Source organism: Psychrobacillus sp. FJAT-21963, assembly GCF_001420585.1.
Classification (GTDB): Bacteria; Bacillota; Bacilli; order Bacillales_A; family Planococcaceae; genus Psychrobacillus.
The window spans coordinates 280,193-337,863 of record NZ_LJIY01000001.1; the positions used below are offsets into that span (position 1 = coordinate 280,193).

Consider the following 57,671-nt stretch of genomic DNA (forward strand, 5'->3'; position numbering starts at 1 on the left):
CTTCATGCGCGATTGCCAGTGTGTGGAGAACTGTATTTGTTGAACCACCCATTGCCATATCTAGTGCAAACGCATCATCGATTGTTTCTTTTGTAATCAAATCTCTTGGCTTTACATCTTCTTTAATCATTCGTACAAGATGTTTAGCCGCTTCCTTAATAAGTCGGTGACGTTCCTCGGAAGTTGCAATAATTGTACCGTTACCTGGAGGAGTCATCCCTAACATTTCCATTAAAGAGTTCATAGAGTTAGCTGTGAACATTCCCGAACAAGAACCACATGTAGGACATGCATTTTGTTCAATATCGAGAAGTTGTTCTGCAGTCATCGCACCGGATTTATAAGAACCAACTCCTTCAAAAACGGATGTTAATGAAAGTTGTTTCCCGTCAGCTGATGTTCCAGCCTCCATTGGTCCACCTGAAACAAAAACAGATGGGACATTTGTTCTGACTGCTGCCATTAACATTCCTGGTGTGATCTTGTCACAGTTTGGAATGTAAAACACTCCATCAAACCAATGCGCGTTAATAACTGTTTCGGCAGAATCCGCGATAAGCTCTCGACTCGGAAGTGAATATCTCATTCCGATGTGACCCATTGCAATCCCATCATCAACACCAATCGTGTTAAATTCAAATGGAATTCCACCTGCTTCGCGAATTGCTTCTTTGACGACCTCAGCAAATTTATTTAAATGCATATGGCCTGGAATAATATCAATATAGGAGTTACAAACACCGATAAACGGTTTATCTAAATCTCTTGTTTTTACCCCAGTAGCATAAAGCAAACTACGATGCGGGGCACGATCAACGCCTTTTTTTATCATGTCACTTCTCAATATAATCGACTCCTATATCACTGCTAATCTAGCAACTAGCATTGAAGCTTTTGCTTTTGTTTGATTGTGAATTTTCTCACAATATTTAATATATTGTTGATATCATAACTCCTTTAAAATGGCGCGTCAACACCCTTTTTGAAAATTGTCAGTTATTTTTGAATATTCATTAATTATGAAATCGCTTACATCTGCGATATATCGCATTTTATATTCAGAAAAAAATATTTGTGAACAATTTGTTAAATTGACGTGGACGTGGAAGTTCTATGCTGAAGTGGTCTCAAGTAGAACCGAGTACGAAAGATTAAAGCAAAATAAAAAAGACCCTCTCTCAATATTGAGAAAGAGTCAATCACCATAAGTTAGGTTTTACAACCATAAACCAGAGCATGATTAACAGCAAGAGTATATATTGCCATACAGAACTGTTTAATCTTTTAATAAGCGTACTGGAATCAATAACTCCAACTTGAAATTGTCGAATCTTTGGCTTAAATGCCTTTGCTAGAAACACGATAGAACTAATCATAACAACAATTGTCATGACTACCCACGATGTCGACCATGGCCAATTTCCTTGCCACATAAGTAGAACTCCAGAAACGACTAAAACATGACCAGCATGCTTAACTATCCGAATCGAAGCTTGAAAAACTTCTATTTGGGAATGAAGGACTTCACCGCTCTTATCATGCATTCGATTTAATAAAGGAAATAAAACAAAAAAAGGACCAATAGAAAGAATTGCACTAAGTACATGGATAAAAACAATGGATTCGTACATATAATCACCTACGTACATTATACTTTATCCACTTACAATAATTTGTGTCTAGATGAGGAATGTTTTATATATGGAATATACTGTTCTTATTCGCTATATTGAAAAGTAATCTTCGAAACTTTTTACTTTCTCGCTATATTTACTCACTTATTCGCAACTTTCTAATCCGTATTAGCAATATTTACTTGTTACGTGCAACATTCTGCAGCGTATTCGCAATATTGACATATTAGAAAGACTCTATTTCGCAATACGAAATAGAGTCTTTTCTTATTAAAGAGATTATAGTTTAAAATGACTTACTTCACTTTGAAGTTTTTCTGCGAGATTTGCCAATGATTGTGCACTCGAAGAAATCTCTTCATTTGCAGCTAACTGCTCTTCTGTAGCAGCACTTGTATCACTCGCAACATCTGCTGCATTAGTCGCTAGAGTTTGTACTTGTTGCGCACTTTCTGTTACGGATTCAGCCATTGCTTGAATTTGCTCAATTGCTGCAGAAACAGTTTCAACTTTAAATACAACTTCTCCAACGCTTGACTCTATTTCATTAAAAACATTAAGCGATTCCGTAGTTTTCGAAAGCCCTTCTTCTACTTTACCACCACCAGTTGTGATAGCTTTAAGAGCATCACCAGAAGCAGATTGGATCAACTGAACCATCGATTCAATTTCGGAAGCTGAGTTTTTCGATTGCTCAGCAAGTTTACGAACCTCTTCCGCTACCACAGCAAAACCTTTTCCATATTCCCCTGCACGCGCTGCTTCAATTGCAGCATTTAGAGCAAGAAGATTTGTTTGCTCCGATATATCTGTAATTAGCGCAGTAATCGATTGAATTTCATCGGAATGCTTCGCCATGTTTTTCATAATTTCTGTTGTTTCATTAAATGTTGTATGAATTGTATCCATTTGAGTCGCAACATCTGTGACAACCGCTGATCCTTTTGTCACTAGATTTTTAACCCCATCCGTTGCTTGAAGCATCTCTTCATTACTTTGCGAAATTTGTCCAACACCTTGTTGCAATTCCATCATAGAATTTACAGAGCTTTCTAAATGCTTCACTTGTTCTTCGCTGGCTGCCATTTGCCCTTCAGCTGATTTCGCAACCATTTGTGAAGAAGCTAAACTTTCCTCAGAACTTGCAGACAGTTCTTCAGCGTTCGCAGCCAATTGCATAGAAGAGTCTCGAACACTTGACACAATGCGTTGTAAATCGCTCGACATTTTATTGAAAGTTGTCGCCATAACTCCAACTTCGTCTTTATTTTTAATTTTGATAGGTTCTACTAATAAATTCCCGTTTGCAATTTCCTCTAAACCAGAAGTAACCTTTTGAATTGGTTTAGAAATGCTTTTACTAATGAAATAAGAAATAAGTAATGCAATAACAACGCTAAGTATCGTAATGATAATTACAAAATTATTAGAGGTTGCTTGATATTGATTTAACTCAGCTCTTGTTTGTTCCATATCAGCAATTTGAATTTCCTTTAATTCAGCTAAAATTGCTAGCACTTCATCGTTTAATTCAGTAGATTGGCTAGCATATTGTTCAAATGGTTGATTGCTCTTTTTCGACGAAATTATCTTATTATTTGATTCAAATAACGCCACTGTTTGAGTGCGAAGATCCTCTAATAACTTTAATGACTTCTCATCCTTCACACTCTCAATAAGTGTTTTTGCCGCGGCTGACCCATTTATAATTTCCTCATCAAACTTACCAATTGCATCTTCTTTTCCAAACATGACAAACTCTAAAACAGCAGTTGCCATATCTTTTTGGATGACTTCAATCTGACCTACTAGTACAACTTTCTTCACATTATTATCAAGCAAAGACTGGTATTTATCAGTAATAATAGATGATGCTAAAATAGATAATACGCTGATTAATACTAATAAAAGTAACACTGCTGAAAACCCGAACCACAATTTTTTTGATATTGTTAATTTCATTTTCTTACTCCCTTTTTCTCATATTCCTTCTCCAAATGATTCTTAAGTAGCTATATTATTATACATAAATAAAGGTACTTTGTCATAATATAGAATTTATTTGTCGAAAAAAAAGCCCTAAATCTAATAAAAGATTTAGGGTAATTGGTATACGTTAGATCTTAAAATGACTGACATTATTTTGCAAAGCCTCAGCAAGATCTGCTAATGACTGTGCATTGGCAGTGATTTCTTCATTTGCGGCAAGCTGCTCTTCAGTAGCTGCACTTGTATCATTTGCCCCATCCGCAGCAAGTGCTGCTAGACGTTGAACTTCAAGTGAACCTTCTGAAACCGATTTTGCCATTTCCTGAATTTGCTCTATTGCAGCGGAAACTGACTCAACTTTGACTCCAACTTCACCCACAGCAGATTCAATATCTTTAAATACATCTAGTGATTCAGTTGTTTTGGAAATCCCTGCTTCCACTTTACCACCACCGTCCGTGATTGCTTGAACTGCTTCACTAGATGCCTCCTGAATCATTTGTACCATGGAAGCAATCTCGGTTGCAGAATTCTTTGATTGCTCCGCTAATTTTCTTACTTCTTCGGCAACTACCGCAAAACCTTTTCCATATTCTCCTGCACGTGCTGCTTCGATTGCTGCATTCAATGCTAATAAATTCGTTTGTTCCGAAATATCTGTTATTAACGCAGTTACATTTTGTATTTCATCTGAATGCTTTGCCATGTTATTCATAATAACTGTCGTATCTTTGAAGGTTGTATGAATTGTGTTCATTTGTTCAGCAACATCTGAAACTACATCAGATCCTTTATTAACAAGCACTCGAACTTCGTCTGTTGCTTTTAACATCTCTTCATTACTTGTAGAAATTTGCTCAACCCCTTGTGATAATTCAGCCATCGCGTGAACCGAAGAATCCATATGGCGTACTTGCTGTTCACTAGTGGCCATTTGCTCCTCAGCAGACTTCGCCACCATTTGTGAGGATGCTAAGCTTTCTTCAGCGCTTGCAGTCAGCTCCTCAGCATTAGCTGCGAGCTGCATAGATGAATCTCTAACACCTGATACAATTTCAAGTAAATCTTTCGACATTGTATTGAAGGCTACTGCCATTTCTCCTACTTCGTCCTTATTTTTAATCATGATTGGCTCTAAACGTAAATTACCATCCGCAATCTGAACAAGTCCTGCAGTTACTTTCTTAACAGGTTTGGAAATACTTCTACTAATGAAATACGCTAGTGCAAGTCCTAAAATAACACTGATAATAGGTACTACTATAGTTAGTGTATTAATCATTGATTCAAATTTTTTCAATTCTTCTCTAGTTTTAACCATATCATTTTCAAGAAATTGCTCAATTTCGCTTAAAATGAAAATCATGTCATTGCTTGTTGCTTTACTATCAGCAGTATATTTATTGATTACCGCAGTATCCTTCTTCTGCTTTGCAGCAATCAAATCCTCATTTTTCGCAAAAAAAGCATTCTCTTTTTTCTTCAACTCTGATATCATCTCTTTTGTTTCCGGAGAAAATAATCTACCTTCTAGCTCAAGAATTAAAGAATTTTCTAATTCTGAATTAGATCTTATATTTTCCAGAGATTCATCCGTATTAAATAATAAATAATCCATCATGCTACGCGAAATATCTTTTTGAGCAATCTCAATATCTTTTATAAGATCCACTTTTTCTACCCGATCATCTAACAAAAACTGATATTTAGCACCTATTTCATCCATAGAAATATGTATCATAACAGAAACTCCAGCTAGTAATATCAAGACGGCAGAAAACCCTAACCACATTTTCTTAGCTATTGTCATTTTCATCATAAAGCTCCTAATCTCTCCAAAATTATTCACTCACCATATGAAATCTATTAAATGAAACAAAATGTTCCTTCCAATAGGAAGAATCTAAATTAGCAATCTCAACACCTTTAGAACCAGCATGTATAAACTCATTGTTGCCTAAATAAATTCCCATATGTGAAATTCCCGCTTTATATGTATTCTCAAAAAACACTAAATCGCCTACTACTGGGTTATCAATAGCTGAGCTTTTTGCAAAATAACTCTCGCTGCTTTGTCTAGTGATTGTCAGCCCTGCTTGTGAGTGAACAAAATAGATAAATCCACTACAATCAAATCCATCCATCGTATTTCCTGCATATAAATATGGAATACCAACCATCCGTTTTGCAAAGTCTACTACTAAATCATATATAGCTTGTCCATCTGAAGAAAGGGATTTTAAATCATTAAGTATTGGAGCTGGGTTAGTAATAAGTTCCTCCGCCTTCACCTGGACATCTTTAGCAGGATTTTCTTTAAGAGTTGTTACAGGCTTTGCAGATACTACCGCTTGAGTAGCTTTAGTAGTTGTATTAGCTACTTTAGGTTTTTGTACGATTAACTTCTGCTTCACATAAATACTGTCTTTCTTAAGCTTGTTCCAAGTACGTAGATCGTTCACTGTCACTTTGTACACTTTAGCAATTTTTGTCAACGAATCACCTTTTTTCACTTCATATAAAGCATTAGCACTTGCAGAAGTCGTAAATGTAAATAATAAGACCGAGACTATTAGCACCTTCTTAAACATATTAACCCTCCTTCTAATTTACTAGTAATTTAATAATACCATTATTTACATACTTAAACATTATAATTTTTATAAAATTAATTGCCTGGGAAATAAAATTCTTAGAAGCGATTATGGAAGAAAAAAACATGTTGTATAGATTATCATTTTATTTAGCTAGTTAAATGTAAAGCTTAAGATCAATAATAAAAAAAACACAAAAAACAGAGAAAATCTAACAAGTAGATTGTCTCTGTTTTCATTATTTATCCATTTGAATCTGTTTCACTAGATAGTAGTTGAAGTCTTAATTTAGACATTTCTTTGTCTAGTAACGAGGAGGCATTGGATAGCTCAATTAATTGTTTTTGAGCTTCTTCCGGTATCGATTCTCCTTGATATTTATAGTTGAGTTTATGTTCTGTTGATGCCCAAAAATCCATAGCGGATGTTCGGATTTGGATTTCCGCGGGAACCCATATCACTTCATTAGATAAGATGACTTGCGTTTCTACAACAAGATGAAGGCTTTTGTAGCCACTATTTTTAGGTTCTTTAATATAGTCTTTTACTCTAATCATGCGAATATCTTCACGCTGTTCGATATGTTCCTTCAGCAAATATACATCATCAATAAAGCTAGTGACAATTCGTACTCCAGCAATATCTCGTATTTCTTGTTTAATAGATTCTTGAGTCAGCGCTATTTCTTTATTTTCAATCTTCTCAACCAATGACATAATAGTTTTCATGCGTGTTTTCATATGCTCAATAGGAGAGTATCCGTGTTTCGATTTCCATTCAAGATCAATAATATTGAAATCACTCTTCAACTCATATAATGCCATCTCATATGGGATGAAAAAGCCTTTCCAGTTTTTTAAAACCTTTTGCACTATATCGATCTTATGTGTCTCTTGATACATATTAAACACTCCTTGATAAAATAACACTTTATTATTCTGTCATCATATCACAGGTGGTTTGAATCGGAAAGATATATTAGAATGACTAACCTGGGAATGGAATGGGAGAACGTTTGAGTTCCCCCTTTTTCACTTATTAAGTTAAATAGTCTTTAATACAAATAAACAACATTATTTACTCTCCATTAACTTGTAGTTTTTATCTATTAATGCTGATTTATTAAGTGTATCCGAAGGATTACCTTTTCTTCTTGAATGGAAGTTATAATGAAATCTAATATTTTGCTTGTGGAAGATGACTTGGCAATTAAAGAAATGGTTGAAAGTTATTTAACAGACAGCTTCTTATGTAGAAGATGTACTAGGTATGCTGGGTACATTTGATAATCAGCAATCTCAAGGAGTGCTACAACTCTAGCTTAGAGAAACTAAAACACCGACTTTCTTAAACGAAAGTCGGTGTTTTTCATTTCTTATTATCAAAATACATACCATCAATTGTTTGTGTTGCTGCATAAGGATTACTGTAAGAACCCTCATGACGTTTTTTTTGCTGGAGATCTTTTAAATCTCCTTTAACTAAATTCATTATTTTATCTAATCGCTCATTTATTCCTCGATCTAATTTCAGTAAATGCTCATACAAAGAATTTGTAGATAAATCAGTTTCAGCTAGTGCAAGTATTGCTTCTCCACGAGCATCGAGTAACTCATTAACTTTTTCTATAAACTCTGTACGTTCATTCTCTGAAGGATTTTTTGTTAAATGAGCATATAACATTTCAGATGCGGCTAGAAAATTTTCTATATCACCCATTATGCTTGATCTCCAGTAAATTGTTTTTGACGATTGATTTGAATTACTTGTTTCCATGTGTCTCTAAATTCCGTCACATAACCTTCTACTTCTTCAATCACTTCCACTGAGTTTTGAATATTGGCTTCTATAAGTCGATGATTCATATACTCGTACATTTGCATCATGGATTTAGAGATTTCAATATTCATATTCAATGTCACCATAAGCTCTTGAATAATTTTTTGAGCCTTTTGCAAATTAACATTTTTTTCTTGGATATTTTTATCAGTGATAGCGGTTTTAGCTTTTCCTAAAAACTTTAAACAACCATTATAAAGCATTAATGTTAATTCACCTGGCGATGCAGTGCTCACACTATTATTTTTATAAGCTTGGTGTACCGATTGTGCTGACAATATAACACAACTCCTTTTATTTTAAATCCCAAAAATCCATTATTGGCCTGTCGATTGTCCCATTAAGAAAGCAGACTGCTGGTTAGCTTTAGATATTGCTTGCTCCATTGCAGTGAATTGTCTCCAGTAGCGTGACTCAATATCTTCTAGTCTACGTTGAAAGTTTGAAATACGTGAGTTCGTATCAATCAAACTTTTTCCAATAGAATATTGTTGGTCAGTAGAACTAGCTTTCCCTGCTTTTTTCTCAATATTTAGAGTGAATTCTTTCATAGAATCACGCAAACGCTGAACGATTCCTCTAGTGTCCGCTGAAGTATCAGTAGCCTTTTCTCCTGACTGGGTAAGTGTTTTTACCACTTGATCTGGATTTTCAGTTAATGCTTTTCGCAGCTTTTCTTCATTGATAACTAGTTTACCACCATCAGAGTATGAATTTGAAGTAGTTACTCCCATTTCAGCAAGTGTGTCAATTATATTATCCTCGATTCCAACACGACCGTAAATAGCATTCCGCATTTCAGACAAGCCACCACTTACAATAGAATCACTTCTAAGTAACCCACTTTTTGCTTTTTCATCCCAAAGCTCCTGCTCTTTCTCGGACATGTCTTTTCGCTGTTCATCCGTTAAAGGAGGAAAATCACGATATTTTTTTTCTTTAAGAGAGGTATTCATGCCTTCAATAAGTTCATTATATTTTTCGACAAACTCTTTTACTTTATCAACCATTGCATTAATGTCTGAACTGGCTGTTAAATTAATTGTAGGAACAGACGCGTCTGGACTAGTATTATTATTTTGCTGAACTGCCAAATTATATTCTTCAATCTTTTGGTCTCTTAGAGCCTCTTTTGCTGTTAAATCATTTGTAGTTCTCGTAACATCTAAATTAGCAATATCTAGACTTACGTTCTTAACAGCTACATCCTTCAATGCAGTAAAATCTTCATTACTCATTCCCTGTAATGCTACTCTATCTTCAGCAGATAGGCTTTTCAACATTTTTTTAGATTCGTCTGTAATAGTTAAACTATCAATATCTGCATCTTCAGTAGCAGTTAGATTCTTAAATTCAAGAAAATGTTCTTCACTAAGATTTGCTATAGTATTTTTTAAAGCACTGTTATCCTTAACAGTATCTGAGTATAACGTCTGTTGGTCCAAAGTTAAACCATTAAATGCCGAATCATATTCAGATTGCTTTAATGATTGATTATTAAGTGCTGCATCCTTTGCTGTTTGAGCATTTGCAACATCTTGGATGGCTTGATCTTTTGCAATTTCTAATCGAGCCACATGTTCCTCAAGAGTATTTTTTACATTAAAAGTGGATTTAAGTGTTACATTGTATCCGGAAATTGTAAAAGTATTACTAGAACGTTCTGTAGTAATGCCATTCACTTGGAAAACTGCATTAGTACCTCCTGTAGCTAAATCGGTTGAATTAGACATTCCTAATGCAGAAAAGACATTATTCCCACCAGTAACTTGTACCTCTGCTCCACCTTTAATATCTCCTGTATTTTTTGCGGTAATTGATAGCTTACCATTTTCAAATAACGCCGACACTCCAGCACTACTATTGTTTATTTTTGAAATAACTTGATCAATAGTATCTGTAGCTTTAATTTCAATATTTGTAGCTTCTTTAGCTAATGTACCGTTTGATTGTATCGCTTTAAGAGAAATGGTAGTGTCCCCTGAAATACCACTAAGTTCACTCATTTTTGTAGAACCTGTTGCTGTTCCACCTGTTGAAGTCGAAATAGTATTTCCTATTTGTCTTGCAGCGGTCGCTAATTGTGAAACTCCTTCAATTGAAAGATTACTAGATGCTCCACCAGTAGCGGTTGCACTTACAAGATTAGCATTTGAACTTTCTACTGTCTTTTTATTGAAGTTGCTAGACAAAGAGAAATTGTCAAATAAATAAGTATCAAAGCTCTTTAACTTTGTATTGATTGAACGGTAAGAATCGCGTTGCCATTCAAATGTAGTTCTCTTTTGAAATAATTTATCTAGTGGTATACGCTCCGCTTTCATTAAATCTCCAACAATCTGATCTATATCCATTCCAGATGCTAATCCGCCTATTCTCATACCTGCCATTTATAATTACCTCCTAAATTTTCTCGTCTACAATCATTCCTAAAAATTTTTGCATCGTATAAAATGCATCTAACAATTTACGAGGAGGCACTTCTCGAATAACCTCATCCGTCTCCGCATCCACTACTTCCACATAATAGCGATCTAAGCCATCATGCATAACAAATTTGGAATTACGATTTTGAACCGTCATAAATTCATTTAATGCATCTACTGCTTTTTGCACCTTATCTTTTGGAAAACTTTCTTTTTCATTTGCTTTTTGTTCCGCTTGCATTATTTGCTTTAAAGAATCTTCCCCTATATTTACCTTATCAACCTCAGGAATTGATACTTGTTTAGATTGTGGAGCAACTACAACATCCTTTGCTTGTGATTGAGCTATTATACGCATACCAAAACTTTCCCCCTATGCTCACAATGTTCTTACTTACACTATCGGTCTTTTTATAAAAATTTTCAGTTCCTAGCAAAATTTTCATCTATTCTGTCGATAATATAGAAGAAATACAAATAATTCACATGGAGGTGAATGGATTGAAACTACAGAACCAGGCATGGATAGCCTTCTCAACAAACCGCTATCAAAAAAATGATACAGCAATAACCAGAACTCTTGAAAAGCTCTCAGGTGGAGATAAATTAACTCGTGCCGCTAATAATGCTTCAGGATTATCTATCTCTGAAACATTACGTGGACAAATTAGAGGTCTAGCAAGGGCACAGCAGAATATGCAGGATGGCATATCTGTTTTAGAGTCCACTGACGCAGGTCTCCAGCATGTAAGTAGTGTTCTGCAAAGAATACGAGAACTTGCTGTTCAAACTTCTACTGATACTATCACAGATGAAGATCGTGCTGCTGCACAAAAGGAATTAGACCAACTGCTTAGCTCTATCGATGACACCTCTGAGAAAATGGAATTTAATACACAAAATATTCTTGGAGATGTACGGCCGCTATACATACATGTTGGTGCAAATGCCGGTCAAACATTGCGTATTGATACCGTGAATGTTAGTACTGCTTCTTTAGGGATAGAAATTGCTAAACTTTCTACTAGAGATGAGGCAGAAGATTTAATTGCAAAAGTTGATAATGCATTATCTACAATATCTAACCACTTAGCTAATACAGGTTCGGATTATGAGGCTCTATCTCACCATAAGGAGAATGTTTCTAATATGGAATTGAGCTTACAAAAAACGGAATCCCTAATTCGTGATCCAGATATGGCTTTTGAAATGATGGAATTTGTTAAACAAGGTATCCGTCAAAAAGGTGATGAGTTACTCATAAAACATACAAACCAAAACGTTAGTGATGTATTAAAATTATTTGGATAAAAATTAAACACCAGATTACAAGCATTCGCTGAGTAATCCGGTGTTTTTTAACCTATCAATAATTCCAATGCCATTTCAAGAATCACTTTAGTAGATTATTAATAACCTATAATTTTTTTGAAAGTAACCATTCACACCATAAAAAGTCTTCTTCTGTATCGATATCCATGGATCTACTTCTTGGCATTTTAAATGCTACTGTCTCCTCATTCAAAAAAGACTTTGTATTCTTTAAACTTTCTATTTGTGCTACGTATACAGCACCGTTCAAGGAAAATACATTCGGTAAATCCTGACGTCTAACAGCATAATTATCTTGGTCAATAATTTGCTCCATATGTCCGTTATTGTCAACTTTATACATCCAATAAGGAGATTTGTCTGGTTCAGTTACACTTACACAATAGTCTACTCCTTTATCTAAGAGCATCTGTATAGCACCATCTATATCTTCCGCTTTTCTAAGTGGTGAAGTAGGTTGTAATAACACTACATAATCATAACCAGGACATTGATTGATTGCATGTAGTACTGGATCGATTCCAGGAGTATCGTCTTGAGCAAGTTTCATCGGTCGAATAAATGGTACTTCACATCCATACTTCTTAGCTTCTTTTATAATTTCCGAATCCTCTGATGACAATATTATATTGGAAATGTATTGAGATTTTTTCGCTTCTTCAATAGTCCATGCAATTAAAGGTTTTCCATTTAAATCTCTAACATTCTTTCTAGGGACTCCTTTAGAGCCCCCACGCGCAGGTATAACCGCTAAAAAACTTGGCTTCATTGAGATCGCTCCCTATACTCATAATTAGCCCGTTCAAAATCATCTACTCGACCTATATCTAGCCAATATTCACGAATCGGAAAAGCAGATACTACCCTATTATTTTCCATTAATTGTTTAAATAAATCTGGCATATCATAAAACTTACTTTCCGGAATAAGATCAAAGGCCTCAGGACTTAATACATATATTCCAGCATTTACAAAACTACGATGTATAGGCTTTTCAGTTATATTTTTTAAAAGTTGACCTTCTGTTTCAATTACACCATAAGGTATTTGATATTCATACTCTCTAACACACATTGTTGCAATAGCATTAGATTCTTTATGAAACTGTAAAAGTTGCTCAAAGTTTACTTGAGTTAATAAATCCCCATTCATCACAAAAACTGGACTTGTAGGTTTTTCATTTAATAAGGATAGCGCACCCGCTGTTCCCATTCTTTTTTCTTCTTCTATGTAGGAAATTGATACCCCAAAAGCTGCTCCATCTTGAAAATAATCTTGAATTATTTCTTTTTTATAATTAACGGATAGTATGAAATTTGTAAAACCATTCTGTTTAAACCCTTCAATAATAGTTTCTAAAATTGGCTTATTTCCAACTTGAAGCATAGGTTTTGGAATATCATTAGTCAATGGGCGTAATCGAGATCCCAATCCACCTACCATTAAAATAACAGTGTTGTTTGACTCTTTATCACTTTCAGATTGATCAGCAAAAATTATATCCACGATTTTACCGTATTCATCAATAATTGGTAATTGTTTTACTTTATGTCTCCTTAATGTTTTTAAATAATTTGAACGACTCCTTCCAGCGGAAGCAGTTAAAGGAGTTTTATTCATCACCTGTTGAATTTCAACCTCTAGGCCCTCACCACGTAAGATACCTCTTCGAATATCCCCATCCGTAACGGTACCGAGTAATCGCTGATTTCCATCAACAACCACGGCAAATTGGAGGGAGGAATCATCAATTATTTTCATCGTATTAAAAAGAGTAGTAGTTTCTCTAACTAGTACATTTCGCCATTTTTTCAATAATTACACTTCCTTTGCGGGAACTCCAATAGCTCTTTTTCCTGCATCAATATTATGAATTACAACAGCACCTGCCCCTATTAAGCAATCATTTCCGATAGTAATTCCATGAATAAGGGTAGCTCCAGTTCCAACATGACATCCATTATCAATTTTAACTCCACCGGATATTGTTACACGAGGTGCGATATGTACATGCTCCCCAATATCGCTGTCATGATCTATACTAGCCCCAGTATTAATAATTGTATTATTTCCTACTCTGACATTTGTTTGAATAATACTCCCTGCCATTATTTGAACTCCTTCTCCCAGGGTAACAGATGGGGAAAGAATGGACTTATCATGAATTACATTTGAAAAATGAAATCCTAGATTCTTCATGCTTTCAAATAAGGATTTTCGAGTAGTTGAGACATTAACTGAACCTATACCTATAATTAGCTCAATTTCGTTTGGATTATAATTTTGAATAGCGATATCAGGACCAATATATCGTAATCCAAAATTATTGTTTTCTTGTGATGGTGCAGTATAACCAAGTATAGTGCGGCTTTGGGTTAACAAAATTTCTGTTAGGACAGAAGCATGACCACCATTTCCGATTAAAATGATAGGTTTATATGTCAATTAAATCATCCTTTTTATAGCTCTTCTTCGCTTTTGTTCCTAAAAGTGACCAATAAAAGGAAGGTGCTAACCCCGTCCCTGGTCGTTTTATCATTAAATTTTCATTTGTGAAAAAATCATCTTCTTTAATATCTTTACTTGCAACCAAGCTTTTTCTTGCTGCAATTCGATTACTCAACTCAATACTTGTTGGAGCCTTTACTCCACTACCTAAAGCAATCTCGACATTTCGAATACTTGTTACCATCTCAAGTAATTCATTAGGCTCCAATGAAGCTAAATGATCAGGTCCAGGTAACTGTCTATCTATAGTAAAATGCTTTTCTATTAACTTAGCTCCTGCTCCAACTGCAGCAATAGGAACCGCAATCCCTTCGGAGTGATCTGAAAAACCAATTGGTAATTGAAGTTCATTTTCTAATTGCTTCATTGCGTTTAGATTAATTGTTTTAAATGGTGCGGGGTATTCTGTTGTACAATGAAGAACAGTTACAAATTGCTGTAATTTCTCCTTTGCCTCCTTAGTTTTATAGAAAGCGTGTACCTTATCGATCTTTACTTCCTCATTTGGTTTTGATAATCCATATGCTATAAATGAAAGAGCTTCATGTATATCATCCATTGTTGCCATACCAGTAGAGATTATCATCTTCTTTTGTTTTGTAGCAATATAATGTAAAAATGGTGTATTTGTTAATTCACCTGAAGGGACTTTAACTGTCCGTATTTGCAGTTCGTCTAGTAAAAAATCGACACTTTCTACATCAAATGGTGTCGATAAAAATTCGATATCTAATGAGTCGCAGTAATCTTTAAGTCTTTTAAATTCTTCAAATGAAAGCTCAAGTGCTTTCAACATTTCATATTGAGTAGTTGCTTCTCCTAAATTTTCAACTTGATAATCTGCTTGCTTTGCTATTTTTGTGACTAAATTTTTTGCTTTAAATGTTTGAAATTTAACTGCATCTACACCAGAATCCTTAGCTATTTTTACCAATTTCTTCGCCATTTCAAAAGAACCGTTATGATTTACTCCTGCTTCAGCAATAATATATATAGATTGACTCATAAATCATAAAACTCCTTTTTTATAAAAAAAACAGGCAACTTTCTTAATTGCTCTAGAATTTTCTCCGTTACTTGTCCATTCCCAAATATGTACTCATAATGATTATTAAATGCTAATGCTTCAGTAATAGAATTTACAATTGAGTTTTCACTTAATTCTGTGTCAAATACAGATGTCGGTCTTTCTCTTCCTGCCTGTCGTTCTCCACAATTTACAGTTGGAGTATGTAAATATGGCACTTCAATTAAACCACTTGATGAATTTCCAATTACCACATCAGCATGTTTGACAGCACTTAAATAACGAAGATAACCAAGTGAATCAAATAAGTAAGCATTTGAATTTTTAGATACAAACTCTTCTAACGTTTCATTAATATAACGGCCACCATTATCAGCATTTGCTTTCGTAAAGACTAGATTCACATTAGAATAATTTCTCAATGCATCTAAAAGCGCATGAATGCCACTGGAATTATTATTAGTTTCAGGATGATAAGTAATCAAAAACATCGATTTACCTGGATGAATACCTAAATTTAAAAATAAATCTTCTCTTGATAATAGCTTTAACTTAAGTATATTTTCAATTCCCATAGCCCCTACATTCCAAACCCGATCAGGACTTTCACCTAATTGAATGACACGTCTTCTATGTGATTCAGTACTTGTAAAATGCCATGTCGACATTTTAGTAATAGCGTGCCTAATTGCATCGTCATATGCACCAAATGTACACTCACCACCATGTATGTGTGCAATTGGTATTTGCATTACTAACGCGGTTTGAGCAGCAGACAACATTTCGAAACGATCACCAAGTAATATTAATAAATCCGGTTGTAACCGTTGGAATACATCTGTAAAACCAATTATCCCCAATCCAATTGCCTTAGAAATTCCAATAGAAGTATCAGAAGACATTAACATTTCAACTTTATCATTAATTAAAAAGCCATCCTCTTCAATTTCTTTGTATGTTAAACCAAACTCTGGAGATAAATGCATTCCGGTTACTACTAATTGTAATTCAAAATCCTTAGACTCTTTAATAGCTTTCATTAAATTGGAAAGCAAACCATACTCAGCACGTGTTCCTGTCACAATGCAAATTTTTTTTTTCATTTACTACACCTCTCTTAACGGTGTGCTTGGAATATTTATTATAAGACTATTTAAATCGTCAGTAATTGATAAATTTGCTGTTGGCATATTAGAATATGGTGTCAGCAGATGGAGTGGTGTCCAAATAGGCCGACTCATTACACCTTGTTCGTTTAAAAAATCTAGTACTTCATCTCTATTATAGGTATGGTCTAGTATTAACGTTTGCAACCAATAATTACTTTTTGTATGTTCAGGCTCTTTAAATAATTGAACACCAGCAATATTTTTGACAAGTTTTTCATAGTAAGATGTAATCTTTCTTTTGTGCTCTATAAAATTATGCATTTTTTCAAGTTGTGCACACCCTAGTGCAGCATTTATATTTGGTAAACGATAGTTGTAGCCTATTTCATCATGGTTATATGCCCAACGATGGGGAATTTTTGCTGTGGTTGTTATATGCTTTGCATAATCAGCGATGTCCTCATCATTCGTCAAGATTGCTCCTCCGCCACCGGTTGTAATGATTTTATTGCCATTGAAGCTAAGAGCACTCACTTTTCCGAAACTTCCTGTATGTTTTCCTTTATAATACGATCCAAGGGATTCAGCAGCATCTTCAATTAGTATCAAGTTATATTTTTTGCAAATTACCTGTAGCTCATCTATCTCTACTGGATGCCCAAAAGTATGCATTGGTACAACTGCTCGAATAATTCTACCAGTTTCCTTATTAATAAGGTGATTCCCTTTAAAGTCACCAATCCTTAAAATATGATCCTCTAATTTTACGGGATCAATCCCTAACGTATTTTCAGAAACATCTACAAAATGAGGAACTGCTCCTAAATATGAAACTGCATTAGCTGTAGCAACAAAAGTTAATGAAGGCATAAACACTTCATCCTCTGCTTTTACACCGACAACTTTTAATGCTATATGAAGGGCTGCAGTTCCATTAACTACTGCAATTGCTCGTTTAACACCAGTAAATTCAGCCAATTCTTTTTCAAAACGCTCTACATATTTACCAACTGATGATACCCAACCTGATTTGATACAATCTGTCACATAATCCACTTCAACTTCTGTAAAAGTAGGTTCGTGAAGTGCTACAAAATCTTTTTCATACATCTTTTTTACTTCAGAAGTAAAAGAAAACCATTCGTTTCTCATATGTTATACACATCCGTTTTAAACGAAGATAGATTTTCAGGCTTCGTAAACCATTTAATCGTCTCTTCCAAACCTCTTTTAAAACCATCTTTTCCTCCAAAAGATGGCTCCCATCCAAGCAATTCTTTTGCTTTTTTATTTTCAGCCCATAAACGTTCAACTTCACTTTTTTCTGGTCTTAATCGCAGTTCATCTGTTTCAATTTTCAAGTTCACATTCATAATATCAGCAATCATTTCAGCAGTCTCACCGATTGAAACCTCATAATTTGAGCCAATATTTATCACTTCACCAATAGATTTTTCACTATTCATTACAGAAATAAAACCACTTATTGTATCTTTGACATAGTTAAAATCACGAGTAGGACTAATAGCCCCTAATTTTATTGTTGATTTTCCTGAAGCGACCTGGCTAATAATAGTAGGTATAACAGCTCTTGCTGATTGTCTAGGTCCATACGTATTAAATGGACGTATAATCGACACTGGGGTATTAAAAGAACGATAAAAAGACAATGCCATTTGATCAGCACCAATTTTGGATGCGGAATACGGTGATTGTCCTTGAAGTGGATGCTCTTCATCAATCGGAACATATAATGCTGTTCCATAAACTTCACTTGTAGAAGTCTGCACTACTTTCTCTATATCTAATTCTCTTGCTGCTTGAACAATATTAAGCGTACCCTTAATATTTGTATCTACATAGGTGTCTGGTGAGTGATAAGAGTAGGGTATGGCAATAAGTGAAGCTAAGTGTAAAACGTGTGTACACCCTTTCATTGCTTCTTTTACTCCATGTGGATCGCGAATATCCCCAGCGAAAACATCTAAATTCTTTTTAATCTCCAATGGAGATTGATCAAGCCATCCCCACGAATTGAATGAATTATAATATACAAATGCTCGAACATCATAGCCTTGTGTAACAAGAGCTTCTGTTAAATGTGAGCCAATGAAACCATCAGCACCAGTTACTAGGATTTTTTTTGACATCAATACTGCTCCTTTACTTTTCACCTAAAAAAAATATTTTATTTTCTTCTTATTTGAACAGTTTTTTACATCAATCTATCTAACAATTCTTCATTATCAATATAAGGAACCCCTTCAATTCTAGCTCCTTTCCATGCAGTATTGAAAATTTCTAAATTTGTTTTTGATACTTTACGCTCAAACCATCTCCTAAAGCTGTTTAAATCAGCCCGTGTACTTAGGTATTCTCCGCTATTTGCAATTACTTTTCGAAATTTAGTAGTATCTCTAAAACTATTATTTGAGGTTGAGTTAACAGCATGTGTATTAGTACCTTTAAACCCAAAGTCCTGTCCAAATAAATAAACGCTTTTAAATCCCATATACTCAAGTAAGGATAGTGCAGTTGTAGCTACAGAACCACCTGTTTCCAAAACAGTTAGAACATTGTTCTTGGCAAACTCTTCTGAGAGAAAATATCCTTTTTGAAACATTATAAATCTATTACCTGTGTGTCTTAAAGTCATTTCATAATTCGCAGTAGCAAGATAAAATAGAATACCCTTGTAATTAGATTCCGATATTTGTTTTACTACAAGTGGGGAAGGATCTGTAATTATAATAGCATTAGGAATAATATTTTTAGCTAATAATACGTTCAAAGCAGAACCCACACAAAGTACAAACCCTTGTTTTTGTACTTTCTCTAAAGTAATCAATGTGTCTTCTAAAGATGGACCAGCTGAAACTAAAAAAGCTGATTCTCCTTGGAATTTTTCATGCCAAATGTTAATTGAGGAGTCGCCATTCATAATATTATATCTAAAGTTTTCCTCCAACAGTGATTCAAATCTTTTGTGGCTCATCTGATTTATCTTTATATCTTCCAAATAATGATACAAACTATGTTCATGTCCTAAAGCTTTCATTATAGGTAAGGGAATGAATAATTGATAGTTTAAAAGATGAGATTTCACTTTCCAATCTTTAATTAATTGAACATTTTCAGCTGAAATAATTTGAGCATTAGAAGAAAATTGGTAAAAAAAATCTATTTCTTTCTCATCTAATATTAAAACTTCTATTTTTTTCTTCGAGTTTAAAGTTACTAACTGTTCTAGATGATAGCCTAACCCAAGTCCAATCAGAAAATATCCTTCAGCATTCTCATCATACTCTTGAAGAATAAATTTTTTTGCATCTTGCCTCGGATTATAAGTACTATAAATGTTAATGTTATTAAGAGAGAGAGTATACTCGCCATTTTTTGCAATTTTCACTTCAAATTTCATTTCAATTCACTAATTTCATACAAAGAACACTCTTCAAAAAAAGGTTTAATTTCATATTCAAACATGTCTGCTACTAAAACAAAATCTTGTATTTCTAAACCATTGTTAATTTCATTTAAAAACTCATTTATTTTTTCAGGTTTAAGGGGGTTGGAAATAGAATTCTTCTCTAATAGTCTATTCGCTTCTATTAACCAACTTGTACCCTCACTAAATTCTAGAATACTTTTCAAAGCAACAGGCAAATTATCTGTTCTAATATCGTCTGCTATCTTTTGGCATCCTACAGGTAACTTCTTAATATATTCATTATAACTACACTTTGTCTCTTTAATAAGTTTATCCATTTTTTATAACCTCATTTTTTTCAATTTTTATAATTAATTCTTCTGTATATCCTACAGTTAAATCAAGTGCATTAATTAGCCTACTATAAAGTTCTTTATTTTGATTGTATACTCTATTGTATGCGTCTTTAGAAGACTCATTGGGAGAAGGCAGAAAATTATTTTGAATACTAATTGTAATAGGATCTAAAATACTAATCATTGAAACTTCTTCAATTAACTTTTTCAATACCTCATCATTTTTATTTAAATTTCTTAGTGTATTTTCTAAAAATAGACTATCAGATTTATTTGACTTTAGGATGTAAAGACTCTCAACTAAATTATTTCTTATTTTATGGTATATTTTTAATTCACTCTTCATTTTTACCAAAAGATTTGTTCTATTATGTTTAACATTGTCATTTGGGATAACCTTTTTAACTGGTTCATTTTTAATATAGATTTTACAAAAATCTTTAAAAGACAATTTATTAAACCCCTTTAGATTAACCCCTCCCTCTGTACAATTATAAATATCCCTATCTTTTCCTACGATACTAAGTAGCCCCTCAAAACTTTCCTTCATTGAGAGAAATGTATAATCTGTTAATACTTCATCTTTAAAATATCCTTCTGTAAGAAACATTCCCCTAGCTTTTTTATATTCTTCATCGATGATTCTATGATTTTTATTGTTTTCAGCATGAGTTTTATTATCAGTGTAAGCTAAGTCCTGACCAATAATTGCAATTGGACCGGTTGTAATAAAAGTTGCAATTGTAAAAGCAAAGTTAGCAACAGATCCCCCACCAGCAATTTCTGGAAGCTCTATAGAAGTTAGCTTTTCGAAATGGTTCTTCATTTTATCTTTTCCAAAGGAATTAAATAAGTAAGCTGGGTTTTCGAAACTTTCCCGGATTCCATAGTGGCTAGTTAAACTATAAATATAAGTTGTTTGTTTAGTATGTATATCTTTAAAATGGTTATAGTTTGCTAATGATCCATCAACAGACACAACAAAATCAGGAACTATATTAGAACTTAGTAATGTATTAATTGTAGATCCAGCAGCTATAATTATTATTTTGTCTTTAATTGTATTTAATAAAGGTAATTGTTTTGACAAAGATGGACCACCTGAGGCAATAACAACTGGAAGATCATATTTCCCTTTTATATCAAAAAGGGATTTATCTCCGACTGCATTATATAAATTAAATAGATAGTTTTTCTGCCAATCTTCAGCAAAAAAACGAATTGTATTTTCATTAATGCGATTCAATTTAGCCTGTTCATTAATAATATCTAGAACAAGTTTGTATGAATTGTTCAATATTTTGTCGTAATTAGGTGATTGAATCATATGTATCCTTCTATTAAACTTTGCGATCTTAGTAATAATAATTTTCTTGAATAATTCTCCTTCTATATCTTTTATTACAGTTACTCTTGAATCTTTTCCATCATTAATTAAATCATATAACGGATCAATCACCAACATTTCTTCGTAAGTACCCATTTTCTCAAATAAAGCGTTAGCGAAATATCCCAATCCATAACCAAAAAGAATATGAAAATTATTTGGTTTAAAGTTTTTTTCGCATAATTGCTTTGCTTCTTTATCAGGATCATATTTACTATGCAAGTAATAATCATTTACTTTAACGGTAAAAACTCCAGACTTAGTAACTATTTTTTCAATTTCAAATTCTTTTTCCATAATTACACCTCTCGTTTTCTATCGACAAATTTGACTGGAGATAAAGTAAATATTATGTTTAATTATTGAACTCTATACAAAATCTTTAGTGTATAAAAAAAAACTGAATTCCAAATAGGAATCCAGTCTTTTTTAGTTATGATTATTGTAGTAATTGAAGAACACCTTGTGGTTGCTGATTAGCTTGAGCAAGCATAGATTGAGAAGCTTGCATTAAAATGTTATTTTTAGTAAATGCCATCATTTCTTTAGCCATGTCTACGTCACGAATACGAGATTCAGCAGCAGTTAAATTCTCAGAAGTTGCCCCTAAGTTGTTAATGGTATGTTCAAGACGGTTTTGAACTGCACCTAATGCTGAACGTTGTGTTGAAACTGTTTCAATTGCATCATTAATTTTAGTGATAGCTGCATCAGCACCTGTTTGAGTAGATAATGTTAATGAATCTACGCTTAAAGCTGCTGCATCCATTGTTGAAATACTTAAAGTAATTGATTGTCCTTCATTAGCTCCTATATGGAATACTTTAGCAGTGAAAGACCCACCTAGTAAATTTTGAGTGTTGAATTCAGTATTTTCAGCGATACGAGTAATTTCAGATGCTAAAGCATCAATTTCTGATTGGATTGCTTTACGGTCTGATGTTACATTTGTATCATTAGATGATTGTACAGCTAATTCACGCATACGTTGAAGAATAGAGTGTGTTTCGTTAAGAGCACCTTCAGCAGTTTGAATTAATGAAATTGAGTCTTGTGCATTTTTAGTAGCCATGTCAAGACCGCGAATTTGTCCACGCATTTTTTCAGAGATTGCAAGACCAGCAGCATCGTCTCCAGCGCGGTTGATTTTGAAACCTGAAGAAAGTTTTTCTAAGTTTTTAGCAGTTGAACCTTGGTTAGCTGTTAAGTTTCTGTGTGTATTTAATGCTGAAATATTGTGTTGAATTCTCATTTTGAGATTCCTCCTTGAATTTTGTTTTAATTAATTCCCACATCCTTGTGGAATATGTTTAGCAGTATAAGGTCGGCCGCCCCATTTCTGCCTTACATTAATAGTATCGTACTTTTTTGGAAATGTTTAATAGTTATTAAAGATTTTTTTTAGAAATTTGCTCAATTAATGATTTAGACACATTCAATGACTCTTTGTTTTGATTTTGTATACTTTCGTATACTTCAGACCGGTAGACTTTGATATTTTTTGGAGCAACAATCCCTAGTTTTACTTGGTCTCCGTCTATACTTAATATTTTTAGTTCAATTTGATCCCCTATCATGATTGATTCATCTTTTTTTCGTGAAAGTACAAGCATTAAAAATTGCTCCCTTCGATAGGGAATCGTAATGGATAAATATTTGCATCTTGCAATACAAGTTGTTTAGCAATCTTTTGTTTGTGATTGATTAATACTGGGGCTTGTAAGTTTAATGTCGAATTATTAAAAGGTTCTTTTAAAGTAACAATTGAATAGGTGATTAAATCTTCTGGTGTCTCTATTTTCAATTCTTCTTTGTCTTCTTCCATAACATCGAATGCATAGTCTTGCTTAAAGACAAATGGTAGAGCTATAACGAAGCCTATCTCTTGTTGTTTGATAGATTGTAGAATAGCAAAAGGAGAATCTTTTTCTAATGGCAGAATAACAAACTCTGTTATATCTTCAAATCCCGGCAATCCGTAAGGAAAATGAATAATTTCCTTATCTTCAATTGTAACTTCTCCTAGAAATTTAGTTTCAATATTCATAGTTAGCTCCTTTTAGACAATTACGTCTATTTCTATTGAAGGGTACTGCATCATATAGCCCGATACTTTACCTTGTGTATAGTTGTGAATTGGTTTATTAACAGTAGCGCTAATTTGAGCTTTATTTGTTTGCACATTTATGTCTATACTAGCTGGAGTATAAGTGGTTTTGACAGATCCAATAGATGGAACAAATTTAATACCAAGTGCTTTTTTTTGAGGAGTTGCCTTTGAAGCAGCAATAGCTTGAATTGCATTTCCACCGTTTTCAATACTAGCTAGTTGTTCTCCTTCTCTTGCACGTCTAGCAATACCTGCAAGCACGGCTTGCTTCCCCTTTTGAGCATAATTACGACTAGATTCTAATGGTCCTATTAATCCCAAATCTCTTCTCGCTTGTGATGAATCAATATTCAATTGACCATTTGTAGTTCTGATAGTTACCTCAGCTGCTGATTGTTTAATTTGTAAATCAGCTTTTGGTTGTTCGATATGCTGTTGTGGTTTCTCTATTTTTAATCCGAGTTGAGCTTTTGTAGTTTGTATTTGGATTTGTGGAATTCTCATAGTTCTCATCCTTTAAAGAAAGCGTTTGAACAAGTTGTCCAAACGCTTTTTTATTATCTTAAAAAATCTATTAATGATGGTTGAATAATGCGTGCACCAACAGAAAGTGCAGCACTGTGAATTGATTCTTGAGTTATTAATTCAGTAATAGCCTTTTCATAATCAATGTCTTCATTATTAGATAACTGTTTTGTTACAATTACTTCTTGTGTTCCAAGTCTATTTTCCATCATTTCAACTCTATTTTGACGAGCACCAATATCTGCACGTGCTCCTAAAACAAGATTTTGATTATCACTTATAGTTGATAGATAGGGACCAAAGTCAGATCCCGCCTTTGTTGGATCTTTCAAATCTGCTTCTAAGTTTATCATCATCTCATCGATTTTACTAAAAATGTCATATCCGTTAGTGTTTACAGTAATTTGAACTCCATCGTATACTTCAATGTTAACAGAAGTTTCATAGGCTGAAATGGTAGAGTCTGCGGGATAAGTATTTCCAGGTGCCACAATTGCTTCACCTGCTAGAGTTGTATCTGTAAATAAAGGTTCTAATGTTTTGGTACCACTAAAAATATACTTATCGCCAACTTTTGTATTACCCATGTCTCGAATTTGCTCTTTAATTTGAGTAATTTCTTTTTCAATTTTTTCACGATCCTCAGGTGTAATTGAATCAGTTGATGCTTGTGTAACGAGTTCTTGTACCCGTCTTAAGGCAATTCCTACTTTATCTAATGCATCATCAGAGCTATCTAGCCAGTTGTTAACCTCTCCAAGATTACGCTGATATTGTTCTACTTTACCTAAATCAGTACGATAACCAATACCTTTTATCGCTACTACCGGATCTTGTGAAGGTCTTGTAATCTTTTTTCCCGAGTTTAACTGTTCTTGCAGTGTTCCCATTTTACTATAGCTATTTGTTAAGTTACGAAGCATATTATTTGAAAGCATTGATTGGGTAACGCGCATGTTTAGTACCCCCTAGTTATAATCCAACACGGCCCATGCCGTTGATAATTTTGTCAAGTGTCTCATCAATCACTGTAATCATACGTGCATTTGCGTTGTATGCTTGCTGAAATGTGATCATATTTGTCATTTCTTCATCTAAGGAGACGGAACTAAAAGAGGCACGATTATTCTCGACCGTTAATTTGATAGTGGCTGAATTGTATTGGAGTCGTGCAGCTTGCTCTCCATCTACTCCCATTTGACCTATAATGGATTGATAAAAAGTTTGAACAGTAGCACCGCCTAGGCCAGTAAGTGAATTAAATTTCATATTAGATAGTAGTAATGAATTTCCGCCATTACCTTCTTCATCTGGCGAGGATGAAGCATTGATAAGGCCAGGATCAGTTTCAAAAATGTCTCGAACTTTAATATCACTTGCTCCATTTGTAAATTCAAAGAAATCATTTTCCTTCGTTTTTCCAGGTAATGGATTCCCGTTTGCATGAATCTTATTGAATTCTTCAGCAAATGCTTTCGCCATTTTATCAAGATTCGTAAGCATTTCTGGATAATATCCAGTAGTAGTACCACCATTTGTATATCCATACGAATCAATTAAAGAAAGTAATTTACCCTTACTCTTTTCTAAATCGCTATAGTTAATCGGTGGTCCCCCTGCAGCATTACCATTCGCAGCTACAGTAAACTGTGTAAAAGGTTCAAAATTAGTATTATCATTCATACCTACTGCTGTTATTGAAGCAGCGTCTTTCCCGTCAACTACTTCCACTAATCCGCCATTCGTTTTAATGGAAATTTTAACTGTGCCCTCTGCAATAGGCAGTGAGTTCCCACCAGATTTAGTATATTCCACTTCAATTGGGAAGTACTGAGAAAGTTCATCTAAAAGGACATCTCGAGTATCATACAAATCATTCGGCATATATCCATTAGGTTCAATTTGTTGAATTTGTTCATTAATAGATGCGATTTGTTTCAAAATGGAATTTACATCCTTAGTGGATACGAGAATTTCATTTTTCAAATTCCCTTGAATATCTGAAAGTTGCTTGTGCATATAGTTAAAAGATTCTGCAACCGCAATTCCACGTTGTACTACTACTTTTCGAGTACCTGCATTTTCAGGATTTGTACTTAGATCTTGAAGTGACTTCCAAAATTGATTTAATGATTCATTCAAACCAAATTCAGATGGCTCAGCCATAATATCTTCCATTTGGGTGATTGCTTGAGATCTAGATTCCCAATAGCCCAATTTGTTAGACTCTTGTCTATATTGACGATCAATGAAAGCATCCCTAATCCGTTGAACAGATTGAGCCTGTACACCTGTCCCAATGTGGCCTGGTGTTTTAGGAGCGTTAAGCCCTGTGCCTGGATAGCCCAGTGTAGCTTCCATATTCACGCGTTGGCGTGAGTAGCCTAATGTGTTGGCATTGGAGATATTGTGTCCAGTTGTGTATAGAGCTGATTGTTGAGTGAATAGTCCTCGTTTACTTGCTTCTAGTCCCATAAATGTGGAGCGCATGGGTTGGCCTCCTTATGCTTGTGAATCGAAGTATGTTTTGTCTTTTGAGGGACCACGTACTTCAGATTTCGAATAGTTTATTTGATCTGGTTTTGGGCGTAGCATATCCAATGTTAAATTAACAAATTGAAGTGATTGAAGTGTAAGTTTCTGGTTTAGGTCGTTTTGGTATTTTAGAGTCTCTAGCGTAAGAAGTAGTTTGTTTCTCGCTGCTCCTAATTGCTCTTTTTCTTCGTTAGTGTTGGTATTTTCTAAGACATGTGCAACAGTTGGGTTGTCAATCGGAGCAATTCCTTTTGCTCGAAGGTAATCCGTTACCTCTAATTGGCGCTGTTGTTCAAGCTGAGAAATGCCTGCTACGTGTGCCTGCTCGTCCTTGAGCAGTTGGTTTAGACTGTCCATGTCCCCAGTTTTAATTGCTTCTGTTTTTTTATATGCAATTTCTAGTAAACTTTTATGTAGCATTTCAAGTTTCGTTAGAGCTTGCAATATCTTTTCAATGGACATTCCTATTGTCTCCTTTTAGATACGGTAATAATTGAGGATGTTCGATGCAAGTTGTTTTGCATCTACTTTGTATGTCCCAGCATCTATTTGCGCTTTTATTGATTGAACGCGTTCTGCCTGTTCTACCTCTACAGGAGATTTAGTTTGCATGCTTTTCGCTACAGAAGAAATTTCTAATTGATCCGTAGATGCCTTGGAAGCATTTTGTACTTTTTCAGTTTGTTGTTGATTGCGTTTATATGGGTTTACTTGATTTAAACCAATGTTTGATATTTTCATAACTGTGTCCTCCCCTTTTCATTTACGAAGTATATATACCTTATTTCGGCTATAACAGGGATGTTTTTAGAGTCTTTTGTACGAAATAGCTTAACACCTATAGTTTAGGTATTAATAACTAATACCTTATTTCCTTTTGCCATCCATATGATAGGTACCACTGTCTTGATTTGCAACTTTTTCTCGAAATTCTTTTGCTGCATCAAATTGACGGAGTCCTGATTTAAGTTCTTCCGTACAGCTTTTGCATAGTTTTCCTTGATTCGTAATTCTACCACAATTGTCACATGGATACCCAAGGTTTGGGAACATGGCTGGTTGCAAACGATTTTTACGTACCCATTTGTGTAGAAGTGCTTCATCTACGCCAGTTGCCTCTACTATTCTGTCGATTGTTGCGGCACGGTTTTCGCGCTTACGCAAGAAGCGGTAAACTACCTCATATTGTTTTTCTTCATTCATTGCACAGTTGTTACATACTTCTCTAATTCCTGTATAGTTAAAAAATTCTCCGCAAGTTGGGCAATTTTTAAGTTCTCCCATGATGAATTCCCTCCAAGTTCAATTTTTACAAATTAGACAGTTTAACTCCCTTATTTGATTACTGTCTAGTCTTCAGGCGCCAGCCGCTCGAGGTCAAATGCTGTTTTGCTCCTGCGCAAAGCTCGTCGCAGAAAATCATTTCTGCGGTGGCTGAAGAACTGCCTCCTCGAAAATCGACATTTGCTCCTGCGCAAGCTCGTCGCACCAAAGGCGTGTGCTTGTAGCGGCTAAACAGGCGCCTTTCGCTTTTCTTTTTATATCGGCAGATTATCCCTTTATTAAAGTAATTGCTTCTATTTTACTTGCACCGGCTTCCTTCAAAACCTTTGCTGCATGATGCATCGTAGTACCGGTTGTGTAAATATCATCGAATAAAACATAGGTTTTCGCTTCTACCTTGCCAGTTACTTCGAAAAGGGGACTTGCCTCCAGTCTTTCCTTTTTTGATTTCTTTCCTTGTTCAGCTGTTTCAGTTTTAACAAGTAGGTGCTGAAATGGAAGCCCTGCACTAATCAATAGTTCGTCCACTTGAGCGAAGGTTCTTGTTAGTAGCTTATCTGGATGCATGGGGATTGGTACTACAATTCCTTCCCTTTTCTCGATTAAAAGACGAATCTCTTCAGCAAAAACACTAGCTAATGCAACATCTTGTAAAAATTTATACTGGTGCAAATAGCTTTTCATTGCTTCGTTGTATGAATAAAGAGCTGTCACTGAATTAAGTGCTCCCTTGTAGTGAGAATCTTCAAAATCAGAAAGGTCGAATTGGGTATCGGCTTTTTCAAATTTACTTAAACATCTTTTACAAGAAGTGGCTTCTATTTCATATAATAATAACTTCCTCCATGTAGGGGGTGATTGAAAGATGCTTCCACATAGTAAACAATTCATGCTTTATTCCACCTTTCGATTGACTCTTTTGCTTTGTCCATTTCATGTGTAATCCCATGATGGAAAAAGACAATGTCTCCATTAGGATATCGAAAAGAGCGACCGACTCTCCCACTTATTTGGATAAGTGCACTAGAAGTAAAGATTTGTTGCTCCGCTCCAACTACTGCTACATGTACATTTTCTATTGTTATGCCTCTTTCTAAAATAGTAGTTGTTAGTAGTCCGGGAATTTTCTTTTCTCTAAGTTGCATAACAATCTCTTTTCGCTCAGGATGTTCTGCATGAACTCTAGGTAAAACTCCTGGAAAGTTTTCGAGCATTTCAATTGTTGGTAGAAAGACAAGAAACGGAATATTATTTTTTGTTTTTTCTTCGATCCATTGTTGCAATTTAGTTGGAACTTTCCCCTTTTTCAATTGTCTTGCGTAGCCCCAGAGTCCGCTGAACCTTGGAACAGGTAAATTATGTCCATGATATCTTTTGGAAAGAATAGATTGGTTGGTAGTTTTCAAGGATTTGGTAGGAGTGGCTGTTACATAATGGATGGCTGCATTCTTTTTTGCCGCTTTTGTGACTGCTCGCCTTAGGGTTTCATCAGCATAATACGGAAAGGCATCTGCTTCATCTACAAACACAACATCGAATGCATTTTCAAAACGGTAAAGCTGATGGGTTGTTGCGAGTATTAAATCGGCAAACCCTTCTTGGTTGGGGGCTCCACCATATAATGCGTGGATTGTTGTTTTAGGGAAGACTTTTTGAAAGCGTGGGAATAATTCTAATATCACATCTGTACGAGGTGCTGCGACGCATACTCGTTTTCCTTCTTGTAAACTAGCAAATATAGATGGAAATAGTAGTTCTGTTTTACCTGCTCCGCAAACTGCATGTAATAAGTGGGATTGATTTTGACGGACACTTGCCAGGAGCTCTTCACTTGCCTTTTGTTGAAGGAATGTAAGTTGGCCGTTCCAGTCAAACACATGCTCGTTCGCGCCGCGTGCCTGCTCTTTACTCCACAGGAGTAACTCAGAACAACTACTCACCCGCCCCATCCGAATACAATGGCGGCAATAGATGCATTTTTTATTACAACGTGCACAATGAAATGTGTGAAATAAGTTTTGATTTGAGTTGTGGCATCTGTTACATACATAATTCTTTAATTGCCAAAACAAGAATTTGCTTTGGTTCATGTCGATGCCTGGTTTGAGGTGGATGTGGCCACTGTCGATGTGGGCATCGATGGCTTCGCTTGGAAATGGGGTGTGTTCGCGAAGCCATATGCGGCCAGTGAGAAATTGTTGTAATTGTTTGTTCATGGGCATCTTCCTAACTTTTTGGGCTAGTCAAATATCAAATGCGCCTTGGCGTATTTGCGCCAAGATTTTGAATGAAGCTAGCTTCATTAACTCCTTAACAAAATCTGTGGCATCCGCCTGGGGCTGTAAACTTATTTAAGTTTACACCATCCAAGACCCATCGAGCCCTCACCAAGGTGAGTTCCAATTACAGGTCCAAAGTAGCTGATTGTAAATTGAACGTTGGGCAGAAGTGCTTCTAACTCATTTTTCCAAGTGATGGCTTCTTGTTCGTTGTTTGCGTGGATAATAGTTGCTTGCAGTTTTGCATATTTGTTTGCGTCCTCTTGAAGCATGTCTGCAATACGTTTCATCGCTTTTTTGCGTGTGCGGACTTTTTCATAAGGCACGATGACTTTGTTTTCAAAGTGAAGAATTGGCTTCACTTGAAGAACAGAGCCTATAACACGTTCGAAACCGTTTAAGCGACCACCTCGATGAAGATGGTCGAGGTTGTCCACCATGAAGTACGCACGAGTTGTTTCTTTCATTACGTTTAGTTCTTTTAGAATTTCGTCTGGATGGACACCTGCTTGTGCCATCTCAGCAGCACGAAGAACATAAAAGCCTTGAACCATACAGGAAATTTCTGAGTCAAATGTGTACACTTCAATTTCTTCAACCATTTCACCAGCTTGCTTTGCTCCTGCAAGCGTACCACTGATACCGCTCGATAGATGGATGGAAATGACTGCGTCGTATTCTTTCGAAAGTTCTTCAAAGGTTTTAACAAATTCTCCGAGTGCTGGTTGCGACGTTTTGGGAAGCGCACGCTCGTTTCGGATTTTATCGTAAAACTCTATTGTATTAATGTCTATTTCTTCTCTATATGTTTCATTTCCGAAGACCACGCTAAGTGGAACCATGCGAATGTTGAGTTTATCGCGAATTTTTTTTGGGATATAGGCTGTGCTGTCCGTTACTACTACCGTTTTCATGTAAAAAATCACACTCCTATTATTTAGTGTACTGAATGTCAAGGGTAAATGAAAGCACAAAAATACCCTCGACATGATATTTGTCATATATCTAGTCAAGGGATTAATTATTTTTTGATAGGTCTAAGCCTTACTATTTGAAAACGTTTGACAGTCGAGGCGTGCAAGCAAGAGGCGTAAGCGAATAGAACTTAAGGTTCATGAGCTTACAACGAGTGCAAGCAACTAAGAATGCGAGCGTTTCTCAAAAGTATGAGGATGTATTATTCAGATGATTCACCTATAAAATAGACGCTTGTGACAAGCCATTTGCCATCTTCTTTTGCGAAAACTGTTACTTGACGACCATCACGATCAAGCTTTGCTCCAGTACTTGGTTGTGATAGTGCGATGTTAATGTTCGCAAATACTTGCGCTTGGGATTTATCGTATTTAATGATTGTCGTGTTTTCAGCTTTTCGAATCGTATCATACTCCGTGAATGTTTCTTGTACTACTGATTTTTCATCTGCATAGTTAAAACCTTCTGGATTTTTGGAAATGGTATTCATGTAGCGGTTAATATCTTCTACATTAAATGCTTCCATGTATTCATTGAATGCTTCGAGGATAGCGGTTTTTTCTTCTTCTGGGACATTTGTCGCTTCTTCTATATTCCCTCCGGCCATTTCAAAACCAACTTCTTCCGCTGCTTTATCTTTTGCACCGTGATCCGTTACCGATTGTGCATCCGTGGGCGCATTATTCGCAGAGCCACTATTTGTTGCTTCTTCCTCATTGCTATTGCATGCAGCTAGCGTGAACACGGTTGCTGCAAGTATAAGTGCGTGCATAAATTTCATCTAGTTCTCTCCTCCTGCTGAGGTTATTTTGTCATATCTAGGACGAAAACTCAATTAATTAGTTCCGTGAGAGATAGGTAGAAAATTATGGTAATGGTATGTATAGTATAGGTACATAGGAGGTGGTTCTTTGGAAAGACATTTAGCATTGTTAAAAAGATTGAGTGTTGATAGTGGAATGAAGGAATTTATTCGTAATGAAATTAGGAAAAAAGAAGCTGGAATAAGAGGTGAGGAACGACTCTTAAGGAAGCTTAAGGAGTTGAGATTACCTGGCCCATTTCGAATATTTTCTGATGTGGGATTGCATATAGATGATTGGAGGGTGCAAATCGATTGTCTGATTGTGACGGATAGTTGTTGTATCGTGTTAGAGTCTAAAAATATGAGTGGTAATTTAAATTTTGATATAGACACTGAGGAATTTTATAGAATAGAAGAAGAGAATATTGAAAAATCTTTTCCGAATCCATATTATCAATTAATGCGTAATATTCGTTTTATGAAAGAATTCTTAAACAGGTCGTTCCCTGAACTTAAAGTAACTGGAGCCATCGTCATGACATCAAAATCATGTCGAATCCGAAATAAGCCATCCCATTATCCTATATTTAAATTAGAAAGCATTATCGAAAAAATCATACACTTGAATAATAATTCCCCTTCCCTTCTGTTAGATTTTGATTCCATAGAAAAACTGATTCAAAAGAAACAATCCGCTTTTGTGTATTCACCCCTATGCGAGCATTATCATATTTCTCCAAACGACATAATTCCAGGAGTTGAGTGTCCCAGTTGTGGTGTTATTGGAATGGAGCGTATTTCTACAACCTGGACTTGTTTAGCCTGTAATAAAAATAATCGATATGCCCATATTTCCGCTGTAGAAGAATATTTTTGGCTAATCAAGAAAGAAATTACTAATAAAGATTTTCGCAAATTTTGTGGAGTTAAATCTATTCACTCTGCATCTCGGATGCTTAACAGTATGAATTTACAAGCATTTGGATCAGGTCCCGCAAGATATTTTATACGTAAAGATAGTTCATTAGCGATAAGTTAATATCGCTACATTAGTTGAGTTACTCGCTATATAGCCATGATTAGTCGCAACATCTACTCGCTTTCTCGCTACATTTTGATGCATTCGCGCAATATCTATGTTTTACGCTACATTGTTTGGATTATTCGCTATATAACCTTAATTAGTCGCAACATCTACTCGCTTACTCGCTACATTTTGATGCATTCACGCAATATCTATGTTTTACGCTACATTGTTTGGATTACTCGCTATATAACCTTAATTAGTCGCAACATCTACTCGCTTCCTCGCTATATTTTGGTCCATATGCGCAATATTTTTGTTATACGCAACATTAGCAACGTAACTCGCAATATATCCACTGTTATACGCAACATTTTTTTGCTTACTCGCTACATTCCCATGAATAGGAGCAATATTTTTCACGCAAATAAAAAAACCTCTCACTAATTCGCGAGAGGTTTCCCATTTTTTATTATCGTACTTCGACCCAACCGTTTTTGATGCCGGTTACTACTGCTTGGGTACGGTCGTTTACGTTCATTTTTTGTAGAATGCTGGATACGTGGTTTTTTACGGTTTTTTCAGAGATGAAAAGTGTTTCACCAATTGTACGGTTACTTTGTCCATCTGTTAACAGTTGTAGCACTTCGCATTCACGTTTCGTAAGTAAGTGGAATGGACGGCGAATTTCTGTTTGATGGAAGTTTCCTTTATTTTCACGTTCGCTTAGGCGACGGAATTCAGCAACTAGATTGCGAGTTACCTTTGGATGTAAATATGAACCGCCTTGTGCTACTACTTTGATAGCAGAGACAATTGCGTTAGCATCCATTTCTTTTAGCATGTAACCAAGAGCACCAGTTTTAAGCGCATGTGTTACATAAGATTCGTCGTCATGGATAGATAGCATTATAACTTTAGCTTCCGGATATTTTTCAAGTAATTCAGCAGTTGCATCAACACCATTTTTAGTTGGCATATTAATATCCATTAATACAACGTCTGGAATATGTTGTTCATATAAACGAAGAACGTCGCTACCGTCATCTCCTTCTGCAATTACGTCAAAAGAATCTTCAAAATCTAAAATACGCTTTACGCCTTCTCTAAAAAGTTGGTGGTCATCTATTATTATAATTTTTGTCATCGTCATTTCCTCCTATAAAAACACTGTAGTTATTATTCCTCATTTATCGGAATACTAAACAAAATGGTTGCTCCCTTTCCTGGAGATGATATTATTTTCATCGTTCCATCGAGTAAATCCACTCGCTCTCGCATACCAATTAATCCAAATGATTTTTCTTTTGCTTCATTTGGATCGAAGCCTTTTCCATTATCTTTGACGATAATATTTATTTTTTGTTTCAACCATTCTACTTTTACCCAAGCCTCTTTAAACTTTCCATGCTTAATACCGTTAGTTAAGGACTCTTGGATTAGTCGGAAAATGGCTACTTCAAAATTTGGTTGGAGACGTTGTTCTTCTCCATATGATTGAAAATGTATCATACACGTTGGATTGTATTCTTGAATTGTTGATATATACTTTTTAAGCGTAGGAACCAATCCTAAATCATCTAGTGCCATTGGGCGAAGATCATAAATTATTCGACGAACTTCTGAAAGTGCATTTCGAACCATATCTTTCAGTTCATTGATCTCTTTCATCGCTTCGTCTCCGCCACGCTGCTGATATGTAAGATTAATTAAATCTGTTCTAAGTAACACATTCGCAAGCATTTGGGCTGGACCGTCGTGTATTTCACGAGAAAGTCTTTTGCGCTCTTCCTCTTGTGCTTCGATAATTTTCAGGGTGAAATCTTGTTTGATTTTTGCGTTTTCAAGTGCAACTCCCACATCTTTTAAGTCAGAAGTTAAATAATTCATTACTATATTTACTTGATTGACTAGTTGATCCGCACGTTCGATCATTTCCAGTAAGCCCTGTAATCTGCGTTCTAATTCATCTCTTCTAAGACGAAGTTGTCTTTCCTCTGTTCTTTTTATCAGTAGGTTAATTTGAATCTCATTGGCAGTTTCATAAGCATTCCGAATTTGAGGTTCGTCGTACGTTTCAAAGTTTTTAGATACTTCTGCTAGGCGATTTCTAGCTAAACGTGATTTCGATTCTAGTAAATCCCCTTCAATAATAACGGTTTCAATGTTACCTCGAATTATTTCTAATTCAACTTTCATTTCTTCGAAGCTTTGACGACTCTGTTCGCTTATAATGAATATATCCTTTTTTGAATGATCCATTACTTCTACCATTCGATCGAAAATAACATCTAACGATTTTGTATCAAAATTCTTATTCGTCATCTGTTTTTCTCCTTTGTTTTTTGCAAATGAGTCTTCATTCATTACGGGTGACAAACCCTATTATAGCACTAAGTGACTAAAAATAAATTAAAATTAGTTTACAACTATATTTCAAATTACTCAAGGAGGACCCAAAAAACATGAGAAATGATTATCATACAGTCAAAGGCTATGGGGAAAGTGAGATTATCATCCAAAAATCACGCTTCCTTACTTATGTGAATCGAGCTGAGACTGAGGAGGAAGCGCAAGATTTTATTAATTCTATCAAAGTAAAGCATAAAGATGCTACTCATAACTGTTCTGCTTATATTATTGGGGAACACGATAACATCCAAAAAGCCAATGATGATGGGGAACCTAGTGGAACTGCAGGGGTGCCAATGCTTGAAGTTCTAAAGAAGCAAGGTATTAAGGATACTGTCGTAGTTGTTACTCGGTATTTCGGTGGTATTAAACTAGGTGGCGGCGGTCTTATTCGAGCATATGGAAAAGCTACTACAGAAGGAGTTACAGCAGCAAAAGTGGTAGAGCGTAAGCTACATCATCTGATGAAAGTATCAATTGACTACAATTGGTTAGGTAAAGTCGAAAATGAAGTGCGCAATTCAGAATATCCTTTAAAAGATATTAACTATGCAGATTCTGTAGAAGTCCATGTGTATGTAAAAGCAGAGGATGAATCCAATTTCTCTGATTGGATGACTGAAATGACAAATGGACAATGTAAAATAGAAATTGTCGAAAAAGAATTTTTGGAATTTGAAGTAAATTGATTTATACTTTTTACTAAGGGCGGTGGAAATATGAAGAAATTGATTTTTTTACTAATGTTCTTAATTAGTTTAAGTATAGCTCCAATCTCTACTAATGCGGCAAATTGTCCAGGGGTTGTGTATTGGGACGGTGTCGAGCTAAAAGCTGGTCAAATAGGCAGAGTCATCATTCAAAAACCTACTACTATTTATAAAAATAATAATGGAGTTTTCGAAGCTTCACGAAAAGTAAAAAAGGGAGAAGTTTTTCGAATTTATGCAAATAAAGGATCTTATTATCACCTAGGTGGCGGCCTAGTTATCAAAAACGATGCCACTATTTTGTATCAAACACCATCAAAAGAAAAATTGAGATTACTTAATTGCAAGCAAACTACTCCTACTTCTATGGTCATTGGTGACAGTATTACTTCTGTAACTTCTAAATTAGGAGGCGCAAAGAAATCGATAACCAATGAATTTGATGCATCAACGTCTATTTATCACAAAAACTATAATAACTTCTATGCAATTAGTTATTTAAATAATAAAATTGCTTCACTTTATACAAAAGACAAAAACTATCAATTTAATGGTATTTCAATAGCTAGTACTGTTAGTCAACTAGAAAGCAAATTAGGAAAAGCATACGAAACAACTGGTAACACCTATCCAATTGAAATTATTACATATGATTTTCCTAAATATGAAGCCAATTTTTTTATTGATGTGCATAATGACAATAAGATCTCTGCAATCTACTTAATAGATCGTCAGTTAATAAAGCGAAACGCAAATCTCTATCCAAAAAAATCTAGTACACTAGAAAAAAGTTATGAGACACTCTTATACGAAATAACGAATGCTGAAAGAAAGGCAAAAGGCGTTTCAATACTACAATATTCTACCGATATTTCGAATGTTGCTCGTGGCCACAGTGTTGATATGGGTAAACATGATTATTTTAACCATGATAACTTAAATGGGGAATCGCCTTTTGACAGGCTAGCAAATGGTGGAATTCTATTTAGAAATGCAGGAGAAAATATTGCAATGGGATACACGAACCCATACTTTGCACATGAAGCATTGATGAATTCATTAGGTCATCGTAAAAATATCGTCAGTACTAACTATACGCAACATGGCGTAGGAGTGTTTTTTGCAGAGTGGACGTACGGATCGATACCTTACTATACGGAAAATTTTATTAAACCTTGATAGGAAGCTGTCTCTTTCGGAGGCAGCTTTTTTGTTTGTCGCTTTCAGGTGATGATTGGTCGCTTTAGACGATGCATTTGTCGCTTTCCATGCATTGTTTGTCCCTTCCACTTGTTGAATGGTCTCGTTCAGCCATTAAGTGTTATTTTGTTGTAATTAATTCCAGTCGATAGACAAAAACTAATATTAGTCTCAGATCAGAGTAAATTAGGCTCGGTTTCATGAAAAGTAATCTCGATTTCAATGCGGTTACTCTCGTTTAAGTTTTTTTAACAATATAAAAAGGTGACCAATCTATTGGTCACCTGATTACTTAGTATTTTTCTATTGTTACGCCTTGATAATAGTGTTTTAGGATACGATCGTATGTCCAGCCTGCTTCTGCACGGGCTTTCGCACCATATTGGCTCATGCCGATTCGGTGGCCGTAGCCTTTTCCGTTTACAGTAACAGATTGGATTCCAGAGGTTGTCGCTGTTGTAGAGACAATTCCTTCATTCGTTTGAACCCCAACTGGACCACTTGAAATCGTTACTGTTCCTGTTGTAGTTTGTACAGACATACCGTTTAATGATGTTACTGCTGAAGAACCGTTAGCTCCTTGCACAGCAATATCAGTACCTCCGGTTGGTTTAGTAAATGAAATATCAAACCAATTGGATTTTAAAGATGCATTATTTGCATCTAAAAATACGTTACGCATTACTGTTTCATTACCTTCAATTGTTTTTTCACCAGCGGAAGTCACAGCAGTTACAGCGGAAACTTCTCCGTTGGATCCTGTTTTAGCAAGCTTCACATCTAGTAATTGATCAGTAGAAGGATTAAATCCAAATTTCTTAAGAATATTCGATGCTGGTATACTTACAGACCAATTACTATATGGAGATTTTTCAATTGAATCATCTACCGATACAAAGTGCGGTACTTGTGTTGAATTCCATACTTCACCGATATTCGCTGTTCTACCACCGCTTGTAGAGTAAAAATATGCCTGTACTAGTTTACCACCTGATTTAATAACCAATCCGTTAGTTGCTTCAACAGCAGCATTTGTATTTTTATGCTCAGAGGTATATCCTTTGTACATTTGGTCTTTAGTTGTACTACTTAAAATACCAGACTTACTTAATGAGTAACTTCTCGCTGCTACTGATTGAGCTTTTAGGGCTTCGATATGCCATAATGCGGGTGATTCATTTGGAATAACACCTTTTAAATAATTCTCTAAATCAAGTCTATTTGCAATTTGTACATTTGCACCTGATTTAACAACATTAAAACTACCACGGTATTGTGTACCATTAGGCGTCTTACCAAGTGGTTGATTTACGACAGATCCTACAGTTGCATTAGTCGAAGGAATCCAGGAAGAAACACCTTGATCATCTCTAATGGAGTACCATAGCTCTCCATTTGCATTTGTAAATTCGTTTACTACATATGCACCTTGGAAAGGTTTATACGCTTTTACTACCTCATAATCTGCAGTAGCACCTTTTCTACCTTCTACATCGGCTGTAAACACAACCATCTTTTCATTGCCCAATAAAGCATGTAAAGCAAATCCATTCGCTGAATACATGGATGATCCAACTTGATAAATGGAAACTTCCCCATTTACTTGAGAAAAAGTAATAGGTGTATTAGGTAGAGCGTAAAACATTTCGTTCGTTGTTAAATTTTGTAGTTTATAAATTCCTGTCAAATTGAGCGAAGTGGAAGATGCATTATGCACTTCTACACGCACTTGCTTAGAATAGCTTTCTTGTGTATACGCGAATGCCGTATTAGATGTAGCTAATGTAAGTAAAGCGATAGATAAAACGGTCAATCCCTTTTTGAACATCTTACTTCACCTCAGTTAGCGTACTTAGCACCCAACCTTTATTACCTTTTGCGGTTTGCACATTGTACCAAGTTTCACCAGAAGCATTTTTGAAAGAGCCTAAATATTTTAATGATGTACCTTTTGCAACTAGTTCGATAGATGCGTAATTTGTAGTTGCACCTTTTCTTACATTCACAGCTTGTTTAGTTATTACATTTGTGGGTATATAATCAGTAGGCTTTGTTGTTGAAACGTCACCTGAGAATACCCAGCCTTTTACAGTAGCTGAAATTTCAACACGATACCATACTCCAGAAGCAGATTTGTGTTGGTCAATAACTGTTAATCCTTTATTTGCTCCAAAAGTAGCTAAAACTTTATAGTCACGACTTGCTCCGCTATGCATTTTTACACTATTAGTAGTTGTATAGACTACTGATGGTAAATCACCAGGTACTGTAGGAGTCGTCGGTGGTGTCACTACGCCTCCACCTTCTGCAACCGCTTTTTGTAATTGTTCGATTAAAACTTTTTGTTCTGCAACTTGTTTTTCAAGTGATGTTACTTTTGTTTGTATTGGATTTAACTGTGTTTGTACCCATTCAACTGAAGCTAACAATAAGTTAGAGTCCGCTTTTGTTGATGTTGGAATATTGATGGAGATAAGTAAGCTTAAACCAAGTACTGCACCAATAGTTGCTAAAAATTTCTTTTTCATTTTTACCTTCCTCTCAATTACTGATTAAAATAGTTTTCTAATCCTTTACGGATTCCGATTGCCGCATTTTTTTGAAACTTAGCTGTTTTTAATTGTGCTTCTTCAGTTGGATTAGAGATAAATGCTAACTCTACTAAAACGGAAGGTAACTCATTCATACGATTTACATAGAAGGATTCTTGTTTTACCCCTCTATTATATGTTCCGATAGCTTTTACAAGATCGGCTTGAACACTTTTTGCAAGTGTATAACTTTTTGGTCCATTAAAGTTTACTGAAGCGTTGTAATATGTCGTTGTTCCTTTAGAAGTAGCAGCAAAAGCATCTGCATGAATACTAATAAAAGCATCATAATCAGATTTATTAGCAATATCAGTACGTTGTTTCAACTCTAGGAAAACATCCGTACTTCTTGTGAGTACAACTTCAGCACCTGCTGCCTCTAATTCAGCTTTTAAAGCTTTTGCTGTTGCCAATGTAACATCTTTTTCTTTTGTCTTATTCGGACCTACAGCACCAGGATCTTTAGCGCCATGTCCAGCGTCTAAAATAATTTTCTTCCCAGCTAGTCCTTTAGGAACTACTTTAATCGTTAGTTCTTTATCATAGTCACGGATTGTGTAAGTATAATTAGGGTTGAAGGTAATTGTTAATACTGATGTACCTCCAGAAACCTTTTCTACTTTCATACTGTCAACGCCAGTAACCTTCGATTTTATCTCATTAATTTGTGATAGATTACCAGATACCTTTAAAACATTTTTAGATGGAATTGAATAAGAAATATTAAATTTAGATGGTTTGGACCATACAAGATAGTTTTGACCATTGCGTACTTCTGTTCGTCCATTTGTCAAAGAAATTGGAGATGCATCTGATAAAACCGACGCTTGAATCCAACCACGTTTTTGGTTTTGTGTTTCAATATTTACCCAGCCATTTAATGTGCGTAATACGCGAACAGGTGAGCTTAAATAAATAGTATCAACCTTTTTCGCAGTAGCACTTGCACCATTATAAACTGTAGATGTTTTAGTGCCGTATTTTGTAGGGATGTTTACATTTACTTCAAAATCTGGGATCCATCCTACTTGTCCATTTGCTGTACTTATCTGAAGCCAAACAGTGCCATCAGTCACTTTCTGACTTAGGATTGTGAAGGATGTGTTTTTGGCTAATCCTACGATGACTTTAGAATTGAAAGTGCTATCTGCATAAACTAGGGCATTATAACGCTGAATTACCCCACTGTCTCCATAATCCGGTACATCAACAGATGAGTCTTCTAAAGTAATAACAGATTGATGTAACCATGCATCACCACTAGTAGTACTTACTTTAAACCACTTTTCACCTGCAGCATCCACAGCATATTCCGGTGAAAGGAATGAGTCATTCATTTTTGATTGTGTAACAACTTCAAAGTTTAATCCTGGACCTGAACGCATATTTGCAACCGCAACGGAGACTTTCAAATGCGTGTCTTCTATTACATGTTCATTTCCATCCACTGGTGGAGTTTCATCTTCTCCTGGAGTTGATGAAACACTTTCAAATGCAGATGCTGAAATCCATCCTTTTTTACCTGCTGCATATGTTACTTGATACCATTTTTCTTTTGCTGCATTTGTAAACTCTTGATGTATAGGTAATTTAGTTCCTACATTTATCGTAGCAACTGTTTTATAGCTATTTGTAGCACCAGAATGGACAGTAGATTTTCTAAGAACTGTTTTATTTGCAATAGATGTATCTTCAAAAGCAGATGAGCTGATCCAACCTTTTTTCCCTGGAGCATAAGTTACCTGCATCCATTTTTCCTTGTAAGCATTTGTGAACTCTTCGTGGATCACTAATGTCGTTCCTGGTTTCGCAGTAGAGACAACCGTATAATTTTTAGTTGCTCCTTTATGAATTGTCGTTTGATTAACAACTTTTTTCGAAGTAGCAGTTTGTCCCGCAGTTGCTTTCAAAGCAAATAAATCAGATGTTACCCAACCTTTTTTACCTTTATATTCTACATTGAACCAAACTTCTTTATTCGCATTCGTGAATGCATTAAGTATCTTCAATGAAGTGCCTGCTGGAATAGTTTCAACTACTTTATAAGATGTAGTTGCACCACTTCTCATATTAGAAGCACTTTTACCGATAACTTGAGTTGTTCCTACATAACTAGTTCCATTAATGATTGAACTACTTTTTACTGCAGTCGTTGGAGCTTGTCCAGCTGCAGTATTCAACGAAAATAAATCGGACTTCACCCAACCTTTTTTACCTTCAAATTCAACATTGAACCAAACTTCCTTTTGAGCATTCGTGAAAGAATCTAATACTTCTAATGAAGTTCCTGTTGGAATCGTAGCAACTACATTATAAGAAGTTGTGGCACCGCTTCTCATTTCCGAAGCACTATTACCAATAACTTGAGTTGTTCCTACAAAGTCCGACTCAGTAGTCGTTTCTACTTGTAAATAGTCACTAATAATCCAACCTTCTGTAGAATTAAAAGAAACTTTGTACCATATCTCGCCTTTACTATTTTTTTCAGTTGCAAGAATGGAAACAATTTGGTCAGTATTTACTTTCGTAATACTATTAAACTCGGTTCCTGCTCCAATTCTAATATTGACATTATCTTCAGTAAGTATTGCTTTTTTCCCGATAAGTTGATTAGATGCGACAATTTCATTCGAAGCAGCATATGTGGAGAGTGGAGTGCTCACGAGAACATTCATTGGCAAAAGGACAGAAGTTGCTAAAACAGAAGATGCAATTACTTTTTTCATTTGTTCCTCCTTGAAACGTGTATTTCTTCCATTTTAATAGACAAAATTAGATAAAACAATCCAACGAATGTAATTAAAACCATTGTAACAAGACTGTAATATAACTTTAGGTAATAAAAATTACCTAAATAATGGTTGTTTAAGACCTATTTGCTAAAAAATAATAAAAAATTGGCGAATAATGTCATGTTCATAATGAAGAGTAAAGTGGCATAAACAAAGCCCACAAAAAGGTTTTTCAACTTTCTTATAAATAAGTTCCTTCACTAAAACGACTGGGTGTTTTTGAAGAAAGATTGGTAGTATAAACTTGTATTCTAGCTGCTATTTTTGGATTCTATTAGAACTGATAAGATTACACTTATCCAACATAAGGATTTCATTTTTATTACAAGACGTATCGTATGATGTATAAACAAGGCGTCCTACAAGTGGTAGTCGCTGCGTTTTAGAAGAGGTACAATGATCGGCTAAAAGCACCCATAATTGCCCCAATCCAGTAACAGATTTTCCCTTTATTTATTAAGGATGGATTTTGATTGGAAGCAATAGCGAGGCGCCTTACAAGTGGTACCCGAAGCGATAAGACCGGCAGTGCTCTTCTGCCCGGCTTTTTGCGGGAGGCATCCACATTGCGCCGAAGTGTGTTAGTAGAAGTACCAGCTCTTATGGTTGCTTGCATTTATATTGATTGCCCTTATCCAACATCATGTTCTCTTTTTATAATGAAGAATACCTATTGATAGGAAGCAATAGCGAGGCGCCTTCCAAGTGGTAGCCGAAGCGATAAGACTGGCAGTGCTCTTCTGCTTGGCTTATCGCGGGAGGCATCCACATTGCGCCGAAGTGAAGAAGTAGGAGTTACTTACATAAGTCGCTTTAATAGAGGAAGTTATTGTGTTTAAAATGTTATTCTGTTGTTCATATATAATTGGTTGCTTTAAGCACACAATTGATTACCCTTATCCAACATCATGTTTCTCTTTTTATAATAAAGAATTGCTTTTGATAGGTAGCAACAGCGAGGCGCCTTCCAAGCGGTAGCCAAAGCGATAAGACTGGCAGTGCTCTTCTGCCCGGCTTATCGCGGGAGGCATCCACAAAGCGCCGAAGCGTTTTAGTAGAAGTACCGGTATTATGGTTGCTTTAAGAACAAAATTGATTACCCTTATCCAACTTCATGTTCTCTTTTTATAAAAAAGAATTGCTTTTAATAGGAAAAATAGCGAGGCGCCTTCCAAGTGGTAGCCGAAGCGATAAGACTGGCAGTGCTCTTCTGCCCGGCTTATCGCGGGAAACATCCACATTGCGCCGAGGCTTTTTAGTAGAAGTACCGGTTCTTATGGTTGCTTTCATATATAAATGGTCGCTTTAAGCCTACAATTGATTGCCCTTTTCTAACATTTTTATTATTTATAATTGCTTTGATAGGAATCAACAGCGAGCTACGTCTTCCCAGTGGTAGTCGAAGCGTGTTAGTGGGAATTTCACGTTTAGTAAATATTAATAAAACATATTATTCTACAACAAAAAAACGAGTGGTCATTGCGACCACTCGTTTCATTTGCCTATTGATAAATCATTTACTTGCGTTGTTTTATTATTTGTTTCACTTGATGCATTTTGTCCGAAGTCATCTAAATTAAGTTTGAGTTGATTTTTTACCTCTTCCAATGAGTCTTCTCTTGGAATGAAATAATAATACCCACTACTTGTATCGTTATCGCCTTCAATTTGTAACTGCTCAATTGGAGAAGACTTAATCTTTTGATACATTTTAATTAGACTGAAGTATTCAGAAGTTGGAATGTTCGTCTTTACATTGTTTCCTACATCACCGATCATGTCGTCAATTTTTGTAATATTACTTATGCTTGTGCCTTTGTTAATGATCTCTTCGATGACCTGCTTCTGACGAAGATTACGTCCCATATCACCTTGAGGATCTTTTTTACGCATACGTACATAAGCAAGCGCTTCATTTCCATTTAAATACATTGGACCTTCTGTGTACGTCTTCCATTTTAAACTACCTGTAAGCTGAGCCTTAAATGTAAATGGAACCTCTACATCTACTCCCCCTACAGTATCAACGATGTCTTCAAACCCCTGGAAGTCGGTTGAAACATAATAATCAATAGGAATATCAAGCAATTCTTCTACTGTATTAACAGTATAGTTTATACCACCATTCGCATACGAATGATTTATTTTATCTTTGTAGCCGAGATCCGGGATATAAACTTTCATATCTCGAGGAAGGCTTACCATAGATATTTTTTCAGTCTTTGGATTGATGGTTGCCACGATGAGTACATCTGCTCGACCATATTTTGCTTCTTCTTGATTTTCAATCCCTGCTAATAAAATTGTAAATGCGGAGTCTTCAGCTTTCGCATTTTCAAATTTCTTTGTTGTATCATCTTTTGCTTCTTTTTCACTATCAAGAGGTTCATACATTTTAGAGGTTGCATTTTTTGTCTCAAGAGATAAATTAATAGCAAAAACGATGACAGACGACAACAATAGCATACAAACGGTTAATACTGTATATAAAACTTTTCTTTTGGTCTTTGATTTACGTTTTGTTCGACGTGAAGTAGCCATTTTCTTTCCCTACTTTACTTATAAAATATAATCTAACCAATTATACATAAATTTCATCGTCATGTATATTGAAAAGACTATTACTATTTAGTAAGGTTGTGCAAAAGATCTTTGACAATAGATGACCAGCTATATTCATTAATTGCTAGTTTCCGACCATTCTCCTGCATTTCCCTTCTTTCTTCTTCTTTTAATTCGACAAACTCAAACATCGTAGTAGCAATAGAATCGACGTTTTCAGGCATAGCAACTAAACCAATACCATTTTTTGATACAATTTCTGCACTTTCCCCTTTACCACAATACAGAACAGGTACACCTGAAGAAGCCGCTGGGAAAATTTTAGACGGGCGAGCACCTTCAAATAACTCTAAATCCCGTAATGGAACTATACTAACGTCTGTAACAGAAAATAGTTTTGGCATTTCTTTTAAAGGAAGATGTCCTAAAAATGTCATATTCAAAAGACCAAGTTCTTCTTTAAGCTGATGTAGTTTTTCTTCCTCAGGTCCAGCACCTGCAATTAAGAAATGTACGTCTGGAGCAATATTCTGCATTTTTTTAGCAGCATGTAAAATAAACTCCAAACCTTGTGCATATCCTAAGTTTCCACCATAAGAAAATACAAATTTATCTTGTAAATTAAACTTTTCAACATATTCCGGATTTCTTTCTGCAGGTTGAAAGAAATTTGTATTTACGCCATTTGGTAATACAAATACTTTGTCCGAAGGCTGTGAATGATTCATAATATACGATCTAATACCATCAGTTGCTGTTGCTATTTTCCAGGAATGTTTATAAAGGAAGGATTCTAAAATCTCCGCAAGTTTGATAAAAAACTTGTTTTTAACGAGTCCTAGCTTCACTGCTGATTCTGGCCAAACATCTGCCACATTAAATACAAACTTCGCACCTTTTAGTTTCGCACTCAATAAACCAGTCAATCCTAAAAAGATGGGAGGAGAGTTTACTATGATGACATCTACTTTTCCAGCTTTCATTAAACCGTAAAATGAGCTAAATGTAAATGAAAAATAAGAAACTAAGCGCTTCCAAAAAGTTCCCTTTTTAGATGGATAAATCCATGTACGATGTACTGGAATACCGTCCCATTTTTCAAATTCATATTTTTTTCCCTTATATTCATCCGGAATTATACCGTGTGGATGATGAGGAAAAGCAGTCACTACTTGGATATCATGCCCTTGAGCTAGCAGTTCTTTACTTACCTCATATACACGGATTTGCGGAGCACCTGTTTCAGGTGGAAAGTGTTGACACAAATATACAATACGCATAGCTATCACCGTTTTATTCTTTCAATTTATTCTTCAAATAAGCAAGTAACGGTTCTTTTAAATCGTCACGCTTCAATGCAAAGTCAAATGTTGCTTGTAAAAATCCAAATTTATCTCCAACGTCATATCGTTTTCCTTCGAATATGTAAGAGTAAATAGATTCTTTTCTTAGTAATGAATCAATTGCATCAGTTAACTGAATTTCACCTTTTGCATCTGGTTGTACTTTTTCCAACTCTTCAAAAATACCTGGTGTTAAAATATAGCGTCCAACGATTGCTTGGTTGGATGGTGCATTTTCGATAGCAGGTTTTTCAACTAATCGTTTAACTGAAAATAAATCGTTTTCTGCTTCACTGTAGTCTACAATTCCGTACTTATTAACATCTTCTGTCGGCACTTCATTAACACCAAGAATACTGCTTTCCACCTGTTCATACTTATTAATCATTTGTTTTAATGCAGGAACTTCTGCATCAATAATGTCATCTGGAAGTAAAACAGCAAATGGTTCATTACCGATAAACTTTTTCGTGCACAGAATAGCATGTCCTAATCCAAGTGGCTCTTTTTGACGCATATAATGTATGTCCACTAAGTTAGAAATGTTTTCTACTGTTTCAAGTAACTCTAGTTTACCTGTTTTTTTCAAAAGCAATTCCAATTCAATCGATTTATCAAAATGATCTTCCATCGATTTTTTATTGCGACCGGTCACAATAATAATATCTTCAATTCCAGAAGCGATTGCTTCTTCAATAATATATTGTAAATTTGGTTTATCTACAATTGGTAGCATTTCTTTTGGCAATGCTTTTGTTGCAGGAAGGAAACGAGTTCCAAATCCTGCTGCAGGAATAACCGCTTTTTTAATCATGTTCATTCCCCTTTTCATTTATCAGTCAGTATTGAATCACTGTCTGATCAATATTTTTTATATAAAGAAAGCATATAATGCGCATTATCTATCCAGCTATAATTTTCTTTTACATGTTCCACTCCAGCTTTACCCATCGAAGCTCTTAGGTCACTATTTCTAGCTAGCTTTTTAAATGCTGCTGCTAGCTGATCTGGACTGTTTTTATCCGTTACGATCCCAGTTACGTCTTGAACGACTACTTCTGGCAAGCCTCCAACATTGGAAACAACAACCGGTACACCACAGGCCATTGCCTCAACTGCTGCTACACCGAAGCTTTCACTATCCTCTGTAGAAGGAACAGCAAAGATAGACATTTTACGAATGACATTAGGTACTTCCGTATTCGGTACTTTTCCAGTGAAGGTTGTAACCTCATCAATACCTAAATCTTTTGCAATTTGCTCATATTCAGCTCTTTGAGGGCCGTCTCCTGTAATAATAAGCTCAGAATTCGGAAATTCCTTATGGAACAACGCAAAGCCTCTTACTAAATCGGCAATACCATATTTGTCTTCTAGAGCTTTAACTGTCCCAACAACAATTTTTTCGTCCGCTTCAGCTACTTCATCAGAAGGGTAAAATTGTTCAATATCTACACCAAAAGGAGTTACTTCTACTGGACGATTTGTATATAGATTAGTTTCTTTCGCCATAACACGACTTGTAGAACAAATCGCAGTTGCTTTACTTAACGTAAATTCGATTAGCATTTTATTTAATCTGCCTTTTTTAGGGAATACAAAAATATCTTTTCCCCACACTGACACAAAATACTTTTTATAGTTAACCATCGCACCTAGTAAGCCGTAGCTTGATACAAAGTGTGAGTGTAAAATATCTGGATTCCAATCATTTAGCATCTTTTTCAAGGCTGGTGCTGCTGCCAAGTAGGAAGCTTTACCAGGTAATACTTTTGGTAAAATTTCTGTAGGTATTAGTTTAGCATTGTCTTCAGAGTAATGATCTTTAAATGTATACACTTTTACTTCAATACCTTGTGACTGATAAAACAAAGCCCATTTTTGTGTATGAATTGATTTACTTGGAGCTAATAATGCTATTTTCATTTTATGCCTCCTATCAGCGCATGCGCCGCTTGTTCGGCACGTTCATTCCATGCATGCTTCTGTAAAAACGATTGTTGAATATTTCTTTTATATGTTGAAAAATGTGGTTTGATTGATTGCATTCCTTGAACGAGTCCTTCTGCATCGTCGGTCGTAATAACTCCATATGGACCTGACTGGATAAAGTCTTCTTGTGCGGAACAATTTGTTGCGATAATTGGTAGACCTGCGGTTAAATATTCCACTAGTTTTATCGGAACAGCAAAATCATTGTAGATTGATCTTTTTCGAGGAATAAAGGCAAAGTCTACTTCTTCATATACTTGTTGTAGTTCTGCACCACTAACATGCTTTAACGAAATATAATCTTTGTTTATCTTTTCTTTATCTTCTTTACTTAATTGGCTAAACTCATCTTCACGACAAACAATTATTAATTCACCTAATACACTGTCTTTATTTAACAGATTGTAAGCATCTACTAGAGTTGACAATCCATAATCCTCATTATTAATTCCACCAACATAGATTCCCTTAAACGGTTGTTGAATCTCATTTGTATTTACACGAATTTCAGTAAACCGTCCACCTGGTGGAAGTGCCATTTTCTCAGTGCGTATATTTACATACTGCCCCATAGCATCGCTTGGTAAAAAAATTGTATGCACATATTTTTCGTAAAATTTTTCTTCCATTTTATAAATAGTTTGCATGACGAATTTTTTCAACCCTTTTAATGAATAAAGTTCGTCAAACTTCCAATAGACATCTCGATAAAAAACACCGATCGGTACATTAAGATTCTTCAACGTTTGAAATACATCTTTATCTATTTTCCAATCCTGTGGTTTATGACCTGGATCGGTTAGCCAAAGAGGAATCGTTTGGTTTTCCGAATAGCAAAACAATGTTTGCTCGTGTTTTTTCTCTTCAACAATCTTTTTCCAAAGCGCACGTCTTTCTTTACTAGTTCCAGATATAACTATCATTTCAAGTTCATACTTTTTTGCATAAGCTTCAAATGCCTTCATCATTTCAACTGGTCGTAATGCAGAGCCACTTTTCGGGTTGGAAGCGACTGTAAAAGGATAATAGATAATTATATTCTTCATGCCTTCACTCTTTTCTTCTTCACTTTGCTCATCAGAAAACTCCATATTACCGTAAAGTATTGTTCTAAAATATATAATCCAGCTAAAACAACTGTCGTCATAATCCAAATAGGGTTAAATAAGAAATCGGAAACCCCACCGACAAGAGTTCTTGGAATATTAATTGTAAAATATACAAATAATGCGATGACAACTGGTGTTTTTCTTAGTCGCAAAAAGAGCATATAAATGATTTGAATGATTCCCGCAACATAAATAATTGCGGCGATGACACCAAAATATCCATACATAGCAAAAGCTTCTGCTAAGAATATTGTATTTAATACTCCACCAGTTCCTTTATCCACATTCTCTGGAAAAACGTTTTCCATCATCATTCGAGCAGAACGAACCTGTTCCATATCAAAAAGGCCGATGATAAAAGAAGGAAGTCCTTTTGCTTCTAATAAAGATAGTGAATGAGAGAATGTATCTAAATGCAAAAAGAACGGTGAAATTTGCGCCAAGATTATTCTTCCGATCGGACCTGTATTATAAGCTAAAAAGCTTTCTACCTCTGTCACTCCTTGTATTGAAATATACATAACGACTAACAGTACCGTACCTGCTATTAGGTATCCACTTATCTTTTTCCAATTAAGTTTTAAGCTATTTGAAAAAACTCTCGTAAGTATTAACATGATGACATAAAAGAAAATAGGAGATTTCGCTAAATCATATGTAGTTATTAATACGGAAGATACGAAGAGCGTAAAGAATAGTGCCTTCCAAAATAATTCTCTTGTTTGAATTGCATATACATACGCAATGATCGATAGTATTGGCGTTAAAGCAATAGCAAAGATATTCCGGATGTACACGTTTCCTCTAAACCCTCTTGATGCATCAATACGCATCTTAGCAAGATCCTCTGTATTTCCCTTTAATAGTTCAAAAATTGGGACTGAATGTGTTTTTAATAAAGTATAAGCAACAGCTAAAACAGATATTGCCGCAAGAGCAGTAAATGCAAGTTGAAATATTCTCTTATTCTTATCTACACTTGTACGAACGGGTTCATGTAGGTATCGTTCAAATTCTAATTGTGCATTAAAACCAAAAAGTTTCCCTACAACTAGCTGCGTAAGTGGGAACAAAATCATTAATATCGTCAATAAAACAAATCCAATGATCCGATATTCCTCATGGTCCATTCTTTTGATCATATAATAATCATCTATTCCTAATGCGATTAATAATCCGCCAATATAACTGGAGATAAGGAATGAATAATAATATATTATAGAAATCATATTTGGCTTTACAAGAGAAAGGCTTCCAGAAACCTTATGGAAAAGGTATGTGGAAGCCACCACAGTAAAGAGCCATATGCTAAAAATTAACAATGCTCACACCTACTTTAAATTCATCAATTACTCCTCGGGGCAATTGCGCATAGATTTTTAACGGGCTCATTCGATAAGTTCCCCTTAAAAAATCTATGGCATCCGCCGGAGGCTTTAACTTAATTCAGCTAGAGTTTCTGAATTAAGATGAATATTCCTTTAGTAAAGCTAACACTTTTTCAGCTGTTTTTCCATCTCCAAAAACAGGAGTGTAAGATGGAGTCACTTGCTTTTGTACAGCTTCAACTATTTTAGTCGTATCTGTACCAGTAAGGATATTCGCGTCTTCTATTAGTGTTTCAACCCACTCAGTTTGATCTCGTACTGTCACACATGGAACTTCGGCAAAATATGCTTCTTTTTGAACACCACCAGAATCAGTTACTATTTTTTTCGCGTTCATTTCTAAAGAAAGCATATCTAAATAACCAACTGGTTCAATTACTTGTAAGTTAGGAATTTGGTCCAATTGGAATCCATAATCCTCTAGTTTTTTCTTCGTGCGCGGATGGATCGGCCAAACTTTATTGTCAGGAATTTGACTAAATGCATCTAAAATCGATTTCATACGATCAACATCATCCGTATTTTCAGCACGGTGAATCGTAATGAGTAAATAATCTTTTGCTTGTAACTTTTCACGCTCTAAAATAGAGGAAGTAGATTCCGCAAGTGTTTTATTGTATAAAACTGCGTCATACATAACATCACCAATATTATAAACGCCATTCGTAATGTTTTCGTTTGTTAAGTTTTGGATAGCAGTATCTGTCGGGCAAAGAAGCAAGCTCGACACATGATCTGTTAAGATACGGTTTACTTCTTCTGGCATTTTCATATTAAAGCTTCTAAGACCTGCTTCGATATGCACGATTGGAATATGAAGTTTTGCCGCAGCAAGTGCACCTGCAAGTGTTGAGTTAGTATCCCCATATACAAGTACAAAATCCGGTGTTTCTGTTAAAATAATATCTTCAATTTTAGCAAGCATTTCGCCAGTCTGCTTTCCGTGATTTCCAGAACCAATACCTAAATGATAATCTGGTTTGGGAATGTTCAACTCGTCAAAGAAGATATCAGACATATTTGCATCATAGTGTTGACCCGTATGCACGATAAGCTCAGTAACCTCTTCTCGTAACACACGCGAAACAGGAGCTGCTTTTATAAATTGTGGTCTTGCCCCTAGAATGGTAAGAACTTTCATTTTGTAATCTCCTTTATCATTTGAATCATATCTTTTACGATAAACGAATTGATATTGTATGGATGCTCGTATTTTTGACCATCTCTTTTAAACGTTAGTGATTTGACGTATTGTTTATACGTTGGATAGATTCCATACCACTCCATTGGTTCATCAAAATATTTTCGATAAAGATTTTTCATTCGATATATTTTGCGCAATAAAGGATAGAGTAATCCATATTTATTTCTCATTGAATTTTCGGGACCTGGCTTTTCTGGTAATGGATAATAATCCGGATACATTTTGTGCAATGTGTAATCGTACAAATATTTTTTATACTTCAAATCAACTGGAACCTTACTGAAAAAGTGAATCAATCGGTCATCCCACAATGGAATCGACCATCCTTGTCCAAAGTATTCATAAACTCTAACAGAGTTTATAATAAACTTTGATTGTCTTTCTCTCCAGTTCCACTCATCAATAATAGAAGTCACACGCTCATTCGTGTAATTTGAGTAAACTTCTATATCTTTTATGAGCCCTTTACCAATAGTAGTCGAAGCATAGCTTTTCTCGCCAGAAAGCTCCCATAATCGGAAGTGTTTATTCATAATAAAGGTTTGAATTTCACTTACTTCAAAATCTTTATTCACAATCGATTCGTATGGTAAATGTCCACCAGCCAAGTAATCTAATGAGTGCCCTGGTAAAAATACGGCATCCTTTAAATTTTCTTCTTGAACTAGAAGCTTCGTACTTGGAAAGTCTTGAAGATGTGCTACAGAAACTCCATTACTGGAATACACAACATAGTCCTTCCAATCTGGAGATCGATACATTTCTTCCCACATCTTTTTATCATAAGCGAAATATTTCCACTTTAGCCCTAAACGATCCGCAATTTGCTTACTCACTGTGGACTCTCCATTACCGGGTCGACCATATGTAAAGGTAGTAATAGAATCTTTCAACCCTCTTTCCACCAACATAAGAGCGATCAATCTTGAATCATATCCACCACTTAGTGGAATGACAATTTGTTTACCTTGTAATCTATCAGCCAAATCGTCAAACAATGAATGAAATACATGTTCAAGCTCTTCTGCAAATGAATCAATGGATTCTGGCTCTTTTTCCAACACATACGAATAATAATAAGTTTGTTTCGCTTGATCCGTCAATGTGACTGTTGACACGGCAGGCACTTGGTACCAATTTTCATACAATGTCTTATCTCTAAAAACAAAGCCTGTTACAAGAAACTCCTCTTCCGATTCTTTTCTCAATTTCATGCCTTCATGAGGCTCGATAAAGTCTTGGACTATCCAGTTTCCTTCTTTATCTGTTGAATAAAAAAGTGGAATGGATCGTTTCATATCCGTAACAAGCGTTGTTTTGTTTTCATTCGTAAAAGTTAAAGCATATTCTCCGTTCCATCGAGCAAACTCCATGGAAAAAAGATCATCATTGTTAAATAGGCTCGTAAAATTTTCATGGGTGACATATTGATTTTCATAGTAGAAATAACCTCTAAAAAAACCTTCATACCCCACACCTTTAATAGGATAAAAATCTTTATGCCTAAGGTTAGTTATACATTTTTTCGACATGTCTTTTCCCCCATTACTTTCTGTTCACAAAATATTTATCCATTCGAACAAGTAGTATTAAGATAATAAATACTATCCATACTCCTACAATTAACCAGCTATTTAAATCTTCTAATTGCACATATACAATGCTAAGTGTTGCCGCTATTAACCAAAATATTGTCCAAGCCATTTTAAATCCTGAGAATGGCACATAGTAAAGCTTTTGACTTTTGCGGAACACTATAAATAATGCTAAACAATATGATCCTACATAAGAAATAACAGTACCCCATATTGAAAAAATCGGTACGAATATAAAATTTAATATTAACGATACAACTGCCGCGATTCCAAATGCGATAGAAATATGTTTCGTTTGTTTCGTGTAAAATATCCCTGTCGAGACAATCATATAATAAAAACTTAAAAATGTAGCGATAGAGATTGGTGCTACATATTGAAACGCAATTCTAAATTTTTCTGGCATAACCATAATAATCCATGGCATAGCAGTAGCTAATAGTAAAACTCCTAAACTACCTATCAATAAGAAAGCGGCATATAAAGTAGAAAATAACTTTGGACTACTTTCTTTATCTTTTAGCGACATTGAAAATGGTCTCCAAGCTAGTTGTATTCCACTAGTCAGTAAAGTAATGAATGTAGCAAATTTAATAGCTGTACCGTAAATCCCTACATCAGATATTGTTGCATATGCTGTTAAAAAGTAATTATTTGCATTTGCGATTATCCAAAAAGCTAAAGATGCAGGAACCAAAGGAGCGGCATAAACTAAGATTTTCTTTAAAATATTCCAATCAAACAATGGGCGTAAGTATACTCTTACTGGTCTTATTAGTACTAAAACAATAATTCCTACACTTATCAATCGCGCTAATAGTATACCTTCAAGTGAAGTCCAAACGAACATTAAGAAGAGAATAGAAACGATGGCTATCAAAAGCATCTTTCCAACAGTTGTGGCTACCACTCTCTTAGTATGAAATTCATATCTTAAAATCGTTAATACTAGTGTCACTATAGTGTCTAAGCAAAGTGTCCCAAGTGCAATGTAGAATAATTGAGAGTAACCCTCTGAGTCCAATAGTATCGAAGAAAGCCATTCTCCACCAATTAAAAATACGACGAATAATAAGATAACCATCGATAATCGGAAAGTCATGACGGAACGAACATATTTTTCACGTGTTTCTTTATCTTTATACTCAAAATAATAATATGCTAAAGCCGAATCCGTACCAAATATCACTAAGAAAGTAAGCATGGATACATTGGTATCGACAAGCTGAAGCAACCCAATTTGCGATGTATCATCTAAATAATGGGCATATAAAGGAAACAAAATAAAAGCAATGAGCTTCGTTCCTACATTCATAAATGCGTAAAGGAGCGAATCCGCTCCTAAACGTTTTAGCTGAGAAAACACTTAGAGAAGTTCCTCCTCAGGTACATTTTTCAAGAATTTTGCAGGGAAACCTTTAATGACAGTTTTTTCTTCCGTATCTTTTGTAACAATTGCTCCAGCTGCAACAAAGGTTTCTTCTGCAATTGTAATTCCAGGAAGAATAATAGATGCTCCACCAACGCGAGCTCCTCTTTTTACAGTTGCACCTTTAATTTTATCAAAACGTGCTTCTGTTCTACCCATAAAGTTATCATTTGTTGTCGTCACACATGGTGCGATGAATACTCGATCTTCTAAAGTAGAATGTGCTGTAATATAAGAATTCGATTGAATTTTAGTACGGTCACCAATTTTCACGAAGTTTTCTACTGTAACATTACGACCGATTATAACAAATGAGCCAACTTCAACATCTTCACGTACAGTTGCAAGGTCAGCGATTAGTGTACTTTCACCAATCACTGCACCTCTATATATAATTGTATTAGCGCCAACAGTACATTCTTTTCCAAGTTGTAGAGGCGGAATTTCTTTTGTAATTTGCATCGTGCTAGTTTTAGCAGGTTTCGGTTGTTTTCCTACTACAGCTCCATCATCAATTGTTGTACCATCACCGATAATTGAGCCAGCATGAATCGTTACACGATTACCTACTCGAACGTTGTTACCCATTTTCGCGCCTTCTTCAATGACTGAGAAATAACCAACAGTTGTATTTTCGCCAAGTTCAGCAGTTTCATGTATAAAGTTCATGTTCACAGCTCCTTATAGTTTGATATAACGATTTGGAGTTTCAATACCTTTAAATGCATTACGAGTATCAAAAATTACTTTTGATCTTTTAGCGATGTTTTCATAATCAAAAGCAGTATGATCTGTTGCTAAGACTACGATATCTGCCTCATCTAGAAGTTCATCCGTTAATTCAGTCGTTTCTAAAACTTGACCATTTACTCTGAACTTCCCTACATGCGGGTCAACCGTTTTGAACTCTGCACCATGGTGTAATAACAATTCAACCAATTTTAATGATGGAGATTCGCGCATATCATCAATATCTTTTTTATAAGCAACTCCAAGCAATAATACTTTTGCGTTACGCAGTGCTTTACCTTCATCGTTTAATATTTGCATTGCTCGAGTGATAACATAGTCTGGCATAGAGTTATTAATTTCACCAGCTAATTCGATTAATCTAGTGTGGTAGTTATATTCTCTAGCTTTCCATGTTAAATAGAAAGGATCGATTGGAATACAGTGTCCACCTAGTCCAGGACCTGGGTAAAACGCCATGAAGCCATATGGTTTTGTTTTTGCAGCATCAATAACTTCCCAAACGTCAATTCCCATTTTTTCACATAAAATAGCCATTTCGTTTGCAAGGGCAATATTAATATGACGGAAGGTATTTTCAAAAATCTTTTCCATTTCAGCAATTGCTGGGCTGGATACTTTATGAACATCCCCATCTAAAACACTGCTATAAAGTGCAGCTGCTACATTTGTACATTTTTCCGTTATACCACCAACAACTTTTGGTGTATTTTTTGTATTAAAGCTTTTATTACCTGGATCAATACGTTCTGGAGAATAAGCGATAAAAATATCTTCTCCAACTGTAAATCCCTTTTCTTCTAATGCTTTTCTAATAATTTCTTCTGTTGTACCAGGATACGTTGTTGATTCTAGAACTACTAAAGTACCTTTTTTAGCATATTTAGCAATTTCATTTACTGAGCTTTCAACGTAAGAAGTATCAGGTTGTTGGTAAATATCTAATGGAGTTGGTACACAAATTGCTACGGCATCTACCGAGCTAATAGAACCATAATCAGAAGATGCTTTTAAGTGACCTGACTCTACCATATCTTTTAAATCATTATCTACAACGTCTCCAATATAGTTAATACCTTCATTAACTTGTTGTACTTTTGATTCTTGTACATCAAATCCGATTACATTGTAACCAGCTTTTGCTTTTTCAACAGCAAGTGGTAATCCTACGTAACCTAATCCGACAACACCAATTGTAGCAGTGTGATTTTCAATTTTTGTTAATAGTTCTTCATAGTATGTAGACATAATTGTCTCTCCTTTATTATCAATAAGAATGGAAAACTTGTTTTTTCATATGCACCATTATTAATGTGGTATCTGCAACATTCTAACGCTTCTTTAACCGATTAGAAAGTAGAAAGTATTCTACTTAGTAACTGTCTAGACTTCAGGCGCCATCAGCTCGAGGTCAAATGCCAATTTT

General features: G+C 35.3%; 54 protein-coding genes (1 of these 54 cut by a window edge). 4 read left to right on the forward strand and 50 right to left on the reverse strand.

The genetic code is table 11. From position 1 onward, the window contains the following. The 10 genes from ilvD to AN959_RS01370 form a co-directional block, all read right to left on the reverse strand. Positions 1–844 carry the 5' portion of a dihydroxy-acid dehydratase gene (gene ilvD, locus AN959_RS01325; RefSeq protein ID WP_056827614.1) on the reverse strand. It extends 824 nt beyond the left edge of the window, so 844 of the gene's 1,668 nt are visible here — the first part of the coding sequence; its start codon is at positions 842–844; its stop codon lies off the left edge, out of view. 355 nt (positions 845–1,199) lie between these two features. Next, the gene (locus AN959_RS01330) at positions 1,200–1,649 is read right to left on the reverse strand and encodes a hypothetical protein (protein ID WP_056827616.1); all 450 of its coding nucleotides are present in this window, start codon (positions 1,647–1,649) and stop codon (positions 1,200–1,202) included. 264 nt (positions 1,650–1,913) lie between these two features. Beyond that, positions 1,914–3,596 (reverse strand): methyl-accepting chemotaxis protein, encoded by a 1,683-nt coding sequence (locus tag AN959_RS01335; RefSeq protein ID WP_056827618.1) that lies wholly within the window; start codon positions 3,594–3,596, stop codon positions 1,914–1,916. Between the two features lie 154 nt (positions 3,597–3,750). Continuing rightward, on the reverse strand, positions 3,751–5,439 hold the full coding sequence (locus tag AN959_RS01340) for a methyl-accepting chemotaxis protein (protein ID WP_056827620.1): 1,689 nt from the start codon (positions 5,437–5,439) through the stop codon (positions 3,751–3,753). A 25-nt stretch (positions 5,440–5,464) separates the two neighbouring features. Then, positions 5,465–6,214: a C40 family peptidase gene (locus AN959_RS01345; RefSeq protein ID WP_056827622.1), complete on the reverse strand. Its 750-nt coding sequence runs from the start codon at positions 6,212–6,214 to the stop codon at positions 5,465–5,467. A 245-nt stretch (positions 6,215–6,459) separates the two neighbouring features. Continuing rightward, positions 6,460–7,119 carry a GTP pyrophosphokinase family protein gene (locus tag AN959_RS01350; protein WP_056827624.1) on the reverse strand — a complete coding sequence of 220 codons (660 nt, stop codon included), beginning with the start codon at positions 7,117–7,119 and terminating at the stop codon, positions 6,460–6,462. 466 nt (positions 7,120–7,585) lie between these two features. Then, positions 7,586–7,936 (reverse strand): flagellar protein FliT, encoded by a 351-nt coding sequence (locus AN959_RS01355; protein WP_056827627.1) that lies wholly within the window; start codon positions 7,934–7,936, stop codon positions 7,586–7,588. After that, on the reverse strand, positions 7,936–8,334 hold the full coding sequence (gene fliS, locus AN959_RS01360) for a flagellar export chaperone FliS (RefSeq protein WP_056827629.1): 399 nt from the start codon (positions 8,332–8,334) through the stop codon (positions 7,936–7,938). Before fliS ends, AN959_RS01355 begins: the two co-directional genes overlap by 1 nt. Before the next feature lie 39 nt (positions 8,335–8,373). Next, entirely contained in the window at positions 8,374–10,446 is a 2,073-nt protein-coding gene (gene fliD, locus AN959_RS01365) for a flagellar filament capping protein FliD (RefSeq protein WP_056827631.1), read from the reverse strand. Between the two features lie 13 nt (positions 10,447–10,459). Next, on the reverse strand, positions 10,460–10,840 hold the full coding sequence (locus AN959_RS01370; protein WP_056827632.1) for a flagellar protein FlaG: 381 nt from the start codon (positions 10,838–10,840) through the stop codon (positions 10,460–10,462). 143 nt (positions 10,841–10,983) lie between these two features. On the opposite strand from AN959_RS01370, the gene AN959_RS01375 reads away from it, so the two are divergent. Then, complete coding sequence (locus AN959_RS01375; protein WP_056827635.1) at positions 10,984–11,793, forward strand: flagellin; 810 nt, start codon at positions 10,984–10,986, stop codon at positions 11,791–11,793. A gap of 106 nt (positions 11,794–11,899) precedes the next feature. Here the strand turns inward: AN959_RS01375 and AN959_RS01380 are convergent, their stop codons facing one another. From AN959_RS01380 to AN959_RS01490, 23 genes are all read right to left on the reverse strand, one after another. Further along, complete coding sequence (locus tag AN959_RS01380; protein ID WP_056827638.1) at positions 11,900–12,583, reverse strand: cytidylyltransferase domain-containing protein; 684 nt, start codon at positions 12,581–12,583, stop codon at positions 11,900–11,902. After that, complete coding sequence (locus tag AN959_RS01385; RefSeq protein ID WP_056827640.1) at positions 12,580–13,629, reverse strand: nucleotidyltransferase family protein; 1,050 nt, start codon at positions 13,627–13,629, stop codon at positions 12,580–12,582. Before AN959_RS01385 ends, AN959_RS01380 begins: the two co-directional genes overlap by 4 nt. 3 nt (positions 13,630–13,632) lie before the next feature. Continuing rightward, positions 13,633–14,259, reverse strand: a complete 627-nt coding sequence (locus AN959_RS01390; protein ID WP_056827642.1) for an acetyltransferase — start codon at positions 14,257–14,259, stop codon at positions 13,633–13,635. Continuing rightward, positions 14,249–15,328: an N-acetylneuraminate synthase gene (gene neuB, locus AN959_RS01395; RefSeq protein ID WP_056827644.1), complete on the reverse strand. Its 1,080-nt coding sequence runs from the start codon at positions 15,326–15,328 to the stop codon at positions 14,249–14,251. Before neuB ends, AN959_RS01390 begins: the two co-directional genes overlap by 11 nt. Next, on the reverse strand, positions 15,325–16,452 hold the full coding sequence (neuC, locus tag AN959_RS01400) for a UDP-N-acetylglucosamine 2-epimerase (RefSeq protein ID WP_056827646.1): 1,128 nt from the start codon (positions 16,450–16,452) through the stop codon (positions 15,325–15,327). Before neuC ends, neuB begins: the two co-directional genes overlap by 4 nt. A gap of 3 nt (positions 16,453–16,455) precedes the next feature. Continuing rightward, entirely contained in the window at positions 16,456–17,610 is a 1,155-nt protein-coding gene (locus AN959_RS01405) for a LegC family aminotransferase (RefSeq protein ID WP_056827648.1), read from the reverse strand. Continuing rightward, the gene (locus AN959_RS01410; protein ID WP_056827650.1) at positions 17,607–18,608 is read right to left on the reverse strand and encodes an NAD-dependent 4,6-dehydratase LegB; all 1,002 of its coding nucleotides are present in this window, start codon (positions 18,606–18,608) and stop codon (positions 17,607–17,609) included. Before AN959_RS01410 ends, AN959_RS01405 begins: the two co-directional genes overlap by 4 nt. A gap of 65 nt (positions 18,609–18,673) precedes the next feature. Further along, positions 18,674–19,879, reverse strand: coding sequence for a motility associated factor glycosyltransferase family protein (locus tag AN959_RS01415; protein ID WP_056827652.1), 1,206 nt, complete (start codon positions 19,877–19,879; stop codon positions 18,674–18,676). Beyond that, entirely contained in the window at positions 19,876–20,226 is a 351-nt protein-coding gene (locus tag AN959_RS01420; RefSeq protein WP_056827654.1) for a hypothetical protein, read from the reverse strand. The genes AN959_RS01415 and AN959_RS01420 overlap by 4 nt, the downstream gene beginning before the upstream one ends. Continuing rightward, positions 20,219–21,928, reverse strand: coding sequence for a motility associated factor glycosyltransferase family protein (locus AN959_RS01425; RefSeq protein WP_056827656.1), 1,710 nt, complete (start codon positions 21,926–21,928; stop codon positions 20,219–20,221). Before AN959_RS01425 ends, AN959_RS01420 begins: the two co-directional genes overlap by 8 nt. Positions 21,929–22,070: 142 nt before the next feature. Continuing rightward, the gene (locus AN959_RS01430; RefSeq protein ID WP_056827658.1) at positions 22,071–22,883 is read right to left on the reverse strand and encodes a flagellin; all 813 of its coding nucleotides are present in this window, start codon (positions 22,881–22,883) and stop codon (positions 22,071–22,073) included. A gap of 136 nt (positions 22,884–23,019) precedes the next feature. After that, entirely contained in the window at positions 23,020–23,244 is a 225-nt protein-coding gene (csrA, locus tag AN959_RS01435; protein WP_056827660.1) for a carbon storage regulator CsrA, read from the reverse strand. Then, complete coding sequence (gene fliW / locus AN959_RS01440; RefSeq protein ID WP_056827662.1) at positions 23,244–23,678, reverse strand: flagellar assembly protein FliW; 435 nt, start codon at positions 23,676–23,678, stop codon at positions 23,244–23,246. Before fliW ends, csrA begins: the two co-directional genes overlap by 1 nt. A gap of 12 nt (positions 23,679–23,690) precedes the next feature. Beyond that, positions 23,691–24,245 (reverse strand): DUF6470 family protein, encoded by a 555-nt coding sequence (locus tag AN959_RS01445; protein ID WP_056827665.1) that lies wholly within the window; start codon positions 24,243–24,245, stop codon positions 23,691–23,693. A 53-nt stretch (positions 24,246–24,298) separates the two neighbouring features. Next, the gene (flgL, locus tag AN959_RS01450; protein ID WP_056827667.1) at positions 24,299–25,222 is read right to left on the reverse strand and encodes a flagellar hook-associated protein FlgL; all 924 of its coding nucleotides are present in this window, start codon (positions 25,220–25,222) and stop codon (positions 24,299–24,301) included. Positions 25,223–25,238: 16 nt separating this feature from the next. Further along, entirely contained in the window at positions 25,239–26,756 is a 1,518-nt protein-coding gene (flgK, locus tag AN959_RS01455) for a flagellar hook-associated protein FlgK (RefSeq protein WP_056827669.1), read from the reverse strand. A gap of 12 nt (positions 26,757–26,768) precedes the next feature. After that, entirely contained in the window at positions 26,769–27,263 is a 495-nt protein-coding gene (locus AN959_RS01460; RefSeq protein WP_056827671.1) for a flagellar protein FlgN, read from the reverse strand. A gap of 15 nt (positions 27,264–27,278) precedes the next feature. Further along, complete coding sequence (gene flgM, locus AN959_RS01465) at positions 27,279–27,542, reverse strand: flagellar biosynthesis anti-sigma factor FlgM (RefSeq protein ID WP_056827673.1); 264 nt, start codon at positions 27,540–27,542, stop codon at positions 27,279–27,281. A gap of 126 nt (positions 27,543–27,668) precedes the next feature. Further along, on the reverse strand, positions 27,669–28,085 hold the full coding sequence (locus AN959_RS01470) for a TIGR03826 family flagellar region protein (RefSeq protein ID WP_056827675.1): 417 nt from the start codon (positions 28,083–28,085) through the stop codon (positions 27,669–27,671). Between the two features lie 267 nt (positions 28,086–28,352). Next, entirely contained in the window at positions 28,353–28,976 is a 624-nt protein-coding gene (locus AN959_RS01475; RefSeq protein ID WP_082460704.1) for a ComF family protein, read from the reverse strand. Next, complete coding sequence (locus tag AN959_RS01480; protein ID WP_371256456.1) at positions 28,973–30,025, reverse strand: DEAD/DEAH box helicase; 1,053 nt, start codon at positions 30,023–30,025, stop codon at positions 28,973–28,975. The genes AN959_RS01475 and AN959_RS01480 overlap by 4 nt, the downstream gene beginning before the upstream one ends. 407 nt (positions 30,026–30,432) lie before the next feature. Next, positions 30,433–31,278, reverse strand: a complete 846-nt coding sequence (locus tag AN959_RS01485) for a DegV family protein (protein ID WP_056827679.1) — start codon at positions 31,276–31,278, stop codon at positions 30,433–30,435. A gap of 263 nt (positions 31,279–31,541) precedes the next feature. Further along, entirely contained in the window at positions 31,542–32,120 is a 579-nt protein-coding gene (locus AN959_RS01490) for a nuclear transport factor 2 family protein (protein WP_056827681.1), read from the reverse strand. Positions 32,121–32,250: 130 nt separating this feature from the next. Between AN959_RS01490 and AN959_RS01495 the strand changes: the two genes are divergently transcribed. After that, positions 32,251–33,183: a nuclease-related domain-containing protein gene (locus tag AN959_RS01495; protein WP_056827683.1), complete on the forward strand. Its 933-nt coding sequence runs from the start codon at positions 32,251–32,253 to the stop codon at positions 33,181–33,183. A gap of 240 nt (positions 33,184–33,423) precedes the next feature. Here the strand turns inward: AN959_RS01495 and AN959_RS20880 are convergent, their stop codons facing one another. The 3 genes from AN959_RS20880 to AN959_RS01505 are packed head-to-tail and all read right to left on the reverse strand — an operon-like array spanning position 33,424 to position 35,493. Beyond that, on the reverse strand, positions 33,424–33,591 hold the full coding sequence (locus tag AN959_RS20880; RefSeq protein ID WP_156350705.1) for a hypothetical protein: 168 nt from the start codon (positions 33,589–33,591) through the stop codon (positions 33,424–33,426). A gap of 49 nt (positions 33,592–33,640) precedes the next feature. Next, complete coding sequence (locus tag AN959_RS01500; protein ID WP_053590324.1) at positions 33,641–34,315, reverse strand: response regulator transcription factor; 675 nt, start codon at positions 34,313–34,315, stop codon at positions 33,641–33,643. 32 nt (positions 34,316–34,347) lie between these two features. Next, the gene (locus AN959_RS01505; protein WP_056827685.1) at positions 34,348–35,493 is read right to left on the reverse strand and encodes a sensor histidine kinase; all 1,146 of its coding nucleotides are present in this window, start codon (positions 35,491–35,493) and stop codon (positions 34,348–34,350) included. A gap of 140 nt (positions 35,494–35,633) precedes the next feature. Between AN959_RS01505 and AN959_RS01510 the strand changes: the two genes are divergently transcribed. Together AN959_RS01510 and AN959_RS01515 are read left to right on the forward strand one after the other, a co-directional pair. Further along, positions 35,634–36,269, forward strand: a complete 636-nt coding sequence (locus tag AN959_RS01510) for a YigZ family protein (RefSeq protein ID WP_056827687.1) — start codon at positions 35,634–35,636, stop codon at positions 36,267–36,269. A 30-nt stretch (positions 36,270–36,299) separates the two neighbouring features. Continuing rightward, positions 36,300–37,469, forward strand: coding sequence for a CAP domain-containing protein (locus AN959_RS01515; RefSeq protein WP_056827689.1), 1,170 nt, complete (start codon positions 36,300–36,302; stop codon positions 37,467–37,469). A gap of 313 nt (positions 37,470–37,782) precedes the next feature. Here the strand turns inward: AN959_RS01515 and AN959_RS01520 are convergent, their stop codons facing one another. The 14 genes from AN959_RS01520 to AN959_RS01585 form a co-directional block, all read right to left on the reverse strand. Beyond that, positions 37,783–39,318, reverse strand: a complete 1,536-nt coding sequence (locus AN959_RS01520; RefSeq protein ID WP_056827691.1) for a SpoIID/LytB domain-containing protein — start codon at positions 39,316–39,318, stop codon at positions 37,783–37,785. 1 nt (position 39,319) lies between these two features. Then, positions 39,320–40,018 (reverse strand): SH3 domain-containing protein, encoded by a 699-nt coding sequence (locus tag AN959_RS01525; protein WP_056827693.1) that lies wholly within the window; start codon positions 40,016–40,018, stop codon positions 39,320–39,322. 17 nt (positions 40,019–40,035) lie between these two features. Next, the gene (locus AN959_RS01530; RefSeq protein ID WP_056827694.1) at positions 40,036–42,807 is read right to left on the reverse strand and encodes an SH3 domain-containing protein; all 2,772 of its coding nucleotides are present in this window, start codon (positions 42,805–42,807) and stop codon (positions 40,036–40,038) included. Between the two features lie 1,560 nt (positions 42,808–44,367). After that, positions 44,368–45,414: an LCP family protein gene (locus AN959_RS01535; RefSeq protein WP_056827696.1), complete on the reverse strand. Its 1,047-nt coding sequence runs from the start codon at positions 45,412–45,414 to the stop codon at positions 44,368–44,370. Positions 45,415–45,497: 83 nt separating this feature from the next. Continuing rightward, positions 45,498–46,715 (reverse strand): glycosyltransferase family 4 protein, encoded by a 1,218-nt coding sequence (locus tag AN959_RS01540; protein ID WP_056827698.1) that lies wholly within the window; start codon positions 46,713–46,715, stop codon positions 45,498–45,500. A 13-nt stretch (positions 46,716–46,728) separates the two neighbouring features. Next, positions 46,729–47,592, reverse strand: coding sequence for a UTP--glucose-1-phosphate uridylyltransferase GalU (galU, locus tag AN959_RS01545; RefSeq protein ID WP_056827700.1), 864 nt, complete (start codon positions 47,590–47,592; stop codon positions 46,729–46,731). A 47-nt stretch (positions 47,593–47,639) separates the two neighbouring features. Next, the gene (locus tag AN959_RS01550) at positions 47,640–48,704 is read right to left on the reverse strand and encodes a glycosyltransferase (protein ID WP_056827702.1); all 1,065 of its coding nucleotides are present in this window, start codon (positions 48,702–48,704) and stop codon (positions 47,640–47,642) included. Further along, positions 48,701–49,816: a glycosyltransferase gene (locus tag AN959_RS01555; protein WP_056827704.1), complete on the reverse strand. Its 1,116-nt coding sequence runs from the start codon at positions 49,814–49,816 to the stop codon at positions 48,701–48,703. The genes AN959_RS01550 and AN959_RS01555 overlap by 4 nt, the downstream gene beginning before the upstream one ends. Beyond that, complete coding sequence (locus tag AN959_RS01560) at positions 49,813–51,108, reverse strand: O-antigen polymerase (protein WP_253278851.1); 1,296 nt, start codon at positions 51,106–51,108, stop codon at positions 49,813–49,815. Before AN959_RS01560 ends, AN959_RS01555 begins: the two co-directional genes overlap by 4 nt. A 235-nt stretch (positions 51,109–51,343) precedes the next feature. Further along, positions 51,344–52,408, reverse strand: coding sequence for a non-hydrolyzing UDP-N-acetylglucosamine 2-epimerase (gene wecB, locus AN959_RS01565; protein WP_056827705.1), 1,065 nt, complete (start codon positions 52,406–52,408; stop codon positions 51,344–51,346). After that, the gene (locus AN959_RS01570; RefSeq protein ID WP_056827707.1) at positions 52,405–54,003 is read right to left on the reverse strand and encodes an asparagine synthase C-terminal domain-containing protein; all 1,599 of its coding nucleotides are present in this window, start codon (positions 54,001–54,003) and stop codon (positions 52,405–52,407) included. Before AN959_RS01570 ends, wecB begins: the two co-directional genes overlap by 4 nt. A 13-nt stretch (positions 54,004–54,016) precedes the next feature. Next, entirely contained in the window at positions 54,017–55,432 is a 1,416-nt protein-coding gene (locus AN959_RS01575; protein ID WP_056827709.1) for a lipopolysaccharide biosynthesis protein, read from the reverse strand. Further along, positions 55,433–56,164: an acyltransferase gene (locus AN959_RS01580; RefSeq protein ID WP_056827712.1), complete on the reverse strand. Its 732-nt coding sequence runs from the start codon at positions 56,162–56,164 to the stop codon at positions 55,433–55,435. A gap of 12 nt (positions 56,165–56,176) precedes the next feature. Beyond that, the gene (locus tag AN959_RS01585; protein ID WP_056827714.1) at positions 56,177–57,493 is read right to left on the reverse strand and encodes a nucleotide sugar dehydrogenase; all 1,317 of its coding nucleotides are present in this window, start codon (positions 57,491–57,493) and stop codon (positions 56,177–56,179) included. Between the last annotated feature and the right edge of the window lie 178 nt (positions 57,494–57,671).

Bases quoted from the DNA above. Each gene is read 5' to 3' on its own strand.
- AN959_RS01530 (WP_056827694.1), bottom strand. From the start codon at position 42,807: ATGAAAAAAGTAATTGCATCTTCTGTTTTAGCAACTTCTGTCCTTTTG.
- AN959_RS01500 (WP_053590324.1), bottom strand. From the start codon at position 34,315: ATGACAAAAATTATAATAATAGATGACCACCAACTTTTTAGAGAAGGC.
- AN959_RS01540 (WP_056827698.1), bottom strand. From the start codon at position 46,715: ATGCGTATTGTATATTTGTGTCAACACTTTCCACCTGAAACAGGTGCT.
- AN959_RS01580 (WP_056827712.1), bottom strand. From the start codon at position 56,164: ATGAACTTTATACATGAAACTGCTGAACTTGGCGAAAATACAACTGTT.
- AN959_RS01550 (WP_056827702.1), bottom strand. From the start codon at position 48,704: ATGAAAATAGCATTATTAGCTCCAAGTAAATCAATTCATACACAAAAA.
- fliW (WP_056827662.1), bottom strand. From the start codon at position 23,678: ATGAATATTGAAACTAAATTTCTAGGAGAAGTTACAATTGAAGATAAG.
- AN959_RS01370 (WP_056827632.1), bottom strand. From the start codon at position 10,840: ATGCGTATAATAGCTCAATCACAAGCAAAGGATGTTGTAGTTGCTCCA.
- AN959_RS01340 (WP_056827620.1), bottom strand. From the start codon at position 5,439: ATGAAAATGACAATAGCTAAGAAAATGTGGTTAGGGTTTTCTGCCGTC.
- flgL (WP_056827667.1), bottom strand. From the start codon at position 25,222: ATGCGCGTTACCCAATCAATGCTTTCAAATAATATGCTTCGTAACTTA.
- AN959_RS01585 (WP_056827714.1), bottom strand. From the start codon at position 57,493: ATGTCTACATACTATGAAGAACTATTAACAAAAATTGAAAATCACACT.
- flgM (WP_056827673.1), bottom strand. From the start codon at position 27,542: ATGAAAATATCAAACATTGGTTTAAATCAAGTAAACCCATATAAACGC.
- AN959_RS01415 (WP_056827652.1), bottom strand. From the start codon at position 19,879: ATGAAATTTGAAGTGAAAATTGCAAAAAATGGCGAGTATACTCTCTCT.
- AN959_RS01345 (WP_056827622.1), bottom strand. From the start codon at position 6,214: ATGTTTAAGAAGGTGCTAATAGTCTCGGTCTTATTATTTACATTTACG.
- AN959_RS01410 (WP_056827650.1), bottom strand. From the start codon at position 18,608: ATGTCAAAAAAAATCCTAGTAACTGGTGCTGATGGTTTCATTGGCTCA.
- AN959_RS01420 (WP_056827654.1), bottom strand. From the start codon at position 20,226: ATGGATAAACTTATTAAAGAGACAAAGTGTAGTTATAATGAATATATT.
- AN959_RS01425 (WP_056827656.1), bottom strand. From the start codon at position 21,928: ATGGAAAAAGAATTTGAAATTGAAAAAATAGTTACTAAGTCTGGAGTT.
- AN959_RS01350 (WP_056827624.1), bottom strand. From the start codon at position 7,119: ATGTATCAAGAGACACATAAGATCGATATAGTGCAAAAGGTTTTAAAA.
- AN959_RS01380 (WP_056827638.1), bottom strand. From the start codon at position 12,583: ATGAAGCCAAGTTTTTTAGCGGTTATACCTGCGCGTGGGGGCTCTAAA.
- AN959_RS01355 (WP_056827627.1), bottom strand. From the start codon at position 7,936: ATGGGTGATATAGAAAATTTTCTAGCCGCATCTGAAATGTTATATGCT.
- AN959_RS01405 (WP_056827648.1), bottom strand. From the start codon at position 17,610: ATGAGAAACGAATGGTTTTCTTTTACTTCTGAAGTAAAAAAGATGTAT.
- AN959_RS01510 (WP_056827687.1), top strand. From the start codon at position 35,634: ATGAGAAATGATTATCATACAGTCAAAGGCTATGGGGAAAGTGAGATT.
- AN959_RS01460 (WP_056827671.1), bottom strand. From the start codon at position 27,263: ATGTCCATTGAAAAGATATTGCAAGCTCTAACGAAACTTGAAATGCTA.
- neuC (WP_056827646.1), bottom strand. From the start codon at position 16,452: ATGAAAAAAAAAATTTGCATTGTGACAGGAACACGTGCTGAGTATGGT.
- AN959_RS01535 (WP_056827696.1), bottom strand. From the start codon at position 45,414: ATGGCTACTTCACGTCGAACAAAACGTAAATCAAAGACCAAAAGAAAA.
- AN959_RS01520 (WP_056827691.1), bottom strand. From the start codon at position 39,318: ATGTTCAAAAAGGGATTGACCGTTTTATCTATCGCTTTACTTACATTA.
- csrA (WP_056827660.1), bottom strand. From the start codon at position 23,244: ATGCTTGTACTTTCACGAAAAAAAGATGAATCAATCATGATAGGGGAT.
- AN959_RS01475 (WP_082460704.1), bottom strand. From the start codon at position 28,976: ATGAATTGTTTACTATGTGGAAGCATCTTTCAATCACCCCCTACATGG.
- AN959_RS01445 (WP_056827665.1), bottom strand. From the start codon at position 24,245: ATGAGAATTCCACAAATCCAAATACAAACTACAAAAGCTCAACTCGGA.
- AN959_RS01490 (WP_056827681.1), bottom strand. From the start codon at position 32,120: ATGAAATTTATGCACGCACTTATACTTGCAGCAACCGTGTTCACGCTA.
- neuB (WP_056827644.1), bottom strand. From the start codon at position 15,328: ATGAGTCAATCTATATATATTATTGCTGAAGCAGGAGTAAATCATAAC.
- fliD (WP_056827631.1), bottom strand. From the start codon at position 10,446: ATGGCAGGTATGAGAATAGGCGGATTAGCATCTGGAATGGATATAGAT.
- AN959_RS01515 (WP_056827689.1), top strand. From the start codon at position 36,300: ATGAAGAAATTGATTTTTTTACTAATGTTCTTAATTAGTTTAAGTATA.
- galU (WP_056827700.1), bottom strand. From the start codon at position 47,592: ATGATTAAAAAAGCGGTTATTCCTGCAGCAGGATTTGGAACTCGTTTC.
- AN959_RS01335 (WP_056827618.1), bottom strand. From the start codon at position 3,596: ATGAAATTAACAATATCAAAAAAATTGTGGTTCGGGTTTTCAGCAGTG.
- AN959_RS01505 (WP_056827685.1), bottom strand. From the start codon at position 35,493: ATGACGAATAAGAATTTTGATACAAAATCGTTAGATGTTATTTTCGAT.
- AN959_RS01430 (WP_056827658.1), bottom strand. From the start codon at position 22,883: ATGAGAATTCAACACAATATTTCAGCATTAAATACACACAGAAACTTA.
- flgK (WP_056827669.1), bottom strand. From the start codon at position 26,756: ATGCGCTCCACATTTATGGGACTAGAAGCAAGTAAACGAGGACTATTC.
- AN959_RS01525 (WP_056827693.1), bottom strand. From the start codon at position 40,018: ATGAAAAAGAAATTTTTAGCAACTATTGGTGCAGTACTTGGTTTAAGC.
- AN959_RS01555 (WP_056827704.1), bottom strand. From the start codon at position 49,816: ATGAAGAATATAATTATCTATTATCCTTTTACAGTCGCTTCCAACCCG.
- AN959_RS01330 (WP_056827616.1), bottom strand. From the start codon at position 1,649: ATGTACGTAGGTGATTATATGTACGAATCCATTGTTTTTATCCATGTA.
- AN959_RS01570 (WP_056827707.1), bottom strand. From the start codon at position 54,003: ATGTCGAAAAAATGTATAACTAACCTTAGGCATAAAGATTTTTATCCT.
- AN959_RS01485 (WP_056827679.1), bottom strand. From the start codon at position 31,278: ATGAAAACGGTAGTAGTAACGGACAGCACAGCCTATATCCCAAAAAAA.
- AN959_RS01470 (WP_056827675.1), bottom strand. From the start codon at position 28,085: ATGGGAGAACTTAAAAATTGCCCAACTTGCGGAGAATTTTTTAACTAT.
- AN959_RS01560 (WP_253278851.1), bottom strand. From the start codon at position 51,108: ATGATTTCTATAATATATTATTATTCATTCCTTATCTCCAGTTATATT.
- wecB (WP_056827705.1), bottom strand. From the start codon at position 52,408: ATGAAAGTTCTTACCATTCTAGGGGCAAGACCACAATTTATAAAAGCA.